Consider the following 57,390-nt stretch of genomic DNA (forward strand, 5'->3'; position numbering starts at 1 on the left):
GATCCCGACCCACGGCGTGTCCCCGAGCACGGCGACGTCGATCCCGGCGTCGCTCAGGCGCTGCCACGTCGCGGACAACCCGGCCACCGCGGCCTCGTCACCCGCGGCACCGCTCACGAGGTGGCCGTCGTCGCCCGCGACCTCGATGCGGTTGTTGCTGACGACCACCAGGTCCGGCGGGTCGGTCAGCAGATGCTCGACCACGGCCTCGTTCCACTGCACGCACGCGTCGTACGTCGACTGCGTCGTGCCGAGCCACGGGCGGGCAGCGCTCAGGGCGCAGCTGCCCTTGGTGTAGGTGTCGAGGCGCCACCCCTCGTCGGCGGAGATGGCCGCGAGCGGCGGCTGCCACTGCCCCGCGTGCGAGTCGCCGACGAGCGCGACGACGGTGCCCGAGCGGGCGTCGCCGAACGTGCACGCGGCGGGCTGCGTGCCGAGCGCGTTCTGGTGGCAGCCGTGCTCGTACAGGTCCGCGACGTCCTGCGTCGCGTCGGCGAGCGCCGGGACGAGGCGGTCCAGGTCGGTGCTCGCGTCCGGGCCGGTCCAGCCCTCGCGCAGCACCTGGGCGCCGGGGGCGTCCACGTCGTCCGGCGTCGTCGGGACCGCACGCACCAGCAGCGCTGCCGCGACGAGCCCGACGAGCGTGCACGCCACGCCCAGCGCGAGGGACCGGGCCGTGCTGTCGCGCAGTCGGGCGGAGGTGTGCAGGGGCCGCTCGACGAGCCGGTAGGACGCCGCGGCGGGCAGCACGGAGAGCGCGACGGCCAGCACGAGCTCGCGCGTCGTCGGCTCCCCGTCCGCGAGCGCGGTCGCGACGACGACCGCCGGCCAGTGCCACAGGTACAGCGAGTAGGACGCGGCCCCGACGGGCTGCAGCACGCGCGCGGTCAGGGGCCGCAGCCCCGGCCCGACGACACCGGCGGCCAGCACCAGCACGGTCCCGCCGACCGGCAGGGCTGCGGCGAGCCCCGGGAACGGCGTGCCGGCCTCGTACGTGAACGCCGCGACGACGACGAGCGCGAGCCCGACCCAGCCCGCGGCGCGCAGCGCGACCGCGGGCAGCCGGGCGACGCGGTGCGCGAGCAGCGCCAGCAGGGCGCCGGCCGCGAGCTCCCACGCGCGCGTCGTCGTGACGAAGTACGCACGCGCCGGGTCCGCCGCGGTGAGCGACACCGACCACGCGAGCGACGCGCCGCCGACTGCCAGGACCCCCACGACCAGCGCGCGCCGGGAGACGCGCCGGCCCTGCCACCGCGCGAGCGCGACGAGCGCGACCACGAGCAGCGGCCACACGACGTAGAACTGCTCCTCGACCGCGAGCGACCAGAAGTGCTGCACCGGGCTGGGCGCGGCGTCCTGCGCGAGGTAGTCGACCGAGCGGTCCGCGAGCCGCCAGTTCACGACGTACAGCGACGTGGCGACCACGTCACCCGCGACGTCCCGCCACCGCGTCACCGGCAGCCACACGGCCGTCGCGACGACGACCGCGACCAGCGTCAGCGCAGCGGCCGGGAGCAGGCGGCGCGCGCGGCGCGCGTAGAACCGCGCGAGCCGCAGCCGCCCCGTGCGCGCGACCTCGTCGGCGACCAGACCCGTGATGAGGAAGCCCGACAGGACGAAGAACACGTCCACCCCGACGAACCCTCCGGGCACGGGCAGGCCGGCGTGGAACGCGAGGACGAGCAGCACCGCCACCGCGCGCAGCCCCTGCACGTCACGCCGGAACCCCTGACGTGCGGACGGAGCGGCCGTGGTCGTCGGCGCGTGCGGCGTCGCCGGACGCACGGGCGCGGCCGGGAGCGTCAGGGACCGGGGGGCGGGCACCGGCGCACGCTAGCGTCCCGTCCGGGACGTCGCACGGTGAGACGGCCCCGCGTGAGGTCCGCGCCGCGGCCGGGAGACAATGAGGGCCGCCGACCCTGGGAGCCGTGATGCCCGACCGTATGAACGTCGAGTCCTTCAACCTGGACCACCGGACCGTCGCCGCACCGTACGTGCGGCTCGCGGACACCAAGGTGCTGCCCGCGGGCGACGTCATCGAGAAGTACGACGTGCGGTTCACGCAGCCCAACGTCGCGCACCTCGAGATGCCGACCGTGCACTCGCTCGAGCACCTCGTCGCCGAGCACTCGCGCAACCACACCGACCGGGTGGTCGACTTCTCCCCCATGGGCTGCCAGACCGGCTTCTACCTCACGCTCGCGGGCCGGTGGGAGTACGACGACGTGCTCGACCTCGTCGAGGCGACCCTGCGCGACGTGCTGGACGCCGACGAGGTGCCCGCCGCGAACGAGGTGCAGTGCGGCTGGGGTGCCAACCACACCCTGACCGGGGCGCAGGACGCCGCGCGCGCGTTCCTCGCGCAGCGTGCGCACTGGTCGACGGTGACCGCATGAGCGCACGGCTCGACGCGGTCGTCGTCGTCGCCATGCCCGTCGAGGCCGAGGCGTTCGTCACGGCCGCCGACGAGGTGGGCGCCACGATGGTCGCGCCCGGCGGTGCCGAGCACCGGTCCCTGCGGCTCGGCGGGCGACGGGTCCTGCTCGTGCGCTCCGGGATCGGCCTGGTCAACGCCGCCACCGCGGCGTCCGTCGCGCTCGCCGCCCATCGCACGCGCGTGCTCGTCAGCGGTGGGAGCGCGGGCGGCCTCGGCGTGGGCGTGCGCGTCGGTGACGTGGTCGTCGGTGACGAGCACGTGCACTCGAACGCCGACGCCCGCGCGTTCGGCTATGCGCTCGGCCAGGTGCCCGGCATGCCTGCCACCTACGCCGCCGAGCCCGGGCTGCGCGACCAGGCGCACCGCGCCGCGGACACCCTGCCCGCGTGGCCCGTCGAGCCCGGGGTGCGGGTGCTGCGCGGCGACGTGGTCTCCGGCGACGTGTTCGTCGACGCCGAGCGCGTCGAGGGCGTGCGCGCCGCGTTCCCCGCAGCGCTCGCGACGGACATGGAGTCCGCCGCGCTCGCGCAGGTCGCGCACCTGTTCGGCGTGCCGTTCCTGTCCGTGCGCGGCATCAGCGACCTGTGCAGCCCCGTCGACGCGGGCGAGTTCACCACCCACGTCGACGACGCCGCCGACCGTTCCGCGGCCGTCGTGCGCGCGCTGCTGCGCGCGCTGCCCGCGGACTCCTGACCGCGCCCCCTCAGCCGCGCCGGGCCGCGAGCGCCGCGTCGATCTGCGGGTCACCGAGCCGGCCGAGCCACTCCAGCAGGTCCGGGTAGGTGGACGGGTTGGACGCGAGGTGCACGCGCAGCTCGGGGGCCTGCGCCGCGATCGCCGCGAGCACCTCGAGGTCCGTCGACGGGTCGCTCGCCTGCTCGGCCGTGAACGGGTGCGCAGGAGCCGCGTCCGGGTGGGCCGGGGCGGCGGGCTCCGGCTCCTGACCCTCGGCCGGGTCGTCCCCCGCGTACTCGTCGAACCAGGTCGGCTCCTCCTGCGTCGTCGCATGGTCGGTCTCGCCGAGGCCCGCGGCGTCGGGCTCGGCGCGCTGCAGCGGCACGGTGGGCGCCGGCCCGGCGTCGGGCTCCGCAGCCACGGGCTCAGCCGCGACGGGCTCAGCCGCGACGGGCTCGGCCGCGACCGGCTCGGCCGCGTGCTCCTCGGCGACCGGCTCCGCCGTCACGGGCCGGACCGGGGCAGGCTGGGACGGGAGCGGCTCGGCCGGGGCGGGCTGGGCCGTGGGCGGCACCACGGGCGCGGACGCCTGCGTGGGCACGCCCGTCGGCACGGGGTGCGCGAACGCCGGCTGCGGCTCGCCGGTCCACGGCTGACGCACGGCGCCGCCGTGCACCGCGTACCACTGGCGCACCGACGCGGGGCCGAGCAGCGCGACGGTCGCGAGCGTCGGAAGGCCGAACGCCACGAGCAGGTCGGACAGGTCCACCTGGCCGAGCAGACGCGGGAGCGCGTCCGCGTCCCCGAGCAGCGCGAGCGCGACGATGCCGAGCGCGACCACCACGAACGTCGCGACGAGTGCCGCCGGCCGCCCGCCCGCCGGGTCGCCCGCGTGCACCGTCCGCGCGACGAACGCCGCGAGCGCCGTCAGCACCAGCACCACGACGAGCGCGACCTCCCACGCGCGGACCCCGCCGCCGGCGGTGCCGGACGCCACGACGACCACGAGGTGCAGCAGGGCGTAGCCCGCCGCGATCACGACGACCGACAGCCACGACCGGTGGGCCACGTCGAACCACTCGCGCTCGGGCGGCGCGACCGGACGCACGAGCCGGCTCCACACCGGGTAGAGCACCACGGCACCCGCGGCAGGCAGCACGACGTAGCCCGCGTGCCACGTCGCGACGGTCAGCGCCGTGTGGAAGCCGGACCCGGGCTGCTCGCCGTGGAACGGTCCGTAGAAGACGAACCAGAAGGTCGCGGTCGTCGCGACCGCGAGCAGCACCCACCGCCAGGCGGCGGACCCGCGCACGACGCCCAGCACGGGCACGGCGGCGACGAGCGCGACGAGGAGCGTCCCCCCGAGCGAGACCAGCACCAGGCCCCAGCCGCCGTCGAGCCGCAGCAGGTCCGCGAGGTTCGTGGCGAGGTCGACGAGGCTCACGAGCTGCAGCGCGAGCGCGACCCCGAGGAGCGCGACGAGCGCACGGCGGGTCCAGGCGGTGACCAGCTCGACGGTGCGCGCGCTGCCGAGCTCCGCGACCCGCGGGCCGGCCGCGACCGCGACGCCCGCGAGCCCGACCGCGACCGCCGGGCCGATCCCCCCGGGCACGACTTCCCCGACGACCTCGTCGGTGAAGGCCACGCCCACGTCGAGCACGAGGTACACGACGACGAGCAGCACGTACGGCACGTTCGCGAGCGCGCGCGCAGCGAGCACCGTGCGGTTGGTCCATCCGCGCGGCAGCGCCCCGAAGCGCGCGAGGTAGAACAGCGTGAGCGACAGCACGGACAGGACCGTGGCGAGCACGACCTCGAGCCGCTCGCCGGCGGTGTAGCGGTAGTCCCACCCGAGGCCGAGGCTGACGAGCAGGAGGAGAACGGCGACCGCGTCCGTCACGTAGTCGCGCACGGGCACGCCCGCGAACGCGCTGGGCCGCTTCGCGGGCGGGGGCGGGTACCCGCCCGACGAGTACGGGTGGGGCCCGCCGGGCTGCTCGTCCGGGCTGCTCATCGTCGCGCTCCTTCGTCGTGCTCGGGACCGGGTGCCGACGCGACTGTAGCCGCCCGGGCGATGTTCCGGCGCCCGCTTCGTCCCGTTCCCGCCCGCACGGGCGAGCGCGCCGCGCTCAGGTCCTGCGTTCGAGGAGGACCGCGACCTCGTAGTGCGTGGTCTGCGGGAACATGTCGAACACGCGCGCCTCGCGCACGGCGAACGAGCCCATCGCCGCGAGGTCGCGCGCGAGCGACACCGCGTTGCACGACGAGTAGACGACGCGCGTCACGCCCGAGCCCTCGAGCCAGCCCGCGAGCGCGGGACCGATGCCGCGCCGCGGCGGGTTGACCACGACGAGGTCCGGGGGCGCACCCTGCGCGAGCGCCCACGCGGTGGCGTCGGCGGCCACGAACGTCGCCGGGCGACCGAGCTCCGCGGCCGTGGCCCGCGCGCTCGCGACCGCCTCCTCGCTCGTCTCGACGCCGACGACGTGCGCCGCGTGCACGTGCAGCGCGAACCCACCGACACCGCAGTACAGGTCCCACACGCTCGTCGGCGCGCTCTGCTGCACCCAGGCGGCCGCCTGGCGGTACAGCGCGGCGGTGACGTCCGTGTTCGTCTGGAAGAACGAGCGCGGGCGCAGGTGCAGCGCGACGCCGTCGACGTCCATCGTGAGCGTCTGCTGCTCGGTCAGCGGGATCTCCAGGTCACCCTCGAGCACGGCCTTGTGCTCGGGCAGGACGTTGACGCTCGCGACCGCGAGCGTCGGCAGCTCGGCGCGGAGGCTCGGCAGGTGCTTGCGGATGCGCGCGACGGCCTCCTGCGAGCGCAGGACGAGCCGCAGCATCAGGCGCCCGTCCGGCGCGCGCGTGAGCAGGACGTGCTTGAGCTCGCCGCGCCGCGCGGGCACGTCGTACGGCTCGATCGCGGCGCGGGTCACGAACCGCGCGACCGCGGGGAACGCGGCACGCAGCTCGTCGGGGTACAGGCCGCAGCCCTGCAGGTCCACGCCGCGCCCGGCGGCGTCGAGGATGCCCAGGGTGGGGTGCGCGGCCGTGCCCGCGACGACCATCTTGGCCTTGTTGCGGAAGCCCGCCTCGGGGCTCGCGACGGGCGGGAGCCAGCGCGCGTCGGGGTGGTCGGCGAGCAGACCGCGCGCGTGGGTCTGCTTGGCGGCGAGCTGCTCGTCGTACGGGCGTCCCATCCAGCCGCAGGACCGGCACAGCCCCGCGTCGTAGTAGGAGCACTGCACGTCCACAGGGTACGGGCCCGCGTCGCGCGGGCTGTCGGGGCGGGTGGCTAGGGTGCGGGCGTGGGTGACGAGGGCAGCGAGGTCGGCGGGGTCGGTGCGGGCGGCGCCGCGGCGGGAGGTGGCCGCCTGCACGTGCACGTCGCGGAGCGCGCGGACGCGCTCGTCGCCGCGCTGGCCGACGAGCTCGCACGCCCGCCCGCGGACCCGTTCGCGGTGGACCTCGTGGCCGTGCCGACCCGCGGCGTGGAGCGCTGGGTCGCGCAGCGGCTCGCGCACCGCCTGGGCGTCGGCGACCAGGTGCTGCAGGACGGCGTGTGCGCGAACGTGCGGTTCGACCCGCCCGCGCGCGTCGTCGGCGACGTGCTGGCGGCCGTGGCGGGCGTCGACCGCGACAGCGACCCGTGGCGGCCGCAGGCGTTGCCGTGGGACGTGCTGGACGTCCTCGACACGCACGCCGACGAGCCGTGGCTCGCGACCGTCGCGCACCACCTCGGCAGTGCCGGGCACGGCGAGGACGACGCGCTGCGCGCGGGCCGGCGGATGCACCTCGCGCAGCGGGTCGCGCGGCTCCTGGCCGCCTACGACGCGCGTCGCCCCTCGCTCGCGCGGGCCTGGACCACCGCGCCGGCCGGGTCCCCCGCCACGGCGGCGGGGGACGGGGCCGGCGGCCCGCTCCCCCCGGACCTGGCCTGGCAGCCCGTGCTGTGGCGCCTGCTCGTCGAGCGGCTCGGTCCGCCGCCCGCGCTGCGGGTCGACGAGGCGGTCGCGCGGCTCGTCGAGGAGCCCGGGCTGGTCGACCTCCCCGAGCGGCTGCACGTGCTCGGCCCGACGTCGCTGCCCGCCGCGCACCTCGCCGTGCTCGGCGCGTTGGCGGCGCGTCGGGACGTGCACGTGTGGCTCCCCCAGCCGTCGCTCACGCTGTGGCGGGCGGTCGAGCCCGTCGCCGGGACGCGCCGGCGGCGCGACGTCCGTCCGGGCGCGCACCACCCGTTGCTGCGCTCGATGGCGACCGACGCGACCGAGCTCGCCGCGCGGGTCAAGGCGCTCGACCCGGTGGTCCACGAGCTCGTCGCCGAGCCGCCGGCCGCGAGCGTGCTGGGCGCGCTGCAGGCACGCGTGCGCGCCGACGCGCCCCCGGGCTCGTCGCGACCGGTGCCTGCGGACCCTGCCGACCGGTCGGTGCAGGTGCACTCCTGCCACGGCCGGTCCCGTCAGGTCGAGGTGCTGCGCGACGTCGTCGTCGGTCTCCTCGCGGACGACCCGACGCTCGAGCCGCGCGACGTGCTCGTGATGTGCCCCGACGTCGAGGCGTTCGCGCCGCTCGTGCACGCCGTGTTCGGCCCCGCGCCCGACGAGCCCGGGACGCCCGAGCACCCCGGCCGCACGCTGCGGGTCCGCATCGCCGACCGGTCCCCCGCGCGCGCCAACCCGGTGCTCGCGGTGCTCACCACGCTCCTGGAGCTCGCGGGCTCGCGCGTGACCGCCTCGGCCGTCGTCGACCTCGCGGAGACCGCGCCCGTGCGACGCCGGTTCGGGCTGGACGACGAGGCGCTGGACCGGCTGCGCGCGTGGGCGCTCGAGTCGGGCGTGCACTGGGGCGAGGACGTCGAGCGCCGCGCGCGCTACCGGCTCGGTGCGGTCCCGCAGGGCACGTGGGCCGCCGCGCTCGACCGGCTGCTGCTCGGCGTGGCGATGGCCGAGGAGGGTCAGCGGTACGTCGGCCCCGTGCTCCCGGTGGACGACGTGGGCTCCTCGGACGTCGCGCTCGTCGGCCGCGTGGCCGAGCTGCTGGACCGGCTCACCGCGGTGCTGGCCGACCTGGACGGCGCGCACCCCGCCGCACGCTGGTTCGACGCGATGGACCGCGCGCTGCTCCTGCTCACCGACGTGGCACCGGCCGACCGGTGGCAGCAGGCCGAGGCGCAACGCGTGCTCGCCGCGGCGCGCGAGGACGCGGCGGGTCGGTCCAGCACGCTGCGGCTGCGGGACGTGGTCGCCCTGCTCGGCCCGCGCCTCGAGGGACGGCCGACGCGCACCGGCTTCCGCACCGGCGCGCTGACCGTCTGCTCGCTCGCACCCATGCGGGCCGTGCCGCACCGGGTGGTCGTGCTGCTCGGCATGGACGACGGCGTGTTCCCGCGCGGGGGCCGCCGCGACGGCGACGACGTGCTCGCGCGCGACCCGCTCGTCGGTGAGCGCGACCGCCGTCAGGAGGACCGCCAGCTCTTCCTCGACGCCGTCATGTCCGCGACCGAGCACCTCGTGGTGCTGCACACGGGTGCCGACGAGCGGACCGGCGCGCACCGGCCGCCGTGCGTGCCCGTGGGCGAGCTGCTGGACGCGGTCGACGAGGCCGTCGCGCTGCCCGGGGGTGCGCGCGCCGCCCTCGTCGTCGAGCACCCGCTGCAGCCCGTCGACCCGCGCGTGTTCACGCCCGGCGCGCTCGGCCGGCCCGGGCCGTTCGGGTTCGACGCGCTCGACCTCGCGGCCGCACGTGCCGCGACGGGCCCACGCGCCGTGTCCGACGTGCTCGTCCCGACCCCGCTGCCCCCGCCCGGCAGCGCCGGGGACGACGTGGACCTCGCGGACCTCGTCGCGGCGCTGCAGCACGCGCCGCGCGCGTTCTTCCGGCAGCGTCTCGACGCGACCCTGCCGCGCGACGAGCCGCAGCTCGACGACCGCATGCCGCTCGAGCTGGACGCGCTCACCCGCTGGGCGATCGGCGACCGTGTGCTCACGGCGACGCTCGACGGCGCCGACCTGGCGGCCACCGCGGCCGCGGAGCGACGCCGCGGCCACCTGCCCCCGCGCGAGCTCGGCGGGGCCACGCTCGAGGCGATCCTGGACGAGGCCCGGCCGATCCTCGAGGCCGCCCGTCCCTACCTCGCGGGCGAGGCCGCCTCGTGCGACGTGCGCGTGGCGCTGCCGCACGCGACGCGGTCGGTCACCGGGACGGTGGCCGGGCTGCGCGACGGGCAGCTCGTGCGCGTCGTGTACTCGCGGCTCGCGGCCAAGCACCTGCTCGAGTCGTGGGTGCTCCTGCTCGCCCTCGCCGCGAGCGGCGCGCAGGTCCGACGGGCCGTGACGATCGGGCGGGGCCGCGGCGACGCCGACCGGTCCGTGCTGCGCGCACCGGAGCCCGGGCTCGCGCGCGAGCTGCTGGGCGAGCTCGTCGCGGTGCGCGACGAGGCGATGCTCGCGCCGATCCCGCTGCTCACCCGCACGAGCCACGCCTACGCGGCGTGCCGCTGGGAACGCGGGTCCACCTCCGAGGCGATGCGAGCCGCGCGCCGCGAGCTCGGCTCGCTCGACGACGCGGAGAGCGGCCGCGGCGGGTTCGAACGGGTCGACGCCTACCACGTGCTCGCGTGGGGGGACGGGTTCGCGCTCGACGACCTGCTCGGTGAGCCCACCGCGCTCGACCGGACGCTGCGCCCCCAGGAACCCACCCGGTTCGGGGCGCTCGCGGCCCGCGTGTGGGACGCGCTGCTGCAGCACGAGCGGTTCGAGGAGGCGGTGTGAACGACGATGCCGTTCCCGTTTTCGACGCGTGCGGCCCGCTGCCCGGCGTCGAGACCGTGGTCCTCGAGGCGAGCGCCGGCACCGGCAAGACGTGGACGATCGCGTCGCTCGCCGTGCGGTACGTCGCCGAGCTCGACGTGCGCCTGCCCGAGCTGATGCTCGTGACGTTCGGCCGCGCCGCGACCACCGAGCTGCGCGACCGCGTGCGCTCACGCCTCGTCGAGGTCGAGCGCGCGCTGCGCGACCCGGCCACGGCACGCTCGTCGTCGGACGAGGTGGTCGCCCTGCTCGCGGACGTGCCGCCCGACGAGGCCGAGCGCCGCCGCGCGCGCGTCGCCCGGGCCGTCGCGGAGTTCGACGCCGCGACCATCACCACGACGCACGGTTTCTGCCAGCAGATGCTCGCGATGCTCGGGACGACCGCCGACATGGACCACGACGCGGTGCTCGTTCCGGACGTCGCCGACCTCGAGGCGGACGTGGCCGACGACCTGTACCTGCGCACGTACGCGGCGCAGCCCGAGCCGCTCGTCACGGTCGGCGAGGCGCGCGAGCTGATGCACGCGGCGATCTCCGACCACGCCGCCGCGCTCGAGCCCGCGGACGCGGAGCCGGGCACGCGCGCGTTCCACCGGTTCAAGCTCGCGGACGTCGCCCGCCAGGAGATGCGGCGGCGCAAGCGGGCCGCGGGCGTGGTCGACTACGACGACCTGCTCACGCTGCTGCGGGACGCGCTCACCGACCCGGTGACCGGCCCGGCGGCCCGCGAGCGCGTGCGCGGGGCGTACCGCGTGGTCATGGTCGACGAGTTCCAGGACACCGACCCGGTGCAGTGGCAGATCCTCGAGGCGGCGTTCGCGGGCGAGCGCACGCTCGTCCTGATCGGCGACCCCAAGCAGGCCATCTACGCGTTCCGCGGCGCCGACGTCGCGACGTACCTGGTGGCGGCGCAGCACGCGCGCCGCGCGACCCTCGCGCACAACCACCGCGCGGACCCCGAGGTGCTCACGGGCCTGCGCCCGGTGCTCGAGGGAGCCGCGCTGGGCGACCGGCGCATCGTCGTGCGCCCCGTGCAGGCCCGGCGCACCGGGCGGCGCCTGCGCGGTGGGCCACCCGTGGTCCTGCGCCAGGTGACCCGTGAGGCGCTGCGCACCACGGCCGCACGGACCCCGGCCGTCGGCGCGGTGCGCGACTTCCTGTACGCGGATGTCGCGGCGCAGGTCGTCGAGACGCTGCGCACGCACCAGGTGCTCGACGGCACCGGCTGGCGCGAGGTCCGCCCGGGCGACGTCGCGGTGCTCGTGCGCCGCAACCGTGACGCGACCGCGGTGCAGCGCGCGCTCGCCGACGCGGGCGTGCCCGCGGTGATCTCCGGTCTGGCGAGCGTGTTCGGCACCCGCGCCGCGCAGCACTGGCTCACCCTGCTGTCCGCGCTCGCGCGGCCCGACGACGCGCGGCTCGCCGCCGGTGCGGCGCTCACCCCGTTCCTCGGCTGGACCGCGGCGGACCTGGCGCAGGCCGACGACGACGCGCGCGACCGGCTCGCCGAGCGGGTGCGCACCTGGTCCGCGACGCTCGCGTCGCACGGCGTCGCGGCGCTCCTCGAGGCCGCGGCCGCGGCCGGGATGCGCGAGCGCGTGATGCGCCGCGCGGACGGCGAGCGCGAGCTCACGGACGTGCGGCACGTGGGCGAGGCACTGCACGCCGTGACCGTGCAGGAGGGCCTCGGCGCGTCCGCGCTGCTCGAGTGGCTGCGCGCGCGCATCGACGCCTCCGCGCGCGACTACGCCGAGGAGCGCAGCCGCCGTCTGCAGACCGACGCCGCGGCGGTCCAGGTGATCACCGTGCACGCGAGCAAGGGCCTGCAGTTCCCGGTCACGCTCGTGCCGTTCGCGTGGGACACGTGGGTGCCGTCGGACCCGCCCGTGCTGCGGTTCCACCGCGACGACGCGCGGACGCTGCACGTCGGCGGCCCCGACAGCCCCGGCTACGCCGACGGTCTGCGCGCGCACCAGGACGACGAGGCGGGCGAGCAGCTGCGGCTCACCTACGTCGCGCTCACGCGCGCGCACAGCCAGGTGGTCGTGTGGTGGGCCCCGAGCCGCAACGCCGAGCGCAGCCCGCTGTCGCGTCTGCTGCTGGCCGAGCGCGACGTGGACGGCACTCCCGCGCCGGTCGTCCCGGTGCCGTCCGACGACGCCGCCGGGCAGGCGTTCGCCGCGCTCGCCGCGGCCACGGGCGGCGCGCTGGTGCACGAGCGCGTCGCGCAGGCGCGTCCGCCGGCACGCTGGTCCCCCCCGCCCGCGCCGACGCCCCCGCTCGCGCTCGCGCGCCTCGACCGCACCCTCGACACCGCGTGGCGTCGCACGTCCTACACGGGACTGACGGCCGCCGCGTACGACGCGCAGCACCACGCGCCCTCGTCGGAGCCCGAGACGACGGGTGTGCAGGACGAGCCCGAGGGCGCTCCCCTCGCGTCCACCCACGCGGCGACCGCCGGCCCGGACGAGGCCGCGCTGCGCGCGCTGGGCTCCCCCATGGCGGACCTGCCGGCGGGGACGGCGTTCGGCACGCTCGTGCACCACGTGCTCGAGAACGTGGACACGCGCGCGGCGGACCTCGTCGCGCAGGTCGCGGAGCGGTGCGCGCAGGCCGACCCGGGCCGCGCGCTGCCGGTCGGTCCCGACGAGCTCGCCGAGCGCCTCCTGCCCGCGCTGCACACCCCGCTCGGCCCGCTCGCCGACGGGCTGACGCTCGCGCAGGTCGCACCGGCGGACCGGCTGCCCGAGCTGGACTTCGAGCTGCCGCTCGCGGGCGGCGACCGGGTGCGCGACGGTGCCGGGACCGCGGCGTCGCTGCGGGACGTCGCCGCGCTGTGGCGCACGCACGTGCCCGCCGACGACCCGCTCGCCGGGTACGGCGACCGGTTGGCGGACCCGGTGCTCGCCGCGAGCACGCTGCGCGGCTACCTCACGGGCAGCATCGACGCCGTGCTGCGCGTGCCGTCGGCGCGCGGCGGGCACCGCTACCTCGTCGTGGACTACAAGACCAACCGCCTGGGCCCGTGGGAGGAGCCCCTCTCCGCGTGGCACTACCGGCCCTCGGCCATGCTGGCGGCGATGGTCGAGCACCACTACCCGCTGCAGCTCGTGCTGTACTCCGTCGCGTTGCACCGGTTCCTGCGCTGGCGGGTGGCGGGCTACGACCCCGACGCGCACCTGGGCGGGGGGCTGTACCTGTTCGTGCGCGGGATGCTCGGCCCCGGCACCCCCGTGCTCGACGGCCCCGGCGGCCCGGCCCCCACGGGCGTCCTCGCGTGGCGCCCGCCGACCCCGCTGGTGCTCGCACTGTCCGACCTCCTGGCGGGAGCCCGATGAACGACCCGACGACCATCGGCGGTGCCGCTGTCGACCCGCACCCGGACGTGCCCTGGCGCGTCACAGGTCTGCTCGCGCCGTTCGTCGCCGCACGCGTGCTCACCGCCGCGGACGTGCACGTCGCCCGCCGCGTCACCGGCATGTGCGGCGAGGACGACGAGCGCGTGGCGCTCGCGGTCGCCCTCGCCGTGCGCGCGCTGCGGGCCGGGTCGGTGTGCGTCGTGCTCGCGGACGCGCGCACGATCGTCGAGCCCGCGCAGGACGACGACGCCGAGGTGCTGGTCGACGGGTCCGCACGCGGCACGGTCGCGGACCTCCCGTGGCCCGACCTCGACCCGTGGGTCGCGGCCGTCCGGTCGAGCCCCGCGGTCGCCGACGGACCCGACGGACCCGACGACCGCCCGCTGCGGTGGGCCGGTGCGCGCCTCTACCTCGACCGGTACTGGCGCGACGAGGTCGAGGTCCGCACGCAGGTCACGCAGCGGCTCGCCCACGTCGACGTCGACCCGGACCGGCTCGAGGCCGCGGTGGAGCGCCTGTTCCCGCGGCCCGAGGACGAGCGGCAGCGCGCCGCGCTGCGGACCGCCGCGACCTCGCGACTCACCGTTCTCACGGGCGGCCCGGGCACCGGCAAGACCACGACCGTCGCGCGGCTCGTCGCCGCGCTGCAGGACGTCGCCGGGCCCGGGCTGCGCGTCGCGCTCGCGGCACCCACGGGCAAGGCCGCGGCGCGGCTGCAGGAGTCCGTCAACGCCCAGGTCGCCGCGCTCGCCGAGCTCGGGCTCGACGCGGACCGCGCGCGCGTCGGCGAGATGCACGCCAGCACCGTGCACCGCCTGCTCGGGCACCGCCCGGGCAGCAGCACGCGGTTCCGCCACCACGCCGGGCACCGGCTGCCGCACGACGTGATCGTGGTCGACGAGACCTCGATGATGTCGCTGTCCCTCATGGCCCGGCTGCTCGAGGCGGTGCGCCCGCAGGCGCGCGTCGTGCTCGTCGGCGACGCTCACCAGCTCGCGAGCGTCGAGGCCGGCGCCGTGCTGGGCGACCTGGTCGCCTCGCTCCCGGGCGGGGTGGTCGAGCTGACCCGCGAGCACCGGTTCGGGCGTGCGCTCGCGGACCTCGCCCGTGCCGTCCGCGACGGCGACGACGAGCGCACCGTGGCGCTCCTGCGCGCCGGCGGGGAGTCGGTGGAGTGGGTCGAGACGACAGGCGACGTGGCGACCCCCGCCGAGGTCGCGACGCTCGAGCAGGACGTGCGCGCGACGGGCCGGCGGCTCGTGACCGCCGCCCGCGCGGGCGACGCGGACGGGGCGCTCGCCGCGCTCGCCGAGCACCGGCTGCTGCTGGCGCACCGCCGGGGGCCGGCCGGCGTCGCGCACTGGGCGGCGCTCGCCGAGGAGTGGGTCGCGCAGGAGACGGGTGGCCGCTCGGGCGCTCCGTTCCCACCGGGCCGGCCGTTGATCGTCACGAGCAACGACCGCGCCACGGGGCTGTCGAACGGCGACACGGGCGTCGTGGTCGCGACGCCCGACGGGGTCGCGGTCGCGTTCGCGACGTCCGCGGGGCACCGGCTCGTCCCGACGCACCGGCTCCCGCCGGTGCAGGGCGTGCACGCCATGACCGTCCACCGCGGGCAGGGCAGCCAGTTCACGCGCGTGAGCGTGCTCCTGCCCCCGGCCTCGTCGCCCCTGCTCACGCGCGAGCTGCTGTACACGGCCGTCACGCGCGCGCAGGACCACCTACGGGTCGTCGGGACGCAGGCGGCCGTGCGCGCCGCCGTGCGGCGCCGCGTGCAGCGCGCGAGCGGGCTCGGCTCGCCCGGCCCCTGACGGCCGGTCGGTGACACAGCGCGACAGCGACCCCGCGCGTCAGCGACCGCGCGCGTCAGCGCCGCAGCGGCAGCCAGTCGAGCACGTCCTGGATCGACGCGTCCCAGTACTCCCAGTCGTGGTCCCCCGGCCCGTCGACGTCCGCGTGCACGTCCACGCCGCGGCGGCGCGCCGCCTCGAGCCAGCGCAGGTTCGCGCCGTGCAGGAAGTCCTGCGTCCCGCACGAGACGAACAACGCGGGCAGCGCCGCCGGGTCGGCCCGTTCGACGAGCGCGACGAGGTCGTCGTCGGGACCCGGCGGACGCCCGCCCCACACCTGCGGCACCTCGGCGTCCCACAGGTGCGCGTCGCCCGCGACGTCCAACGCCCCCGAGAGGGACGCCGCCGCGGCGAACCGCTCGGGCTGGCGCAGCGCCCACTTGAACGCTCCGTAGCCGCCCATCGACAGGCCCGCGACGAACGTGTCCTCGCGCCGTGTCGACACCCGGAAGAACGACGCGACGACCGCCGGCAGCTCGACCGTCAGGTGTGTCCAGTACGCACCGCCGTGCACCTCGTCGGCGTAGAACGAGCGGCCGCCGCGCGGCATCACGACCGCGACGCCGTGGCGTGCGGCGTACCGCTCGACGGACGTGCGGCGCGTCCAGATCGTCTCGTCGTCACTCAGCCCGTGCAGCAGGTACAGCACGGGTGGCGGCGCGTCGTCCGCCACGCCCCGCATCCCGATCTGGGTCTGCGTGGCCTGGGGCAGGACGACCGTGGCCGCCGTGCTGACGCCGAGCGCGTCGGAGAAGAAGTGGCAGGTGAGCAGCGCCATCGCGGACCTCCTGGTCGAGAGCCCCAGCCTGCCACGCGCGCGGCGGTGCTCAGGCCGGGCCGTCCAGGTCGACCAGCCGCAGCCGGACGCGTGCCACGTCACCGGCCTCGACCGACTCCCGGCGGCGCACCGCGGCCTTGATCGGCAGCACGTACGTCTCGGCGCCCGGGAAGATCGACGTGCGCCACGTCGTCGTCCCGATCGTCGCCTCGACGCGCACCGACCCGAACCCGCGCGACACACCCTCGGCGGCGTCGGCGATCTCGTCGGCCAGGTCCGTCGGCAGGTCGACGAACGTCCACGAGTCGTGCTTGCGCGCGTCCCACAGCCGCAGCCGGGCCTCGAAGTCCACATCCACGGCGCCGATCATGCCGCGCCCGGCCGACACGGGCGCAGGTCAGGCCCGCAGCGCGACCGTGCTCGCGGCGATCGGCGCGGGCAGCTGCGTGCCCCCGGTCAGGTGACGGTCGACCGCCGCGGCCACCGCACGGCCCTCCGCGATGGCCCACACGACGAGCGACTGGCCCCGCCCGCAGTCGCCCGCGACGAACACCCCGGGGGTGCCGGTCGTGAAGTCGTCGCCGCGCACGAACGCGCCACGCGGGCCGACCTCGAGCCCGAGCTCGTCGGCGAGCGAGCCACGCTCGGGCCCGGTGAAACCGAGCGCGAGCAGGACGAGCTGCGCGGGCAGCACCCGCTGCGTGCCCGGGACGGGCTCGAACGCGCCGTCGGCGCCGCGGCGCACGTCCTGCAGCGCCAGGCCGGCCACGCGACCGTCGTCGTCGCCGACGAGCTCGGTGGTGCTCACCGCGAACAGCCGCTCACCGCCCTCCTCGTGCGACGTGGAGATCTTGAACACCGCGGGGTACGTCGGCCACGGCTGCTCCGCCGGACGCTCGTGCGGCGCGGGCGGCATGATCTCGAGCTGGGTGATCGAGCGCGCCCCCTGGCGCACCGCGGTCCCCACGCAGTCGGCCCCGGTGTCACCTCCGCCGACGACGACCACGTCGAGCCCGGTCGCGACGGGCGCGCCCGGCACCGGCTCGCCCACCGCCGCGTGGTTCGCGGGCACCAGGTAATCCATCGCGGGCATGACGCCGCGCAGCGCACGCCCCGGCACACCGAGGTCACGCGGCACCGTGGAGCCCACCGTGACGACGACCGCGTCGTGCCGCAGGCGCAGCTCGTCGCCGCCGATGTCGCGGCCGACCTCGACCCCGCACCGGAACACCGTGCCCTCGGCACGCATGACGTCCAGGCGCCGCTCCAGCACCGCCGCGGGCAGCTTGTACTCCGGGATGCCGAACCGCATCAGCCCGCCCGGCGCGGTGGCCCGCTCGTACACCGTGACGGTGTGGCCCACGCGCGTGAGCTGCTGCGCCGCGGCCAGGCCAGCAGGCCCCGACCCGACCACCGCGACCGTGTGGCCCGTCATGCGCTGGGGCACAGCAGGCGTCACCAGGCCGCGGTCGAACGCCTCCTCGACCACCGACAGCTCGACGTTGCGGATCGTGACCGGCGCCTGGTTGATGCCGAGCACGCACCCCGTCTCGCACGGCGCCGGGCACACCCGCCCGGTGACCTCCGGGAAGTTGTTGGTCTGGTGCAGCCGGTCGGACGCGTCGCGCCACTGCGCACGCCACGTGAGGTCGTTCCACTCGGGGACGAGGTTCCCGAGCGGGCAGGCGTGGTGGCAGAACGGCACACCGCAGTCCATGCACCGCCCGGCCTGGCGGTGCAGCACCGCGAGCGCGTCGGCCTCGCCCGTCGGGTGCCGGTGCACCTCCGCCCAGTCGAGGATCCGGACCGCGACCGGGCGGTCGCGCGGGAGCTCGCGCTCACGCGTGCGCAGGAAACCGCGGGGATCGGCCATGGGCGCGACCGTAGACCCGCCCGGCACGCCCGGGGCGCGCCGAAGGTCCCGACCGCACCCTGTGGACGACGCCCGATACGTCCTGTTCGTTCCGGCTAAGGTCCGGCGTCGACCACCAACCAGGGGGAACCTCATGCGTCGAACGCTCCTCGTCCTCGCCGCCGTGCTCGGCGGTCTCCTGCTCGTCGTCGGTGTCGCCGTCGCCGTCGTCTTCGGCCCCGACGACACCGCGGACACACCCGCGAGCCCGCTGCCCGACGGCGTGCGCGCCGCGACCACCGTCCCCGACCTGCTGGGCTACCGCGACGCCACGCTGCGCGTCACTGCCGAGAGCGCGGGCGGCCCGGTGTTCGTCGGCGCCGGCAACCCGATCGACGTGGACAGCTACCTGGGCGACACGCGCCAGCTGCGCGTCACGACGGTCACGCCGCTCGACGGCGCCACGGGCACCGTGCGTGGCACGGCTCCGGCGCCGGCCGTCGCCGCGTCGTCGCTCGACCTGTGGGACCGCTCGGTCCACGGCCGTGGGGCGCAGGCACTCACGCTCGATCTCGACGGCACGCCGACGAGCGTCGCCGTGCTCGCCGCCGGGAAGCGCGCGGCGGTCACGGTGTCGTTCGGCCTCGTCGTCGCGCACGCGTTCGTCGCGGGGCTCGCCGCGGCCGTCCTCGGGCTCGTCCTGCTCACGCTGCCGGTCCTGGCCCGCCGCCGGCGCCGGCGGCGCGAGCGCGCGGCCGAGCGGAGCGCCGCGGCGCCTGAGGTGACCGCACCCGAGGCCGTCCCCGCCGGGACGCACCTGCGCTCGACGCGGCGCCCCCTGCGGTGGGCCGTCCCCGTCCTGTGCGTCGTCGCGCTCGCGGGGTGCACCGCGGTCCCGCAGCGCGTCACGACCGCCGAGATCACGCGGCCCGGGCTGGAGCGCGACGAGCTGACCGCGGCGCTGGCGTCCTACGACGAGCGCAACAACGCGGCGATCGACCTCGCCTCCCGCACGCACGACGCGTCGGGCTGGGCCACGGCCGACCGCGGCATCATCCTGCGCTCGGACCTGCACTCCACCCGGTACGCCGAGGAGAGCGGCGAGGCCGAGGCCGCGGGCACGGCCCTCACGACGACGCCCGATGCCTCCTCGCTCGTCTCCCCGAGCTTCACCGGGTACCCGATGTGGTTCGCGGTCACCGGCACGATGGCCGACGCGGACGAGAAGAAGCCGGAGCGCGCGCTGCTCGTGTTCGAGCGCGACGGCGTGCTCGACCCGTGGCGGATGAGCGCGTCCGTCGAGATCGGCGACGAGAAGGTGCGGGCGCTCGCGCCCGGGGCCGCGTCGCGGCCGAGCCCCGCGCAGGTCGCCGCGGCCCAGGCCGTGTCGGACCAGGTCGTGGCGTACCTCGAGACCGGCGAGAAGGGTGAGCTGACCGTGCCCGACCGGCTCGCGCGGCTGCGCGAGGAGATCGTCGGCGACGGCGTGAACTCCCGCCTGGAGCGCGCGACGATCCGCGCGGTCGGCTCGGGTGACGACGCGCTGGACCCGGGCGAAGGCGCACCCAAGGTCGCGGCTGTCGAGGGCGGCGTCCTGGTGACCGCGACGTTCAGCGTGGACCACACGCAGGCCGCGGTCGGCGGCGACGCGACGCTCGCGTTCACCGACGAGGCGTTCGCGCGGGCCGTCGGGCAGACCGGGCGGCACCGTGCGCTGGAGCTGCGCGAGGTGCTCGCCGTCGCCGTCCTCGTCCCGGACGACGGCACGCCCACGTTCCTCGGCGTGCGCACGGACACGGTCGGTCCCCCGACCCGCTGACGCCCCGTGCCGGGCGGTGCTCAGCCCGCGAGCTCGCTGAGCACCGCCCGGCGCGTCACCTGCTCCGTCAGCGCGATGCGGCCCTCGTCGGCGAACACCTCGACGACGCCGGCGTCGGCGACGACGAGCAGGTCGACGTCCCGGTCGGGCAGCGCGACGGCGGCACGGTGGTGCTCGGGCGGGACCGCGGCCGGCGCGCACCGCGCCCGGTCGACGACGAGCAGCCGCTCGCCGGGTCCCCCCTCGACACGCACCCCGAGGCGCAGCGCGGGGTCCTGGCGGGCGTGCAGGACGAGTTCGCGCCGCTCCGCTCGCGCGACGCGGACGCGATGCACCGCCAGGCCCGGGAGCGGGCCGGCGGGCAGCACCGGCACGGAGCGCACGACGAGGTCCGCGAGCGAGCGGACCTCGGCCCCGGGGCTCGCGGGGACCAGCTCGAGGTCCCGTGCGAGCGTCATGGTGGCGCCCCACGGCTCGCCCCGCAGGTCACGCGCGTACAGCCAGGACCCGGCCCAGCCGAGCGACACCGCCCGGCCGCCCGGGGCGTCGGCGAAGGTCACCGCCGCGTAGTGGTCGTGCCCTCGGTCGAGCCAGCGCGTGTCGTCGTGCGCCGCCGTGAACGTGGTGCCGTCGAACTCACCGACGACGTACTGGGTCGCCGAGCCACCGCCCGTGGGGCCGCCGCGGTCGACGTTGACCAGCAGCACCCACGCGGTGGAGTCACCGCCGGCGACCGGCACGCGCACGAGGTCGGGGCACTCCCACTGCCCCTCGACCGACCCGTGCGGCCCGAACGTCGAGACCTGCCGCCACGCGCGCAGGTCCGGCGACGTCCACAGCTCGACGCGCCTCCCGCGCGGGTCCGCGAGCGCCATCCGCCAGTGCCGTGCACCGGGGTCCCAGCGCACCTGCGGGTCGCGCGAGTCCTGGCGGCCGACATCGATCACCGGGTTGCCCGCCCAGCGGGCGAAGGTCCGACCCTCGTCGTGGCTGACCGCGAGCGACTGCGTCTCGGTGCCCGCGCGCGGGGAGGAGGGCGCGTGGTGGCTCGTGAACACGGCGACCATCGGCCCGGCGGGTCCGTCGTCGTCGCGAGCGAACCCGGCCGTGTCGAGGCGGTCGGAGACGACGCAGCCGCTGAACGCCATCTCGTCGGGCGTCGCGGGCAGCGCATGCCCCTCCCACCGCCACGTCACCAGGTCACGCGACGTCGCGTGGCCCCACCCGATCGACCCCCAGTCGTCGCCGTGCGGGTTGTGCTGCATGAACAGGTGCCACACCCCGTCACGGTGGACCAGCCCGTTGGGGTCGTTCATCCAGGTGCCACCGGTCGTGAAGTGCGCGACGGGCCAGCTCATCGCTCCCCCTCTCGTCGGGCTCTGCCGATCACGGTAGGCCGACCTGCGACGACGGGCGCGCCTGTGACCCAGGTCCCAGTCCGCCCCCGTTCGCGGCACGTAATCTCCGAGTCAAGTGCGGACCGCGTACCGGTGTTCTCGCGCCCGTCTCACGTCGGGCTCGCCGGACGGGTCCCCGACGAAGGGAGCACCCGTGGACACCCTGACGGCCCTGTCCGCAGTCCACCTGCCGCCCGCCGTGCGCGCCGCGCTCGACGCGAGCCCCCGCGTGCTCGTCCCGCAGACGCGCGAAGAGCTGTATCGGCTCACCCTCGGGCCCGTGGGCGGACCGATCCATGAGGTCGCGTACGACGTCGAGACGGACGAGGGCGTCCGCCGGATCGTCGAGGCCACGGTCACGCGCTGCCGTAACGGCGTCGCCGTGAACTACCCCGAGGACTACATGCGCCGGCGTGACCCGGACTGCATGCGCATCGCCGACGACCTGCCCACCGACAAGCCGCGCTACCGCGACGTCATGGGCGAGGACTTCGCACCGACCAAGACGGCGACGCTCGAGTGGCTCGGGCGCCAGGACCTCGTCGTCGTGCCGTTCAAGGCCGGCGGCCCCACGTTCGGCTACCCGTCGCTCGCGCTCGTCCCGGTCAACGCCGCCTTCTTCGCGCTCGCCCTGGTCGACCTGCAGGGCTGGGTGACGTTCGACGAGCTCGTCGAGCAGCACGGCGAGTTCGCGCCGCGCTCCATCCTGTACGTCGCGCCGCCCTTCCGGCACACCGTGTTCCACGGCCGTCAGGCCGTCGTGCACGACCGCACGCCCGAGCTCCACGAGGTGTTCGCCTACAACCTCTACCCGGGGCCGAGCGCCAAGAAGGGCGTGTTCTCGGTGCTGCTCGACATCGGCGAGCGCGAGGGCTGGATCACCGCGCACGCCTCGGCGGTGCGCGTCACCACGCCGTACGACAACGAGACCGTCGTCATGCACGAGGGCGCCTCGGGCGGCGGCAAGTCGGAGATGTGCCAGGAGTTCCGGCGCCAGGAGGACGGCCGCATCCTGCTCGGCACGAACGTCGTCACCCAGGAGCCGTACGTCATCACGCTCGCCGAGTCGAGCGCGCTGGCGCCCGTCACGGACGACATGACCCTGTGCCACTCGTCGCTGCAGGACGGCGACGGCCGCCTCGTCATCGCCGACGCCGAGGCCGGCTGGTTCGTCCGCGTCGACAACATGCGCTCGTACGGGGAGGACCCGAACTTCGAGCGCGCCTGCATCCACCCCGACAAGCCGCTCGTGTTCTTCAACATCGCGGGCGTGCCCGACGCGACCGTCCTGCCGTGGGAGCACACGCTCGACTCGAACGGCAAGCCGTGCCCCAACCCGCGTGTGGTGATCGACCGCTCGATGATCCGCAACGTCGTGTCGAAGCCCGAGCACGTCGACGTCCGCACGTTCGGCGTGCGGATGCCCGCATGCACGCGGGAGAACCCGACCTACGGGATCATGGGCGTCACGCACTTCGTCCCGCCCGCGCTCGCATGGGTGTGGCGCCTCATCGCACCGCGCGGTGACAAGAACCCGTCGATCGGCGAGTCCGCGTCGGAGCGGAAGGTCATCAAGCACGGCGGCATGGTGTCCGAGGGCGTCGGGTCGTACTGGCCGTTCTCGACCGGCACCAAGGTCGCGGCCGCGAACCTGCTGCTGCGTCAGCTCGTCGACGCGCACCGCACGCGCTACGTCCTGACGCCGAACCAGCACATCGGCGCCTACCAGGTCGGGTTCGCCGCGGAGTGGATGACCCGCGAGTACCTCGCCCGCCGCGGTGGCGGTCGCGTGCGGCGCGACCAGCTCACGCCCGCGCGCTGCCCGCTGTTCGGCTACACGCTGCGTGAGATGAAGCTCGACGGTCAGCTCGTGCGGCCCACGTGGCTCGCGCCCGAGATGCAGTCGCAGGTGGGTGTCGAGGCGTACGACGAGGGCGCGCGCATCATCTCCTCGTTCTTCCGCTCCGAGCTCGAGCAGTACCTCACGGACGACCTCGACCCGCTGGGCCGAGCGATCATCGACGTGGTGCTGAAGGACGGCTCGGTCGAGGACTACGAGGCGCTCACGCCCCTGCACCTGTGAGCTGACACCTGGCGCGTGTGGGTGGCCGGGTCGAACATGCGTTCGTGGAGTCCCGGCATGCGACGATCCTGCACGCCGACCTCGACGCGTTCTACGCGTCGGTCGAGCAGCGTGACGACCCGCGCCTGCGCGGGCGTCCCGTCGCGGTCGGCGGGGGCGTCGTGCTCGCCGCGTCGTACGAGGCGAAGCGGCGCGGCGTGCGGACCGCGATGGGCGGCCGGCAGGCGCGCGGTCTGTGCCCCGACCTGATCGTCGTGCGGCCACGGTTCGACGCGTACGTCGAGGCGAGCCGCGAGGTGTTCGCGATCTTCCGGGACGTGACGCCGCAGGTGCAGGGCGTGTCGATCGACGAGGCGTTCCTCGACGTGCGAGGGCTGCGCCGCGCCGACCCGAGCGCGCCCGCCGAGCACGCCGCACGGGTCCGCACCCGGGTGCGCGACGAGGTCGGGCTGCCCATCACGGTCGGGGTCGCGCGCACGCCGTTCCTCGCGAAGGTCGCCAGCCGCGTCGCGAAACCCGACGGGCTCCTCGTCGTCGCACCCGACGACGAGGACGCGTTCCTGCACCCGCTGCCCGTCGAGACCCTGTGGGGCGTCGGCGAGAGCACGGCGACGCGGCTGCACGGGTACGGGCTGCGCACCGCCGGCGACGTCGCGGCACTCGACGAGCGCGTGCTGCGCGGGCTGCTGGGGCCTGCGGCCGGCTCGCACCTGTACGCGGTCGTGCACGGCCGCACGCCGGAGCGCGTGGTCACCGACCGGGCGCGCGGCTCGGTCGGCGCCCAGCGCGCGCTCGGCCGGGGGCCGCACTCCCCCGAGGACGTGCGCGCCGCCCTCCTGGGACTCGTGGACCGGGTCTGCCGCCGGATGCGCGCCGGGCACCTGACGGCACGGACCGTCGTGCTGCGGCTGCGGTTCGCCGACTTCTCGCGCGCGACCCGGTCACGGTCGCTCGCGTTCGGCACCGCCTCGAGCGACGAGCTGCGTGACGCGGCGCTGGGGCTGCTCGACGCGGCCCGGGACCTCGTCGCGGCGCGAGGGATCACGCTCGTCGGTGTCGCGCTCACCGGGCTCGCGAGCGACACCGTCGTGCAGCCTCCGCTGCCGCTGTCGCCGCCGCACGACGAGCTCGACCGCACGGTCGACTCGCTCGCGGACCGGTTCGGCTCCCGCGCCGTGCAGCGCGCGAGCCTGCTCGTCGTCGGCGACGGGTTCGAGGCCCCGCAGCTCGACGACGTGACGCGACCGACACGCGGACCTGCGCAGGTCACGGCCCGCGGACGCCGATGATCTGGTCGCAGGCGCGCAGGTGGCGCGCCGGAGTCGACAGGGTGGGGACGGGTGCACGGCTGGAGGCGCGGGCGGGTCCGGCCGGTGCGCGCCGTGGCGGGACTGCTCGCGGCACTCACGCTCGCCGGCTGCTCGGACGTCTCGCTCGGCCCGTCGACCCAGCCGGCGGAACGCCCTCCCGCGACCGCGTCGGCGGACCCGACCGCACCGGCGGACCCGACCGCATCGGCACGCGGGAACGCGGCTCCGCCCGCTCCCACCGCCACCACGGACCCCGGGCCGGCGGTCGCAGCGCTCGACCGGCTCGTCGTCGCGGGCCGGGCCCCGCTCACCGGGTACGACCGCGACCTGTTCGGGTATCGCGCGGTCGACGCGGACCGCAACGGGTGCGACACGCGCAACGACATCCTGCGCCGCGACCTCGTCGACGCCGTGGTGCGCGCCGACGGGTGCGTGGTGCTCTCCGGCACGCTCGTCGACCCGTACTCGGGCCGGACGATCGCCTTCGAGCGCGGTGCCGCGACGTCGGGGGCGGTGCAGGTCGACCACGTGGTCGCGCTCGCCGACGCGTGGCAGAAGGGTGCGCAGCGGTGGGACGCGGCGACGCGTGAGGCGTTCGCGAACGACCCGCTCAACCTGCTCGCCGTCGACGGCACGTTGAACGCCGCGAAGGGCTCGGGTGACGCTGCCACGTGGTTGCCGCCCGCGCGCGGCTCGCGGTGCGCGTACGTCGCGCGGCAGGTCGCGGTGAAGCAGGCCTACGCACTGCGGGTCACGGCCGCCGAGCACGACGCGATCGCGCGCGTGCTGCGCTCCTGCCCCGGCGAGGCCCTCCCCCCACCCAGCCCGGTCACGCCCCGCCGCGCGACGACCGGCGGGGCGCCGACTCCGCCACCGGCCGGGTCCTTCGCGAGCTGCGCGGACGCCCGCGCCGCGGGTGCGGCACCCCTCCACGCGGGCGACCCGGGGTACCGCCCCGGGCTCGACGGGGACGGCGACGGGATCGCCTGCGAGTAGCAGCGGCACACGCGCGTCGTCGGCCGCACGATCGCGACCCCTGGTAATTCGCTCGCCCCGAGGACGACCCCCGTGCGAGGCTCGGACGTCCTTGTCGTCGACCTAGGTGGTGATCATGACGGGCACCCGGTTCGCGCCGCACCAGCCGCGCTGACCCGAAGCCCCGCCGCGTCGGCGAGGGCACCGGGTTCGCGCACTCGTCGAACCCCGGGAGCTCGTATGTCCACGCCCACCACCTCCGCGCGCGCCCACGCGCGCTCCAGCCTCACCTTCACCGACGTCACCTTCGTCCACCCGGACGGCGCGGTCACGCTCGACGGCGTCACAGGGTCTTTCGGGCCCGGCCGCACGGGCCTGCTCGGCGCCAACGGCTCCGGCAAGTCGACCCTGCTGCGCCTGGCCGCGGGTCACCTCGCGCCGACGACCGGCACGGTCACCGCCGCGGGCGACGTCGCCTACCTGCCGCAGCACGTCGCGCTCGACACGACGTCGACGGTCGCGGACCTCCTCGGCGTCGGGGCCACGCTCGCCGCGCTGCGCGCGATCGAGTCGGGCGACTCCCGCGAGGAGCTGTTCGAGGCGGTCGGCGACGCGTGGGACGTCGAGTCCCGAGCCGCCGAGGCGCTGCGCCCGATCGGCCTGGACGCCCGCGACCTGGACCGGGCGTCGGCGACGCTGTCGGGAGGAGAGGCCGTGCTCGTCGCGGTCACGGGGCTTCGCCTGCGCCGGGCGGCGGTCACGTTGCTCGACGAGCCCACGAACAACCTCGACCGGGACGCACGTGCCGCGCTCCGCTCCGAGCTGCGCGCGTGGCCCGGCGCGCTCGTCGTCGTGTCGCACGACGTCGCGCTGCTCGAGGAGATGGACGAGGTCGCCGAGCTGTACGCGCACCGCCTGACGGTGCACGGCGGCCCGTACTCGTCGTGGCGGTCCTGGCTCGACACCGAGCAGGCAGCCGCGGCCCGCGCCGCGCGGTCGGCGGAGCAGCAGGTCAAGGTCGAGAAGCGGCAGCGGGTCGAGGCCGAGACCAAGCTCGCACGCCGTGCCCGGCAGGGACGGGCCATGGCGGCGAACGCCAAGGCCGCGCCGATCGTGCTCAACGCCTGGGCGTCGAAGTCCGAGGTCTCGGCCGGCCGGCACCGGCGCACCATGGACGAGCGGCTCGCGACGAGCCGTGCGGCCGCGGACGCGGCGGCGGCCCGGCTGCGGGACGACGAGGCGGTCCACCTCGACCTGCCCGACCCGGACGTCCCACGCGGACGGCGCATCGCCGAGCTGCCGGGCGCTGCGGACGTCGCGGGTGGTGTCGTGCGGGTCCAGGGGCCCGAGCGGGTGGGCGTCGTCGGCGCGAACGGCGTCGGCAAGACGACGCTGGTCGAGCTGCTGGTCGGCACCGCGGCGGACCGACCCGACCTGCCCGTCGACCCGGACCGCGTGCGCCGGTTCACGCACCTCGTCGGCTACCTCCCCCAGCGGTCGTGGCACCTGGACGACGAGGACAGCGCGCTGACGATCGTCGGCGCGGCGGCGCCCACGGTGCCGGATCGTGAGCTGCGCAACCGGCTCGCACGCCTGCTCCTGCGCGGCGACACCGTGCACCGGCCGGTCGGGACCCTCTCCGGCGGCGAGCGGTTCCGGGTCGCGCTCGCACGGCTCCTGCTCGCCGACCCCACGCCCCAGCTGCTGGTGCTCGACGAGCCGACGAACGACCTGGACCTGACCACGGTCGACCAGCTCGTCGCCGCGCTCGACGCCTACCGGGGGGCGCTGGTCGTCGTCAGCCACGACGAGCACTTCCTGGGGCGGCTCGGCCTGGACCGCGTGCTCGAGCTCGGGCCGGACGGCGCTCTGCGCGAGGTGACCCTCCCGCACTGACCGGTCGGGACGGTGCACCGTCCCTGCGCCCGCGCGTCAGCGCGTGGGCGCAGGGACGTCCGGCTCGTCGAGCAGACGCTCGTCGCGGCTGCGCGGCTGCGGCACGACCGCCTCGACGACGAGCGACCCCTCGGCGGGGCCCTCCACGAGGACCGGTTCGACGCCCGACCGGGGCTGCGGACCGGACGCCGGGCGGGCGACGGCCATCGCCCGGTGCGCGCGCAGGTACGCGGGCACCAGCAGCACCACGGCACCGACCCAGGCGAGCGGGTTGCTCCAGACGACGCCCGCGTACCCGAACGCCGAGCCGAGGACCATCGCCGCACCGACCCGCATCACCAGCTCGATGATCCCCGTGATCGTCGGCACGGCCGCCTGCCCGAGCCCCTGCAGCGCGCCGCGCAGCACGAACAGGACGCCGAGCAGGCAGTACATCGCCCCGTTCACCGTGAGGAACTGCGCGGCCATGTCGACCACGCGCTGCTCGCCGGGCCCGACGAACAGCTCGACGATCATCCCGCCGAAGCCGACCAGCACGACGCCCAGGACGAGCGACCCGGCGACCGACATCCCGACGCCCTGGACGACGCCGCGACGGATCCGGTCCGGGCGTCCCGCACCGAGGTTCTGGGCCGTGAACGTGGAGACCGCCAGGCCGAGCGACGCGAGGAGCGCGACGGCCAGGCCGTCGACCCGGGCGGCCGTGGTGTACGCCGCGACCGCGTCCGCACCGAGCTCGTTCAGGCGCAGCTGCACCGCGAGCGCGCCGATGGCGATGATCGAGGCCTGGAAGCCCATCGGCAGGCCGAGCCGCAGGTGACGCGTCACGTCCTCGCGGGTCAGCCGGAAGTCGGCTCGGCCCACGTGCAGGACGGGGACGCGCTTGCTGACGTACCAGAGGCACAGCGCGACGGACACGCCCTGGGAGACGAGGGTCGCGAGCGCCGCGCCACCGACCCCGTACCCGGCGCCACGCACGATCGCGAGCACGAGCAGGATATTCAGCACGCAGCTCACCGCGAGGAACACCAGCGGCGTGCGGGAGTCACCGATCGCGCGGATCACCGCCGCGAGGAAGTTGTAGAACATGGTGGTGACGGAGCCCGCGAAGCTCACGACCGCGAAGGTGTGCGCCTGGTCGAACAGCTCGGGCGGCGTCTGCAGGAGGCGCAGCGCCGGCCCGGTCAGGAGCACGGCGCCGACCGAGATCACGACGCTGGCGACGCCCGTGAGGACCGCACCGGTGGCCACCGACCGCCGCACGGCCGCGTGGTCACCGGCGCCGAACGCCTGAGCGGTCGGGATCGCGAAGCCCGAGGTCATCCCCCACGCGAACCCGATCAGCAGGAACAACAGGCTGCCCGTCGACCCGACCGCGGCGAGCGCGTCGACCCCGAGCGTGCGGCCGACGATCATGGCGTCGGCGATCTGGTAGAGCTGCTGGACGACGTTGCCGATGAGCAGCGGGATGCAGAAGACGAGGATGACGCGCCAGGGGCGGCCGGTCGTGAGGACCTTGGCCATGAGGGAACAGCGCTCCGGGGGGTCGGGTGGGCGGGCCCGACGAGGTCGACCCCACGCACCGGCGCGGTGAGCCGACCTGCGCCGCGCGAGGTCGTATCGATACGATCGTATCGTTACGACCGTCGCTCACCAGTGATTTTCCGGGGTTCTCTCGCAGACGACGATGTCGGTCCGCTCACACCCGCCCGGGCAACCTCACCGGGCGCCACCCCGAGGTCAGGCGACCGGGGCCACCTCGTCCTCGTCCGCCGGCAGGAGCGACGCCGCCCCGACAATCTCCAGGACGTCCCGGACCGCCCGGCTCGGGTCACGCAGCGACAGCACGAGCCCCGACTCCCGCGCCGCGCGCAACAGCTGCATCACGAACGCGAGCCCGGACGAGTCGATGAACGTCACCTCGGACGCGTCGATCACGATCGGGAAGTCGCTCGTGAGGGCCGCGACCATCGAGCTGCTCGCCTGCTCCCGGAGCGCGACGTCGACCTCCCCGACCATGCGGACGACCGTCAGCCCGGGCTCCGCCTCGACGCGGATCTCCCCCGCAGCGACCACTTCGTCTCCTCGTCCGCCCTCGACCTCACTCGCAGCCGGTGTGACAGTACGCGCTCGCGGCGCGCCCGCCACCCGTGCGGGAGCGATCCCGCTCACACCGTCACCGGGACAACGCCCCGGGCACCCGTCTCGTTCCCGACGGGGTGCACGCGCGCACGGGTGAAGCTCGGGCACGTCCTTGCCCCAGCGGGCCCGACGGTGCTGAGCTCGACCCGTGGAGGCGCGCCCGCGGACGGTCGACGTCCGGTCACCGGACCGGACCTTCTGGAGCTGCTTCACCCGCGCGAGCGACCCCCTGGGCAACCTCTACGGCGACGTCCTCGGCACGAGGTACGAGTACGACTCCCACGTCGTCAACCACACGCGGGTGTCCGTCGGCGACGTCCTCGTCCTGCGTGACGACCACCTCGTCCTCGGGTTCGGGGTCGTCGACCACGTCACCAGCCGCGACGGGGTCACGATCATGGAGCGGTGCGTGCGCTGCGAGTCCAGCGACCTGTCCACGCGCGCACGCAAGAGCCCCCGCTACCGGTGCAACGACTGCAAGGAGGAGTTCGACGAGCCGCACCTCGTCCCGAAGGACGTGACCCTGTACGTCGCGGACTACTCGACATGGTGGACGAGCCTGAGCTCCCCTGCGCCGGTCAAGGCCCTCGAGTCGCTGTACGCGGGACGTGACAGGCAGAACGCGATCCGCCGGCTCGACCCGGTTCCGACGATCGAGATGCTGGCCTTCCACAGCGGTGTCGAGGGGGCGCTGCAGCTGGACATCCTGGTCGAGTCACGCGACCTGCCCGGCGGTCACGTCGAGGTGGTCGCACGACAGCGGGTCGGTCAGCAGAGGTTCCGCGACGCGATGTTCGACAGGTTCGGCACGACGTGCGCGATCACCGGCACGCAGCCACGCGAGGTGCTCGACGCGGCACACCTGTACTCGTACGCCGACCACGGCGAGCACCACGTCGACGGAGGGCTGCTGCTCCGCGCGGACGTGCACCGCCTGTTCGACCGGCTCCTGGTGACGATCGACCCCGAGTCGTGGCACTCGGTCGTGGCACCTCCCCTTCTCTCGCGCTACCCCTCACTGCGTCAGCTGGACGCCGCTCCCGTCCGCGTCCCGATCGAGCTGCGCCCGTCGCCGGACCTGCTCGCCGAGCACCACCGGTCGTCCCGACGGCGCTGGAAGGACCTCGTCCCGGTCTAGGGCGCAGCGTCGTCGCGGACTCGCGCGACGCGCGACCGACCCGCTTGCGGCGAGGTGGGGGCGGACAGGACGGGCTGCGGTCGCACCAGGTACCGGACACCGAGGTGCGATGTCCACTCGACGCCGCCGTCCGGAACACTGCGCCGCGCCTTCCACAGACCTTTCGTCTTGAGGTCATGGTGCCCCTTGCAGAGCGGTTGGAGGTTGTCGGCGCGGGTCTGCGGCGGGTCCCCGCTCGCCGCCGCGGCGGCCGGCGCCTCGCGCCAAGGCTCGACGTGGTCGAGCTCGCACGAGGCGGCCGGGCGGACGCAGCCGGGGAACGTGCAGGTCTGGTCCCGCGCCGAGACGTGCCCGCCGAGCACGCGGCCCGGCCGGTACGCGCGGGTGGACCGTTCGACGAGCGTCCCGTCCAGGGGGTCGGTCAGCAGGCGTCGCCAGGTGGCGTCCTGCGCGACCTGGCGTGCGACATCGGCGGGCAGCGGCCCGTACCCGGCGAGCTCGGCGGGGTTCTCGTCGAGGCCGAGCAGCGTCGAGGCCGCGACGGTCACCTGGACCTGCGGACGCGCGCCGCGCCTGCCGGGCACGGACGTCCCGCACGGGAGGGTCCCCTGGTCGGCGATCGTCCGGAAGATCGACACGAGCACGTCGGCGCGTCGCTGGTCGCGTGTGCGGTGGTCGTGGGCGTCGACGGGCTCGGTCGCCGCGTCGAGCACGGCCTTCACGAGCATGGCGTCCGGCGCAGGCACGAAGGCCGACACCCAGGCCATGCCGTCCGGCGCCCACCCGGTCTCGACGCGCCGCTGCTCGACGGCCCGGCGCGACCGTTCGCGCGCCGCGGCGGGGTCGACGGCGATGACCTCGCGCCGTACGACACGCCGCAGCTGCGTCGGCGTGAGGTCGCCGGCCCTCTCGGCCGCGATCTGCGCCACCGCGTTCGCTGCGGCGTCGACAGCCGCCACGTCGGGCAGCGCGTCGGTGCCGACGACGAGCGCGGCGAGCTCGTCGAGGACGGCGTCGACCTTGCGCGAGTCCATCGCACCGTCACGCAGCGCGGTCTCGACGGCGGGGAGCTCACCGAGGCCCGCGGCTCGTGAGACGAGCACCTGCGCGGCGGTGCGAGTGCTCGCGAGCGCCGAGGCGATCTCGTCGGCGAGCACGCCTGTCGCGTCGTACCCGCGCGCGACGAGGTCGCGGACCGCGCGCGCCTGCGCGGCGAGGGCCACCCCGACGAGCTGCTGCCACCCGACGACCTGCTCGAGGAGCGCGACGTCGTCGGCATCGCCCGCCTGCATGGCCTCCAGGAGCGCCGCGAGCTCGGACGCGGTCGCCCCGGGTCGCGGGAACACCGGCGGATGGGCCGGCCACTCGACCAGGGTGCGGCCGGGCATGGACGCGCGCATCGGCACCGATGTCTCCCGCACCGGACTCACCTCCTCCCCACTCCTCGAACAAGTGTTCCATCCGGCACGCACCCGCAAGGCCTCGGCGCGACATCTGTGGACGGGCTGTCGCACCAGGCGTCACCCCGCGCACCACGAAGGGCCCCGACCGCCCGCAGGCGATCGGGGCCCTTCGTGGTGCGCAGACGCCCGGAAGGCCGGCGTCAGCCCACCGCGACCGGCTCACGGCTCGCGGCCGGGTCCTGCGCCTCGACGACCGTCACGGGCTCGTCGTCGGAGAACAGGTCCTCCACCGACGCGGACCGGTACCGGTCGAGGTCGAGGATGCCCTCGCGCCGTGCGACGACGGTCGGCACGAGCGCCTGGCCCGCGACGTTCACGGCGGTGCGGCCCATGTCGAGGATCGGGTCGATCGCGAGCAGCAGCCCGACGCCGGCGAGCGGCAGCCCCAGGGTCGAGAGCGTGAGCGTGAGCATGACGACCGCGCCGGTGAGACCGGCGGTGGCCGCGGACCCGACGACGGACACGAACGCGATGAGCAGGTAGTCGGTGACGGACAGGTCGATCCCGAAGATCTGGGCGACGAAGATCGCGGAGATGGCCGGGTAGATCGAGGCGCAACCGTCCATCTTGGTCGTCGCGCCGAGCGGCACGGCGAACGACGCGTACGAGGACGGCACGCCGAGGTTCCGCTCGGTGACGCGCTGCGTCACGGGCAGCGTGCCGACCGAGGACCGCGAGACGAACGCGAGCTGGATCGCGGGCCACGCGCCGCGGAAGAACGACAGCACGTGCAGCCCGTGCGCCCGCAGGATCACGGGGTACACGACGAGCAGCACGACGAGCAGGCCGGTGTAGATCGCGGCGGCGTAGGTGGCGAGCGGCGAGAGCAGGTCCCACCCGTAGGTGGCGACGGCCTTGCCGATGAGCCCGAGGGTCCCGAGCGGCGCGAGGCGGATGACCCACCACAGGACCTTCTGGACCACGGCGAGCGCGGACCGGTTGAACGCGAGGAACGGCTCGGCCGCCTTGCCGGTGCGCAGCGCGGCGATGCCGACGACGAGCGCGACGACGACGATCTGCAGCACGTTGAACGAGATCGACGTGCTCGCGGTGCCGTCCTCGACCTGGGTCGAGGCGCCGAGACCGAGGAAGTTGCCCGGGATCAGACCGTTGAGGAAGTCGATCCAGGAGCCGGTCCTGGTGGGCTCGCTGCCGGTGCTCGGGTCGAGGGTGGAGCGCGCGCCGGGCTGGAACAGCAGCCCGAGGCCGATGCCCACGGCGACCGAGATCGCGGCGGTGACGGCGAACCACAGCAGCGTCTGGCCCGCGAGGCGGGCGGCGTTGGTGACGTGCCGCAGGTTCGCGATGGACGCGACGATGGCGAGGAAGACGAGCGGCGGGACGATCGCCTTGAGGAGGGTGACGAACGACGACCCGATGGTGTCGAGCGTCGTCGTCAGCCAGTTCTCGGAGCCGTCGGCGACGGGTCCCAGCCGGAGGGCGACCCAGCCGAGCAGCACGCCGAGGGCGAGGCCGAGCACCACCTGGACGGTGAAGGAGGGGAACCGCCGCCGCGTGCGGGCGGTCGGAGGGGTGGACGTGTCGGACACGTGGAGACCTTTCGAGGGCGCACGACGACGCGCGTCGTGCCGCGATCAGAGGGACGGCACCGGGGCCGGGCGGAGCCCGACGAACGTGCGCGGGCCGCGAGGGCGCGGCAGGGAGGACCGACGCAGGAGGTCGGTGCGGGGCGCGGGCGTGACGCCGGCGCGAGGAAGGGTCAGGCCGGGCGGGCCGGGCTCACCAGCTGCGTGCGCGGCGACAGAGCGCGCTGGCGACCAGGGACAGGTCGACGGCACGGCGCTCGGTCAGGTTCCACGCGCTCACGCGGAGCAGCTCCTCGGGGACGGGAGTTCGTCGAGAACTCGTCGGGCGCGTCTCGTCGTCCCAGGTCCGGGACGACAGCGCCCGTCGAGTGTACGACGACCGATTCATCCCACCAAAGAGCCAGGTCAGCCGGGCCGCACCGGCGTCCGCGCCGGCTCCTGGGCCTTCCCGACCCGCGAGTGCGCGCGGGAGTAGGTGAAGTAGATGACGAACCCGATCGCGAGCCACACGACGAACCGCAGCCACGTCTCGACGGGCAGGTTGAGCGCGAGGTAGAGGCAGATGGCGGCCGAGGCGATCGGCAGCACCGGCACCCACGGCACCCGGAACGCGCGCGGCAGGTCCGGGCGGGTGCGCCGGAGCACGATGACCCCGATGCTGACCAGGACGAACGCCGACAGCGTCCCGATGTTGACCATCTCCTCGAGCACGCCCACGGGGGTCAGCCCGGCGACGACCGCGCACACCGCCGTGACGATCGCGGTGATGACCCACGGCGTGCGGAACGTCGGGTGGACCTTCGCGAGGCCGGGCGGCAGCAGGTGGTCGCGGCTCATCGCGAACATCACGCGGGACGCGCCGATCATGAGCGTCAGCACCACGGTGGTCAGCCCCGCGACCGCGCCCGCGGAGATCACGGTCGCCATCCAGTCCTGCCCGTGCACCTCGAACGCGTTGGCGAGGGCGGCCTCGGGCGACAGCTCGTCGAACGGCACCATCCCGGTCACGACGAGCGCGACCGCGCAGTACAGGACCGTGCAGATGAGGAGCGAGCCGATGATGCCGATCGGCAGGTCACGCTTCGGGTTGCGGGTCTCCTCGGCGGTCGTCGCGACGACGTCGAACCCGATGTAGGCGAAGAACACGAGCGCCGCCCCCGCGAAGATCCCGCCCACGCCGAACGCGGCGGGCTCGATGCCGAGCATCGCCTGGAGCAGGGGCTGCGTGAGTCCGGAGGTGGTCTCGGTGGGCTGCGACGGCGGCACGAACGGCTCGTAGTTGGCCGCCGAGACGAACTGGATGCCCGCGAAGATCACGAACAGCACGATGAACAGCTTGATCCCGACGAGCACGAGGTTGACCCGCATGGACTCCTTGATGCCGATCGTGATGAGCCCGCCGAGCACGAGGACCAGCACCACCGCCGGCACGTCCACCACGCCGCCGTACCCGATCGACTCGGGGATGTCGAGGCCGACCTGGGACAGGAACGTGCCGAGGTACGCGCTCCACCCCTGCGCGACGACGCTCGCGCCGAGGAACATCTCGAGCAGCAGGTCCCACCCGACGATCCAGGCGAGCAGCTCCCCGAGGCTCGCGTAGCTGAAGGTGTACGCGGAGCCGGACACCGGCACGGTGGACGCGAACTCGGCGTAGCACATCGCGGCGAGCGCGCAGCAGACCGCCGCGACCACGAACGACAGGACGATCGCCGGGCCGGCGGTCTCGTGCGCCGCGCGCCCGGTGAGCGTGAAGATGCCGGCACCGATGACGACGCCGACGCCGAAGACGATGAGGTCGAGCGGCCCGAGCGACCGCTTGAGCTGGTACTCGGGCTCGTCGGCGTCGGCCAGCGACTGCTCGATCGTCTTCGTCCGCAGCAAGCTCATGCGCCGTCTCCCTCGTCCGTCCGCCCCGCCGGCTGCGAGCAAGTCTGGCGCAGGCGACCCGCGTGCGCGCGGTGTCGGTGACCAGAATGTCCCAGGTCGCGCACGGCGAGAAGGGACGTCAGTCCGACGAGGTGCGGCGCTCCGCGATGTACGCGAGGCGCCGCAGCGACTCGGTGTTGCGCGCGCGCAGCACGGCCGCGCGCAGGGGCCGCGGCACGAGCGTGCCCGGACCTCGGACCGCGTCCTCGTCGATGCGGACCAGGCACCCGTCGCCGCTCGCCTTGACGCGGATCGAGATGGCGGCCTCCCCCGCGGGCCAGCCGCGCGCCACGAGGTCGATGCCGTGCTCGGGGTCCCACGTGCGCACGTCGGTGACGTCGTCGAGGAGCGCGGGCCACAGGCCCACGGAGTGCTCGATCCGGGCTCCCTCGACGGGCCAGTCGGGGCTGACCGACCGGATCCGCGACGTCCCGACGACCCAGGCGGCGTAGCTCCAGCCGTCGGCGAGGACGTCGAGCACCGCGGCGGGTGCGCAGCTCATGCGTCGCACGACCGTGACCATGGTTCCCCCCTCCGTCGCCGCCCCCCGTCCGAGGGTGGGGTCCATGGTGCGTCCCGCGCGCCGGTGCCGCGACCGGGAGCCGCTCGACGCGCGAAACCGACCGGGTGCAGGTAGGAACGACGACCATGGTGACGATCGGGTTCCACCACTCGCACGAGCAGGTCCACCCCGGCCGGCTGCTCGCCGCCGCGCAGCGCGCGCAGGAGGTGGGCTTCGACGCGGGCATGTGCTCGGACCACTTCGCGCCGTGGAGCGCGACGCAGGGCCACTCCGGGTTCGCGTGGTCGTGGCTGGGTGCTGCGCTCGCGACGACGCGCCTGCCGTTCGGCGTGGTCAACGCGCCCGGCCAGCGCTACCACCCCGTGATCGTCGCGCAGGCCGCGGCGACGCTCGCGGCGATGTTCCCGGGGCGGTTCTGGGTCGCGCTGGGCTCGGGCGAGAACCTCAACGAGCACGTCACCGGTGACGGCTGGCCCGCCAAGGGGGTGCGCGACGCCCGGCTGCGCGAGTGCGTCGGGGTGATCCGGGCGCTGCTCGCGGGCGAGGAGGTCTCGCACGACGGCCTGGTCCGCGTGGACCGCGCGAAGCTGTGGACGCTGCCCGACGAGCCGCCGAAGCTGGTCGGCCCCGCGGTGACGCCCGCGACCGCAGCCGCCCACGCGCAGTGGGCCGACGGCCTGGTCACGGTGAACCAGCATCCGGAGCGTCTGCGCGAGGTCGTGGGTGCGTACCGGGAGGCGGGCGGACGCGGCACGGTCGCGCTGCAGGTGCACGTGAGCTGGTCCCCGGACCCGGACGAGGCGCTCGCGGTCGCGCGGGAGCAGTGGGGGGTGCAGGTGTTCGGGCCGCCGCTCGCGTGGGACCTCGACACCCCGGAGGCGTTCGACTCGCTCGCGCCGCACGTGTCCGACGACGCGGTGCGCGCGTCGGTGCTCGTGGAGCACGACCCGGCTCGGCTCGCGGACCGGCTCGCGGACCTCGTCGGGATCGGGTTCGACGCGGTCTACGTGCACCAGGTGGCGACCGACCCGCGGGTGTCGGACGACAAGCACCCCAGCGCCGCGCCGACGGCGACGCCGCGCGACGCGACGCTCGACCGGTTCCTCGACATGGCCGGCGAGCACCTGCTCCCGGCGCTGCGGGAGGTGCGCGCATGAGGGTCCGCGACACGGGCGACCTGTGGTGGAAGACCGCGGTGATCTACTGCCTGGACATCGAGACGTTCATGGACTGGGACGACGACGGCGTCGGCGACGTGCACGGCCTGACGCAGCGCATCGACCACCTCGCGGACCTGGGGGTCACGTGCCTGTGGCTCATGCCGTTCTACCCGACCGCGGACCGCGACGACGGCTACGACATCACGGACTTCCTGGGCGTGGACCCGCGGCTGGGCGACGCGGGTGACCTCGTCGAGCTGGTGCGCACGGCGCGCGACCGGGGCATCCGGGTGATCGCGGACCTCGTCGTGAACCACACGAGCGACCGGCACCCGTGGTTCCGCTCGGCGCGCCGGTCGAAGGACTCGCCGTACCGCGACTACTACGTGTGGTCGGCGACGAAGCCGCCGGACACGAGCGACCAGGTGGTGTTCCCCGACCAGGAGCAGGGCATCTGGACGCTCGACGAGGCGACCGGCGAGTGGTACCGGCACCGGTTCTACCGGCACCAGCCGGACCTCAACACCGCGAACCCCCGGGTGCGCGACGAGATCGCGAAGGTGGTCAGCTACTGGACGCAGCTCGGGCTGTCGGGGTTCCGGGTCGACGCCGTGCCGTTCTTCCTGGCGGACACCGCCAAGTCCCCGCACGACGACCTGGAGGACCCGCACGACTACCTGCGCGACCTGCGCTCGTTCCTCACGCGCCGCAACGGTGAGGCGATCCTCATGGGCGAGGTCAACCTCCCGTACGAGCAGCAGCGCCGGTTCTTCGGTGACGACGACGGGGACGGGACCGCGGACGGCACCGAGCTGACGCTGCAGTTCGATTTCGTCGGGATGCAGCAGCTGTACCTGTCGCTGGCCCGTCAGGACGCGCGCCCGCTCGCGACGACGCTCGCCGGGCGGCCGACCATCCCGCACGACGCGCAGTGGGCGACGTTCGTGCGCAACCACGACGAGCTGACGCTCGACAAGCTGTCCGACGACGAGCGCGCCGAGGTGTTCGCGGCGTTCGGCCCCGACCCGGACATGCAGCTGTACGGGCGTGGCCTGCGCCGACGGTTGCCCACCATGCTCGACGGCGACCCGCGGCACGTGCGGATGGTGTACTCGCTGCTGTTCTCGCTGCCGGGCACGCCGGTGCTGTTCTACGGCGAGGAGATCGGCATGGGCGAGAACCTCGCGGCCGAGGGCCGGCTCGCGGTGCGCACGCCGATGCAGTGGAACGAGGGGCACAACGGCGGGTTCAGCCGCGCGGCGCCGTCCCGGCTGCCGGGGCCGGTCGTCGAGGACGGGTACGCGCCCGTGCACGTCAACGTCGCGGCGCAACGCCGCGACCCGGACTCGCTGCTGACGTTCGTCACGACGCTCACGCACCGGTATAGGGAGTGCCCCGAGCTGGGGTGGGCGCGCGAGGTGGAGATCCTCGACCAGCCGCACGACTCGGTGCTCGCGCACCGGGTGACCTGGGGGGACGGGTCGATGGTCGCGCTGCACAACTTCGCGCCGCGCGCGGTCACGGTGCCGCTGCGCCTCCCGGACTGCGTGCCTGAGGACGACGGACCGGCGGTGCGGCTCGCGGACCTGCTGCAGGCGGGCGACACCGAGCTCGACGAGCGCGGCCGGGCCGAGCTCGAGCTGCCGGCGTACGGCTACCGGTGGCTGCGCGTGGTGCGGGACGGGGACCGTCGGCTCCTGTGAGGCGGCCCCTGGAGGGCGGCACGGCGGCGGGCTCGGGCGTGAGTGACGAGACAGCCGAGCGACACGGTCCCGACGCCGCGCCAGGCATATAGTGGACGCCGTGTCCACGAATTCGGCGCCGCGCCGCGGCCGACCCCGGTCGGCCGAGCGACGGCGCGCGGTCCTGGACGCCGCGGCGGAGCTCGCGCTCACCAGCGCGGCGCTGCCGACGATGGACGCGATCGCGTCCCGCGCGGGCGTCTCACGCACGACCCTCTACAAGTGGTGGCCCTCCACGGCGGCCGTGCTGCTCGAGGGGCTCCTCGAGCGCTTCCACGCGAGCATCGAGTTCGACGACGACATGCCGGTGCGCGACGCGCTCACCGCGCAGGTCGACGCCCTGGTCCACCTGCTGCGCGACACCCCCGCGGGCGGGCTCATCCGCCAGCTCATGGCGGCCTCGATCAGCGACGCCGCGACCAGCACCGCGCTGCTCGACCAGTGGATGGAGCCGCGCCGACAGGCCGCCCTGCACCACGTGGCGCGCGGCGTCGCGGCGGGCGAGCTGCACGCGGGCACGGACCCCGACCTCGTCGTCGACGCGCTGTTCGCGCCCGCTTACCACAGGCTGGTGTGGGGGCACGCCCCGCTCGACGACGACCTCGCCGAGTCCGTGTGCGCCCTCGTCTGGCCCGCGATCGCCGTGCCCACCTCACGACCCGCGGCAGACCCCGCCGCACCACCGGCTCCAGACCGAGGGGAACACGCATGACCACCGTCGCGAAGAACATGGTCGACACGCTCGTCGCCTCCGGCGTGCAGCGCGTCTACGGCATCCCGGGCGACTCGCTCAACGGGTTCACCGACGCGCTGCGCGGATCGGGGATCGACTGGGTGCACGTGCGCCACGAGGAGGCCGCGGCGTTCGCGGCGGGTGCCGAGGCGGCTCTCACCGGTGAGCTCGCGGTCTGCGTCGGCTCGTGCGGCCCGGGCAACCTGCACCTCATCAACGGCCTGTTCGACGCGCAGCGCTCGGGCGTCCCGGTGCTCGCGATCGCCGCGCACATCCCCACGTCGGAGATCGGCTCCGGGTACTTCCAGGAGACCCACCCGCAGGAGCTGTTCCGCGAGTGCTCCGTGTACGTCGAGTACGCGGCCTCCCCCGTCCAGATGCCGCGCGTCATGCGCGCCGCGATGCAGGCCGCGGTGGAGAAGAAGGGCGTCGCCGTCGTCGTCATCCCCGGCGACGTCGCGCTCGCCGACGCGCTCGACGAGACCGCGACGGCCGTGCGCGCGTCGCGGCCGCGCATCATCCCGTCCGACGACGAGCTCGCGCAGGCCGCGCGGCTCCTCGACGAGGCGAAGCGGGTGACCATCCTCGCCGGCGCCGGCACCGAGGGTGCGCACGCCGAGCTCATCGCACTCGCCGACACGCTCGGCGCGCCCATCGTGCACACGCTGCGTTCCAAGCACCTCGTCGAGCACGACAACCCGTTCGACGTCGGCATGACCGGGCTGCTCGGCTTCGCGTCCGGGTACAAGGCCATGGAGTCGTGCGACACCCTGCTCATGCTCGGCACCGACTTCCCGTACCAGCCGTTCCTGCCCGAGAAGGCCAAGGTCATCCAGGTCGACATCCGCGGCGAGCGGCTCGGCCGCCGCGCACACCTGGCGCTCGGCCTCGTCGGCGACGTCCGCGAGACACTCCTGGGCCTGCAGCCGCTGCTGCGCCGGCACGACGACCGCGGCCACCTCGAGGAGGCGCTCGCGCACTACGCCAAGACGCGCACCAAGCTCGACGACCTCGCGACCCCGCGCAAGGGTGACCAGCCCCTGCACCCCCAGTACGTCGCGAGGCTGATCGACGAGATCGCGTCCGACGACGCCGTGTTCATCCCGGACGTGGGCTCGCCCGTCATCTGGGCCGCCCGCTACCTCACGATGAACGGCAGGCGCCGCGTGATCGGCTCGTTCATCCACGGCTCGATGGCGAACGCGCTCCCGCAGGCCGTGGGCGTCGCCGCGTCGCACCCCGGTCGGCAGGTCGTCGCGATGTCCGGCGACGGCGGGGTCGCGATGCTCCTCGGCGAGCTCCTGACGTTCACGCAGAACAAGCTCCCGGTGAAGATCGTCGTGTTCAACAACGCGTCCCTCAACTTCGTCGAGCTCGAGATGAAGGCCGCCGGCTTCGTCACGAGCGCGACCGACCTCGAGAACCCGTCGCTCGCCGCGATCGCCGAGGCCGCGGGCCTCAAGGCGTTCCGCGTCGAGCGGTCCAAGGACCTGCGCAAGGCGCTGGAGGAGGCGTTCGCGTACGACGGCCCGGCGTTCGTCGACGTCGTGACCGAACGGCAGGAGCTCACCATCCCGCCGTCGGTCAAGCTCGAGCAGGCCAAGGGCTTCGCGCTCTACGCGCTGCGCACGCTACTGTCTGGCCGCGGCGACGAGCTGCTCGACCTCACCCGGGCCAACCTGCGCCAGGTGTTCTGACCCGCCGGTGGGCGCCGCCACCACCGGTGCCCACCCTGGGAGCGCCATGCGTCACCGTCTCGCCGCGGCCGCGGCCGCGGCCTGCGTCCTGCTGCTCGCGGGCTGTGCGTCCGCCCCGGACGCGTCCCCGAAGAACGCTCCCGGTCACTCGCTCATGCGTGACCGGCAGACCCCGGCACCCCGGCCGACGTCGACCCCTGCCCGCACCCTCGTCATCGAGCCGCTGAGGGGAGCCGGCTCACGCGTGAGCGTGAAGTCGCTGGGCTTCGACGTCCCCGCCGGCTGGGTCGTCGACCGCGTCGACGACCCAGCCGGTGAGGTCCGGCACCTGCGCCCCGCCGAGGCCGAGACGCCGCTCGCGTCGGTGATCGCGTGGGACATCTCAGGTGGCGGGGCGCAGACCGTGCGGGCCGCGATCGACCGCGTCCCGACGGACTGGGGCCCCGATGCGCTGGTCCACGAGGTCGGCGTGGCGTGGGAGGGCATGCCGTCGGCGCGTGCGGCCATCGTGACCTACGAGGCGGGGCCTCCCGACGAGGGACTGTGGCAGGTCCTGGTGCTCGCGGTGCACGACCGGCGCGAGACGGCGGCCGCGCTCATCCAGATCGCCGCCCCAGCGGGCGACCTGAAGACGTCGACGGCGTTCGACGTCGTGCGCTCGGTGCGCTGGGACCCCTGAGACCGGCGCTAGCCTCGCTGCGTGAGCCCCACCGCCCGCCCGCTGCGTGAGCGGTGGCGCGCCGTCCCGTGGCTGGTCACACGCGCGCCACGGTGGGCCCGCGCGGTCCTCGGTGTCGCGCTGCTCGCACTCGGGCTGTTCCTCGTCGTGCGACCGCTCACGGCGGTGAGCGTGCTCGGGCTGTACGTGGGGCTGAGCGCGATGGTGTCGGGCGTCGCGGACCTGCTCGACCGTGGGTCGGGCCGCTGGTCGTGGCTCGGGGGCGCGCCGTGGGTCGTCGGTGGCCTGCTCGTGACGGTGTGGCTCGGGCGCGACGTCGATCTCCTGGCCACCGTCCTGACCGGCCTGGCCGTCGCCCGCGACCAGCCGATCCTGCGCACGTCACCCACCGTGGGCGTGATCGGGGACCGGCTGCGCGAGAACGTGCCGACGGGACCGTGGCGGGCGCCGCTGTTCGTCGGGCACGGCACGGCCGATTCGATCGTCCCCTACCGGCTCACACGCGAGTACGTGCCGCTGGCGTGCGCGGCCGGCGCGACGCTGGAGCTGCGCTCCTACGAGGGCGCCTCGCACCTGGACGTGCTCCAGCCACCCTCGGGCCTCCCCCACGACCTGGTCGCCTGGACCGGCGCCCGCCTCGCGGGCGAGGACGCGCCCACCTCCTGCTGACGACGACGCGCGCTCAGACCCGGACGACGACCTTCCCGCGCACGTGCCCGGACGCGCTCGCCTCGTGCGCGGCCGCGGCGTCGGCCAGGTCGAACACCTGCGCCACCTCCACGCCGACCTTGCCGTCGTCGATCAGCGCGCCGAGCGCGGCCAGGTCCGCGGAGTCGGGTCGCACCCACACGTAGTGGCCGCCGAGCTCGTCCCGCGCCTTCGCGTCGACGATCGAGGCGATCGTCCCGCCCGCGCGCAGCAGCGACGGCGCGGTCGCGACCGCGTCCGGGCTCCCGTAGTCGAGGACCACGTCGACGCCGTCGGGGGCGAGGGCGCGCACGCGCTCGACGAGCCCGTCACCGTAGGTCACGGCCTGCGCGCCCAGCGCCCGCAGGTACTCGTGGTTCGCCTCGGACGCGGTCCCGACGACCGTGGCGCCCAGCGCCGCCGCGATTTGCACGGCGAACCCGCCGACACCGCCGGCCGCCGCGTGCACGAGGACCGTCTGACCGGCCGTGACACCCGCCCGCCGGATCGACTGGTACGCCGTCAGACCCGCGAGCGGGACCGCGGCCGCCTCCTCGAACGACAGCGTCGTGGGCTTGCGGGCCAGGGTGCGCACCGGCGCCGAGACGTACTCGGCGAACGTGCCGCCGTGCACCCAGTCCTTGCGCACGTAGCCGAAGACCTCGTCGCCCACCTGAAGCTCGGGTGTGTCGAGGCCGACGCTCTCGACGACGCCCGCGACGTCCCAGCCCGGCACGACCGGGAAGCGCACGTCCATGATCGCGTCGAGGTAGCCCTGCCGGAGCTTCCAGTCGACGGGGTTGACCGACGCGGCCCGCACGCGGACCAGCACGGTGTCGGCGCCGACCTTGGGGGTCGGCTGCTCGGTGAGCTCGAGGACGTCAGCGCCGCCGTAGCGGGAGTAGGTGATCGCTCGCATACGAGTCCCAGCCCCGCGGGCCGCCCAGGTATTCCGGGACGTGCGGCACGTGGGCCCGCGCACGGGCCAGCCGCATCGCGTTGACGATGACGACGAGGACGGAGACCTCGTGCACGAGCATCCCCGCGGCCATGGTGACCCCGCCCGCCAGCACGCCCGCGAGCAGGAGCGCCACCGTGCCGACGGCGATCGCGATGTTCTGCCGCATGACCCGCACGGTCCGTCGCGCGAGCCGGACCGCGGCGGGCAGCGCGAGCAGGTCGTCGGTCATGAGCGCGACGTCGGCGGTCTCGATCGCGACGGCGGTGCCGGCCGCACCCATCGCGACGCCCACGTCGGCAGCCGCGAGCGCCGGGGCGTCGTTGACGCCGTCACCGACCATCGCGACGGTGTGGCCCGCGGCCCGGAGCGCCGCGACGGCGGCGAGCTTGTCGTCGGGCAGGAGCTCCGCGCGGACCTCGTCGACGCCGAGGCGTGACGCGACGGCCCGGGCGACCGGGCCGACGTCGCCCGTGAGCATGACGACGCGGGTGATCCCCGCGTCGTGCAGCGCGCCGACCAGGAGCTCGGCGTCGGGTCGCACCTCGTCGGCGAGCGCGACGAGCCCGACGACGCGACCGTCGAGGGTCACGACGGCCGGCGTGCGGCCCAGCGCCGCGAGCCGGGCCACCTCGGTGCGTGCGTGCGCCAGGTCCGCGGGCGCCTCGTCGGCGACGAGGCGCAGGTTCCCCACGGCGACGCGCCGGCCGTCGACCCACGCGACGACACCCTTGCCCGGGACGGGGACGGTCCGCTCGGGCAGGCCGGTGACGGGACGGCCTGCCTCGGCGGCCGCCTCCAGCACGGGCGGTGCGAGCGGGTGCTCGGAGCCGGCCTCGGCGCGCGCCGCCCACGCCAGGACCTCGTCGGCCGTGACGTCCGCCGCGAGCGCGGCCACGTCGGTCACCCGCGGCCGCCCGCGTGTGAGCGTGCCGGTCTTGTCGAGCGCGACCGCGTCGACCCGGGCGGCGGTCTCGAGGTGCTCGCCGCCCTTGACGAGGATCCCGTCGCGCGCGCCGCGGCCCACGCCGGCGACCACCGCGACGGGGATCGAGATCACCAGCGCCCCGGGGCAGCCGATGACGAGCAGCGTGAGCGCGAGGCCGACGTCGCGCGTCAGCACGCCGGCGAGCACCGCGCCGACGACGACGGCGGGCGTGTACCAGGCGGAGAACCGCTCCATGAACGTCTGGGTGGGCGCCTTCGCGTCCTGCGCCTCCTCGACCCGGTGGATGATGCGGGCGAGGGTGGTGTCCGCGCCGACGCCCGTCGCCCGCACGTGCAGGACCCCGCTGTGCGACACCGTGCCCGCGTACACCGCGTCGCCGGGCCCCTTCTCCGCGGGGATGGACTCCCCGGTGATCGCGGACTCGTCGAGCGCACCGGCGCCCGCGACGACCACACCGTCCACGGGGACCCGCGAACCGTTCTTGACGAGGACCTCCTCGTCGCGGCGCACGGACTCGGCCGGCACCTCGACCGGCGCCCCGTCCCGCAGCACGAGCGCACGCTCGGGTGCGACCGCGACGAGGTCGGCGAGCGCGGACCGGGTGCGCCGCAGCGTCGCGGCCTCGAGCGCGTGGCCCAGCGCGAACAGCCACGTGACGGCCGCCGCCTCCCAGAGCTCCCCCAGGACGAGCGCACCGGCCGCGGCGACGGTCACGAGCAGATCGATCGCGAGCATCCGCACCGCGAGCGCCCGCACGGCCCGCACCGCGATCGGCAGGCCGGCGACCAGCGCCGCGACGAGCAGGAGCACGTCGGAGGCGACGAGCACGGGCGAGCCGGCGGCCTCGTCGTGCGCACCGAACGGGTTGACGCCCTGGCTCCAGGACAGGACGACCGCGGCCGCGACGAGCGGGCCGGCGAGCGACGGCACCGCCCACGGGCTGCGTAGGCGGGCAGGGACGGACGGCATGGTGTCTCCTCGCTGATCGTCGGGGGCGGGTGGGTCAGACGGCGGCCGGCGTCGTGCGGTAGCCGGCCTTCTCGATGGCACGGACGACCGCGTCGCTCGTCGCGACGGCCGGGTCGTGGTCGACCTCGACGCGTCCGGACGCGAACCGCACGGCGACGCGCTCGACACCGGGCAGCCGCCCGACCTGCTTCTCGATCGCCGCGACGCACGAGGGGCAGCTGAAGCCCTCGGCGCGGAAGACCGAACGGGTGGTGGTGGTGCTCGTCATGGTGGACGTCCTCACTGGTCTCGTGGTCGAGCCCCTCTCGACCTGACCAGCACGCTAGGCAGCGGCCGCGCGCACCTCCATGACGCACGTCAGTTGTCCGCAGACCCGTCCGGTGCGCCTGCGGGATACGCTCTCGAGCAGTCCCGACGAGACCCGCGGAGGGCGTGGAGCCATGGCACCCGGCGGTGAGCGGCGCACCATCCCGCTGCGGGAGGTCGTCCTGCCGCACCACTGCCCACGGCCCGTGCGGATGGACGTGCTGTCCCGCACCCCGTACTTCGCCGGGCTCGACCCGGACGCGCTCGACGGCATCGACCGGCGCATGCGAGCGCGGACGGTGCGCGCGCACGAGCACGTGTACGTCGCGGGCGAGCCCGCGGACGCGCTGTACGTCGTCGCGCAGGGTGCCGTGTCGCTCGCCCACGTCACCGAGGACGGCGCGCCGACGCTCACCGACGTGCTCGTGCCGGGCGAGCTGTTCGGCGCCATGGGCACGCTCGGTGAGCCGGTCCACCTGCAGACCGCCACGGCGCTCGTCGACACGTGCGCGCTGCGCATCGGGCAGGACGACTTCCGTGCGGTGCTGCGCGAGCGGCCCGTCGTCGCGCTGCGCGTGCTCGACGACGTCGCCGCCCGCCTCGCCCGCGCGCACGACGACATCGGCGGGCAGAGCACCGACACCGTGCCGCAGCGCGTCGCGACCGCGCTCCTGCGGCTCGCCGACAAGGTGGGCCGGGACCGGCCGGGCGAGGGTCTGCTGCTCGAGGTCCCGCTGTCGCGCGCGGACCTGGCGGCGCTGGCACGCACCACTCCCGAGTCCGTCTCGCGCGTCATGAGCGGGTGGAAGCAACAGGGTGTCGTCGCGTCCGGGCGCCGCTGGACCGCGATCCTGGACCGCGACCGTCTCGAGCAGGAGGCTCGAGGCAGCGCGTAGCCGGCCGGTCGCCGCCCCGCGGGTCACGATCCGATCACCTTCAGGGGCGGTTCGGCCGAAGCGCCCGCGGGTCGGCCCGCGGCCCGCTACGGTTCCCGCGACGGAGCGGGCGCTGCCCGCGACGGCCCGATGCACCCCGACATCCTGGAGAGACCGTGTCCTCGGACTACCCCGGCCCCGCGACGCCCCCCGGCGGCGACGGCCAGCCCTACCCGCAGCAGCCCTCCGCGTACCCCGCCGGACCGCCCGTGTACGGCGGCCCCCAGGGTGCACCCGTGTACCCGGGCGCACCCGTCGGCGAGTCCGACAAGTCGTTCATCGCGACGTGGCTGCTGGCCTACTTCCTGGGTGTCCTCGGCATCGACCGGTTCTACCTCGGCAAGGTCGGCACCGGGATCGCCAAGCTCCTCACGCTCGGCGGCTGCGGCATCTGGGCGCTCGTCGACCTGATCCTGGTGCTCGCGGGCGCGCAGAAGGACAAGTTCGGCCGCCCGCTGCAGGGCTACGACCAGCACAAGAAGCTCGCGTGGATCGTGACGGGCGTGCTCGTCGTGCTCGGCATCATCTCCTCGGCGCTCAACCCGCCGGACTTCAGCGGCCTCAGCACCGACGCGGCGGCCGTCGTCCAGGTCCGGGTCTGACCCGACCCCACCCAGCGGAGGGCCGGCCACGCAGCGTCGCGTGGTCGGCCCTCGTCATGTCCGTGCCACGCACGACGGTCGGGCGGATCGTCTCAGACCGCGCACTCGCAGACGAGGTTGTACTCGACGACCTGCTCGTCGTCCTGCGCCCACCGCTCCGCCTCGTGGCGCGAGGCGAACCTGCGCCCCGCGAGCCGGCCGTTGGCCATCAGGACACCGAACTCGATCTGCTCGCGCGGGTCGACCCACCCCGTGGTGGTGCTGGCTGTCGCTGTCATCGCCGCCTCCTCACGTCGTCCCCAACACCGCGCCTGACGCGCGTAGTCCCGGACCGTGTCTCATCGCGTGGGACCACGCGACGAGATCGTTGCGGCGCGCGACCGCGGGCCTACGATCCGGTCCTACACGACGAGGGGATGCCGGTGGCGACCGAGACGGTGACGACGATCGACGCGGGGGTGCTCGACAACCCCGCCTGGAGCGCGCTGACCGGAGCGCACGCGCGCTTCGCGCAGGGCGGCGACCTCGTGCGCCGGTACGACCCGCACGTCTCGCCGTTCACCGCGGTGCGCGACTGGCGGCACCCGGACGTGTGGGACGCGATCGTCGACCTCGTCGGCCCCGGCGCCCTGTTCCCCGTCTCGGGGGACGACCAGGAGCTGCCACCCGGCTGGGAGGTCGTGCGGCGCGGGGGCGGCGTCCAGCTCGTCGAGACCGACGCGCTGCGGACCCGCCCCGACGACGAGGCCGTGGTGCTGGGCGCCGACGACGTGCCGGAGATGCTCGCGCTCGTGGAGCGCACGCAGCCCGGCCCGTTCGCACCGCGCACCTACGAGCTCGGCCGCTACGTCGGGATCCGCCGCGAGGGCCGGCTCGTCGCGATGGCCGGCGAGCGTCTGAGGCCGACCGGATGGACGGAGATCAGCGCGGTGTGCACCGACGCGGAGCACCGCGGCCAGGGGCTCGCGACGCGCCTCGTGCTGGACGTCGCGCACCACGTGCACGAGCGCGGCGACCGCGCGATGCTGCACGCCGCGGAGTCGAACACCGGCGCGATCGCGGTCTACGAGCGGTTGGGGTTCCGCCTGCGCCGCCGCACGATGTTCGGCGTCCTGCGGACCCCGTCGCCCTGACCCTGCCCTGCGGGCCGTCGCCACGCACCCGCCCCGGGGTGGATGATGAACGCGGACCGCGGACACGAGGAGGGCGCATGACCACCCGAGCCAAGGACCGCCGCCGCAAGGGCGGCGTCAAGGACGTCATCCGGGTCGTCGGCGCAGCGCTCGTCGTCGCGGCGGTCGTCAAGGAGCTGCGCAAGCCGGGCGACGAGCGGACGTGGCACGGCGTCGTCGCGGGCTTCGTCCCCTACGAGCTGCGCCCGCCGACCCCGTCCCGGTTCCGCGAGCGCATGTGGGACCCCGAGGCCGAGCACCTCGTCGGCCCGCGGGTCTTCGGGGTCGGCTGGACCATCAACCTCGGCCGGGTCTACGCGCTCGTCCGCCGTCGGCTCGCGCAGGACTGAGCCGTCACACGGTGCGCGGGACGCGGCCGGTGAGGGTCCGTCGCCCGCGCGTGCTCGGGACGCGTCGCGACGACGACCGCGTCGACGCCGCCCGGGATCGCCGCGAGGACCAAAGGACCGATATCCGGCGACGACGAGCCGCGCGTCACGGCACGTTCGCGCCGCCGTTGACGTTGATGACCTCACCGACGACGAAGCTGGACTCCGGCGACGCGAGGAACACGTACGCCGGTGCCTGCTCGACCGGCTGGCTCGTGCGACCCAGCCACGACGACTCGCCGAACCCCTCCAGCTTCTCCGCCGGCTGCCCGTCCGAGACCTGCAGCGGCGTCCACACCGGCCCCGGCGCGACCGCGTTGACGCGGATCCCGCGCGGCGCGAGGTCGGCCGCGAGGGCCTTGGTGAACCCGATGATCGCGAACTTCGTCGATGCGTAGTTGATGATCATCGGCGACGGGTTGTAGCCCTGCACCGACGTGCTGTTGATGATCGTCGAGCCCGGCGGCAGGTGCGGCAGCGCGTCACGCGTGATCCAGAACATCGCGTACACGTTCGTCTGGATGGTGCGGTCCAGGTCCGCCTCGTCGAGCTCGTCGAACGACGGGTGGTACACCTGGTGCGCGGCGTTGTTCACCAGGATGTCCAGCCCGCCCAGCCCCGCGACGGCGTCCGCGACGAGCGTGCGGCAGAACTCCCGGTCCCGGATGTCACCCGGCAGCAGCACCGCCTTGCGCCCCTCGGCCCGGACCACCTCCGCGATCGCCTCCGCGTCCACCTGCTCCTCGGGCAGGTAGCTCAGCGCCAGGTCGGCACCCTCGCGCGCGAACGCGATCGCCACCGCGGCCCCGATGCCCGAGTCCCCACCCGTGACGAGCGCCTTGCGCCCCGGGAGCCGCCCGGTCCCCCGGTAGCTGGTCTCGCCGTGGTCCGCCTTCGGGTCGAGCTCCGCGTCCAGCCCCGGCAGCGGCTGCCACGACGCGTGAGGCTTGATGTGCTTGTGGCGCTCGACGGGGTTGTCGAACGTGAGCTGGTCAGCGGACATCGTCGTCTCCTCGGGGGTGCTGGGCCGTCGTCGGCACCGGTCTCCTGCGGTGACGATAACGACGATCGCCCCGGATGACGGGTCGACCGGGGCGCGCGTCGGTCGTCAAGGGGCAGGCGAGACCTGTCGATGCACCTGGCATGGCGACGAGCAGCGACGCGCTCCCCCGAGGTCCGAAGACGATGCGTCTGCGCTACGCCGGTGCATGTCGGACGTGCGGGACCACGCTCGAGGCGGGCGTCAGAGCGGTCTACGACGCGAGCACGAGAACGGTGACGTGCGTGGAGTGCCCCACGCCCGAGACTCGACCGGACGTGGTTGCGCCCGTACCCGCGGCGCCCCCTGCCGAGGTCGACGCCGGACGCGCCGGCGGCAGCGCGCGACGTGAGTACGAGCGGCGCAGCGCCGCACGTGAGAAGCGCATCCGCGAGGCACACCCGCGTGTGGGCGGGCTGATCCTCGCCCTCTCGGACGAGCCACAGAGCACCACCGCGTGGGCGCGTGGCGCGAAGGGTGAGGAGATGCTCGGTCGCGGGCTCGACGCCCTCGCCGACAGGGGCGTGCGGATTCTGCACGACCGCCGGATCCCGCGCACGCGCGCCAACATCGACCACATCGCCGTAGGTCCTTCAGGCGTGTTCGTCATCGACGCGAAGCGCTACAAGGGTCGCCCTTCGCTGCGGGTCGAGGGCGGGATCCTGAGGCCGCGCACCGCGCGGCTCGTCGTCGGCTCCCGCGACTGCACCTCGCTCGTCCAAGGCGTCCACAAGCAGGTCTCGCTGGTCCGCGACGCTCTCGCCACGGCGGGCCACGGCTCGGTCCCGGTGCGCGGCGTGCTGTGCTTCGTCGAGGCGGACTGGCCACTCATCGGCGGCTCGTTCCAGGTCGACGGTGTGCACGTTCTCTGGCCAAGGAAGGCCTACGAGCACCTGACGGTGCACGGAGCACTCGCGCCCTCGGCCGTGGACGAGCTGCACCGTCTCCTCGCCCAGGCGTTTCCCATGGCCTGACGCCCACGTGCGAGCGTGCCCAGACCGGGGGAAAGTCACTCAGTGCCGCGTTCGGGTGGAGGCCGTCACCGTGAACTTCGGGTCACGGCCGAGCTGGCGCGTGGGGCCGACGACACGCTCGAGCGCGGAGCGGTAGCGCAGGTGCGAGTTCCACACGGCCCACAGCTGCCCGCCGGGGCGTAGCACGCGCGCGGCCTCGGCGAACAGCGACTGGGCGATCCCCGCGTGCACGGCCGCGCCGACGTGGAACGGCGGGTTCAGCACGACGAGATCCACGCTCGCGTCCGGCAGGACGTCCGCGCCGTCGGCGCGCGCGACGACGACCCTGTCCTGCACCCCGTTGGCCGCGGCGGTCGCGCGTGCGGACGCCACCGCGGCCGCCGACTCGTCGGTCGCCGTCACCGTCAGCCCGGCCCGCGCACGCGCGAGCAGCACGGCCAGCACCCCGGTCCCGCAGCCGAGGTCGAGCGCGGTGGTCGCGTCGTGCGGCATCTCGTCGAGGTGCCGCAGCAGCGCGCGCGTGCCGATGTCGACGCTCGTCCCCGCGAACGTGCCGCCATGGGCGCAGACGATGAGATCGAGGTCGGGGTGGTGCTCGCGCCGGGGCCAGGTGACCGCCGGGCGTTCGTCGGCGGGACGCGGTCGGGACGCGACGAGGACGCGTGACTTCTGGCGCGCCAGACGCGCGTGCACGTCTTCCAGGTGCAGGCGGAGGACGTCGTTCATCGCTGTCGTCATGTGCTTGACCCGGCCTCCCGCGACGACGAGCACGTCGGGCTCGGCGTGCGCCGCGACCAGGCCGGCGATCTCGTCGAGGGCGTCCAGCGAGCGAGGGAGCTGCAGCAGGACGAGCCGCGCCCCCGAGACGAGGCCCGGCGTCAGCCCGAGCGACCTGAAGCCGCCGACTCCCAAGGTCTCGGCGTTCGCGTGCAGCGCGCGCTCGCCCAGCAGGCGGTCCTGGTGGGTCCGCACGCCGGACAGCCCGTGCCGTGCGATCGCACCGAGCGTCAGCGCGCCGTGATGGTCGCCGATCACGACGACGTCCTGGCCCGAGGTCGCGCCCAACGCCGACGACGCCTCGTCGAGGATCTGCCGGTCGGTCGCGTCGACCGCGTGCAGGTTCGGCGCCTCGAGGTCGGGGTAACGCCGGAGCCGGGTGAGGAGATCCGTCTCGTCGTGCCGTGCCGCCTCATCCACGCCCCGAGGCTAGCCCGTCGCGGACGACCCCCTCACCGGGGCGCGACGAGGTCGGGCAGCTCGCGCGTGCCGGGTGGGCAGCCCGCCTCGTCGAGCGGCGTTCAGGCCTTCGAGTGGATGGTGATCAGGTACCCGTCGGGGTCGCGGAACGCGAACGTCGTCCCGAACGGGCCGTCGGACGGCTCCTGCACCACAGCGGCACCGTGGTCGACGACGCGTCGGTGCACGGCGAGAGCGTCGGGGTGGTGGAACCAGATGCCGACCCCCGCGCCGAGCTGCGGGTGCGCATCGAGGTCGAAGCCCGGCAGCGGTGTCCGGACCGCGAAGGAGGACGTGCCGCTCGTGAAGACGACCGCCTGGGGGTTGGGCCCAGGGACGCGGGCGAGGCCGACGACCCGCTCGTAGAAGTCGGCGGAAGCGGCCAGGTCACGCACCTGGAGGGAGACGAAGTCGGGGCCGATGGTCGGCGAGCTCGGAGAGGTCATGTCAACATGTTGACACCTATCCCCGGCTATGTGTCAAGATCTTGACGTGAACGAGCGCACCGCCGCCGACGCCCGCGAGCTCGCGCTCCTCGTCAAGGCGACCCAGGCCGCACTCAACCAGCGCATGGACGAGGTGCTGCGCCCGCTCGGGCTGACCGTCGCCCAGTACGCCTGCCTCAGCAACCTGCACGCCGAGCCCGGCATCAGCAGCTCCGAGCTCGCCCGGCGCACGTTCGTCTCCCGTCAGTCGATGAACGTGCTCCTGCAGGGCCTCGAGAAGCAGGGCATGGTCGAGCGCGCGCACGAACCCGGCCCCCGCCGCGAGCGCGCCGCACTCCCGACCCCGCTCGCGCAGGACGCCCTGGGCCGTGCCGAGAGCGCCGTCGCCCCGGTCCTCGACCGCATGCTGTCGAGTCTCGACGCGGCGCAGCGCGGCGCCCTGCGCACCGCCCTCACCGCCTGCCGGGACGCCCTCCTCGACACCTGAGGCCAGTGAGCGACTGCGTGTCAACCCCCGAACGGGCGATCTGCGGGCTCCCGGCGTGCGGGTCGTCGGGAGCGCGCTTAGCGTCGGCGTCGTGCTGGGACACGTTGACTCGCCTCCGACGGCGCCCTCGTCGGACGTACCGGAGCCGATCGTCTTCGACGGTCGGTACCGGCTCGACGGCGTGCTCGGCCACGGAGGCATGGCGACCGTCCACCGCGCTCACGACGTCCTCCTGGAGCGCGACGTCGCACTCAAGGTGTTCCCGGTGGTCCACGGCGAGGACGAGCTCATGCGCAACCGCGCCGAGGTGCTCGTGCTCGCGGCACTCAGCCACCCCGCGCTGGTCATGCTGTACGACGCGGGAGCCGAGCAACGGCCGGACGGCGGGCAGCAGGACTACCTCGTCATGGAGCTCGTGGACGGTCCCACGTTGTCCGAGCGGCTCCGCCGCGTCCCGCTCGACCGCGCCCAGGCCGCCCGCGTGGGCCGCGACCTCGCCGAGGCGCTCGCCGTCGTGCACGCCCAGGGCGTGATCCACCGCGACATCAAGCCGGGCAACATCCTGCTGACCGGTCCCGACGCGCTCGAGGCCGATGCGTCCGGCGGACCGGCGGTCAAGCTCGCCGACTTCGGCATCGCGCGGCTGATCGACGGCACCCGGCTGACGCGGACCGGTCAGACGCTCGGCACGGTGCTCTACCTCAGCCCCGAGCAGGCACGCGGGGAGGCGCTCGCTCCGTCGAGCGACATCTACTCGCTCGGCCTCGTGCTCCTCGAGTGCCTGACCGGACGCCCCGCCTTCCCGGGCACCACCACCGAGTCCGCGGTCGCGCGCCTGATCTCCCCGCCGCACATCCCCGACGACGTCGACCCGGAGCTGGCGGCGCTGCTGACGCGGATGACGCTCATGACGCCCGACGAGCGCCCGAGCGCCGACGAGGTCGCGACGGAGCTCGCAGCGCTCGGCTCACCGGACCGCACGCTCCCCCTCCCGGCCACCCCCGCCCGGCGCACCGCGGCACCGCGCGCCGAGGCGCCGCCGACCGACGCCGTCCCCGCGCCCCCGGGGCCGACGAAGGCCCGCCGGCGCCACCCGCGCCGCGCGCTGCTCTCCGCCGGTGCTGCCCTGCTCCTCACCGCCGGTGGGCTGCTCGTCGCCCAGCAGGTGTCGGCGTCGGACGGGCCGTCCGACGCGCCGTCGTACCCCGTCGTCGAGGGGCGGCTCGGCACGGCCCTGACCGAGCTGCAGAAGAGCGTGCAGCCATGACGCGTCTGCGCAGCACCGTCGTCGCACTCACCCTCACGCTCGCGCTGCTCGGCGCGTCGGGCTGCGGGAGCACCACCGAGCTCGCCGCGGAGCGCGGTCGCACCCTCCAGGCGTCCGTGCTGGAAGTCACGCGAGCGGCGGCCCAGGGCGACTGGGACGAGGCCTCGACGCTCCTCGCCTCCACGCGCGAGCTGCTCGACGCGGGCGTCGAGCAGGGCGAGGTCTCGGCGATGCGCTACCGCGCGATCGACGCGGCCCTCGACGACGTCGAGGCCGAGCTCGCGGCGGCCCAGCGGCGCGCGGCTGCGGCGAAGGCCGCCGCCGAGGCGGAGGCGACCGCGCCGGCCGACGAGGAGACACCGGCACAGCCGACCGCGACGACGTCCGTCGAGAACACCAAGGCACCGTCGAAGCCCGAGCCTGCTCGCCCCGCACCGCCGTCCGAGCCCAAGAAGCCCAAGAAGCCCGCCAAGGTCGAGGCACCGGACACGAACCGCGGCGACAAGGGGAAGAAGGAGCCGCGCGGCCACAGACGCAGGTGAGCCCGGGTGAACTGGGACATGGAGACGACGAGGCCCGCCCCCAGGGGACGGGCCTCGTCGTCACTGCTACGAAGGTCTTGACGACCTTCACGTGGAGGTGGCGGGAATCGAACCCGCGTCCGATGACGTGGAACCAGGGCTTCTCCGGGTGCAGTCCGTGATGGATTTTCTCGGCCCCCACCACTCCCACGGACGGGAAGGCGGACGGGCCCAGTCAGCTAGAAGTCCCGATCCTCACACTGACGATGAGGACCAGCAGTGGCTCTCTAGATGACGCCGGGAACTAAGTCGAGAGCGTACTCAGGCCGACGGACTTCGAAGCTCGCTCAGGCGGCGAGGGCGAAGTCGGTGCTCTTGGAATTGGCACCTATGATTTGCACGGAGCGTTGACGAGATAACCGTGCGTCCTCGACCCGCTTCTCCTGGCTCGACGATCACCGTCGAAACCGATCACCCCCATGTTGATTTATCAAGCGCCCGGTCCGTGCGACCGCAGTGCCGCAGCACGTGCCGAGCAGGTCCAGACTACCTGCCCAACGCGTCGGGCGTCATCGTGATTCCCGCTCCGCCCGAGCCGGGTGTCGGCGCACCGCAGTGGCGTCCGGTCATGGTCGACGTCACGGACGCGGACCTGCGCGGCTCCACCTTCGACCGGGTGGATCTCTCGGGTGCGAGGCTCCGACGGTCGAACCTCGACGGGATCACGGTGCGTGGTGCGAACATGCACGTCCTCGCGGAGTGGCAGCACCGGCTGTACGCCGAGCGTGACCTGTCGGCACTCGAGGCCCCCACCACGTGACGACGCCCGAGCGCGCCGGCGGGGACGCGCTCGGGCGGTCCCGGGACTCAGAGCGACGGCGGCCGGACCTGCGACCACACCACGGAGGACCTGAGCCGGGTGCCGAAGATCGCGAAGTACCAGTCGTGCTCGCACGACGAGAGGTTGCGGTCCGGCAGGCGGCGGCGGTGCAGCAGCCACTCGGGCGTCCCGTTGTCGTGGTAGGGCTCGAGCGCGAGGTAGCCGCGTTCGGCGAGCGCGTGGACCACGTCGGGCAACGGGTCGTGCGCCCGTGGACGCGTCGAGGCGCGGCGCACGAGCACGAGCGCCCCGATCCCGACGAGGGCGAGCACCGCGACGACCGCGAGCACCCCCGGTCCTTGTGCGTCCGTCTCGGCCGTGCGCGTGAGCGCAGGCACGACGTCCCCCCCTACCATGACCTGTCCCCCTGTCGTCGCTGGCAGGTGGCGACTGTATCGACGCGGACCACCTGCGGTGGAGGCGCCGGGGTAAGGATCACCCGGGAACCGGACATCCGGTCATGCCCGAGGGTGATGCTGACGCGTGCCACCACGCCTGCCCGGGGCACCGGGTCTCACACGTCGGGCGCGCACACCCCCCGGCCGAGCATCGACAGGCCGTACCGGTCCCCTGCCTGGTAGGTGAGCACGTCCGGGGACGCCTTCGGGTTCATCAGCTGGCTCGCGTCCTGCACGTGCCCGAGCCCGAGGGCGTGCGCGAGCTCGTGCCGCAGGACGGGCACGTACGCGGGCACCCCGTCGACGGGGTCACGCTCGAGCATCGTCGTGTCGATCCAGACCGCGCCGGACACCGCGACGAGCAGGCCGTCGCCGCGGTCGACCACCTGCGGCCCGCCGATGCCCGCGACGTCGCCCTCGAGCTCGGGGACACGGCTCTCGTCGGAGAACTGCACGAGCAGCGGCGCCCAGCGGTCGCCGTAGCGCTCCGGTTGGACGGGGCTGCGGCCGACGCGCGCGTCCTCGTCGGTCGTCCCGTCGACGACGAGCACGAGACCGGTGACGGCCTCGAGCTCGGACAGCACGACACGCATCTGGTCGACGAGGTCCGCGGGGGCCTCGGTGAGGTTGAGCGAGACGTGCACGGGGCGGCACGGCGACCACGCGACGGGCACCTGCGTGCCGTCGGGCAGCTCCTGGGTGCGCTCGAACGCGTACGCGGAGCCGTCCCACGCGAGCGGGGCGGGCGTGCCGAGCGGAGCGTCCTCCTCCTCGAACCCCGGCTCGGGCAGGTGGGCCAGGCTCGCCACCCCGCCGCCCGAGGCGGTGTCGTACCGCAGGACGTCCCGGGAGAAGAGCGCGTCCACCGCGCCGTCCCACGACTGGTCCGGGAGGCGGGACCACCACACGACGGCGCTCCCGGCGATCACGAGCACCGACAGCACCGCGGTCAGCACGCTGGTCGAAGGCGGGGCCGGCCTGCGACGGCGGGTCCGCGCGCGCTCGCCCGCGACCGACGTGTCCCAGGTGTCGCCGCGCCACGGGGGCGGGGCGCTGTCGCGGCCGCGCGCCTCGTCGACCACCCACTGCGGGATGCGGCCCGACTTCGAGCGCGGGAGGTCGTCGGAGGACACAGGGTGGCATCGGCGCATGCCCGGCCGACCTCAAGGGGCCACGTGCCGC

General features: G+C 74.7%; 48 protein-coding genes and 1 other RNA gene (1 of these 49 running past the window's edge). 26 read left to right on the forward strand and 23 right to left on the reverse strand.

Features of this window, described 5'->3' with window-relative positions; genetic code table 11:
• Positions 1 to 1,824: the 5' portion of an acyltransferase family protein gene (locus ACT17Q_RS11025; RefSeq protein WP_444662426.1), read on the reverse strand. The gene continues 297 nt to the left of window position 1, outside the view; 1,824 of the gene's 2,121 nt are visible here — the first part of the coding sequence; it begins with the start codon at positions 1,822 to 1,824; its stop codon lies beyond the left edge, outside the window.
• 107 nt (positions 1,825 to 1,931) lie between these two features.
• On the opposite strand from ACT17Q_RS11025, the gene ACT17Q_RS11030 reads away from it, so the two are divergent.
• Positions 1,932 to 2,396: an S-ribosylhomocysteine lyase gene (locus tag ACT17Q_RS11030; RefSeq protein ID WP_094182065.1), complete on the forward strand. Its 465-nt coding sequence runs from the start codon at positions 1,932 to 1,934 to the stop codon at positions 2,394 to 2,396.
• A complete protein-coding gene (mtnN, locus tag ACT17Q_RS11035; RefSeq protein WP_444662428.1) occupies positions 2,393 to 3,130 on the forward strand; it encodes a 5'-methylthioadenosine/S-adenosylhomocysteine nucleosidase in 738 nt (245 codons plus the stop codon). Before ACT17Q_RS11030 ends, mtnN begins: the two co-directional genes overlap by 4 nt.
• A 10-nt stretch (positions 3,131 to 3,140) precedes the next feature.
• Here the strand turns inward: mtnN and ACT17Q_RS11040 are convergent, their stop codons facing one another.
• Positions 3,141 to 5,126 (reverse strand): DUF7937 domain-containing protein, encoded by a 1,986-nt coding sequence (locus ACT17Q_RS11040; protein WP_444662430.1) that lies wholly within the window; start codon positions 5,124 to 5,126, stop codon positions 3,141 to 3,143.
• A gap of 115 nt (positions 5,127 to 5,241) precedes the next feature.
• Positions 5,242 to 6,360: a 23S rRNA (uracil(747)-C(5))-methyltransferase RlmC gene (rlmC, locus tag ACT17Q_RS11045; protein ID WP_444662432.1), complete on the reverse strand. Its 1,119-nt coding sequence runs from the start codon at positions 6,358 to 6,360 to the stop codon at positions 5,242 to 5,244.
• A 60-nt stretch (positions 6,361 to 6,420) separates the two neighbouring features.
• On the opposite strand from rlmC, the gene recC reads away from it, so the two are divergent.
• Genes recC through recD form a run of 3 tightly spaced genes read left to right on the forward strand, consistent with a single transcriptional unit; the run spans position 6,421 to position 15,091 of the window.
• Complete coding sequence (gene recC / locus ACT17Q_RS11050; RefSeq protein WP_444662434.1) at positions 6,421 to 9,882, forward strand: exodeoxyribonuclease V subunit gamma; 3,462 nt, start codon at positions 6,421 to 6,423, stop codon at positions 9,880 to 9,882.
• On the forward strand, positions 9,879 to 13,259 hold the full coding sequence (locus ACT17Q_RS11055) for a UvrD-helicase domain-containing protein (RefSeq protein WP_444662436.1): 3,381 nt from the start codon (positions 9,879 to 9,881) through the stop codon (positions 13,257 to 13,259). Before recC ends, ACT17Q_RS11055 begins: the two co-directional genes overlap by 4 nt.
• Entirely contained in the window at positions 13,256 to 15,091 is a 1,836-nt protein-coding gene (recD, locus tag ACT17Q_RS11060) for an exodeoxyribonuclease V subunit alpha (protein WP_444662438.1), read from the forward strand. The genes ACT17Q_RS11055 and recD overlap by 4 nt, the downstream gene beginning before the upstream one ends.
• A 55-nt stretch (positions 15,092 to 15,146) precedes the next feature.
• Here the strand turns inward: recD and ACT17Q_RS11065 are convergent, their stop codons facing one another.
• Genes ACT17Q_RS11065 through ACT17Q_RS11075 form a run of 3 tightly spaced genes read right to left on the reverse strand, consistent with a single transcriptional unit; the run spans position 15,147 to position 17,781 of the window.
• Positions 15,147 to 15,908 carry an alpha/beta hydrolase gene (locus ACT17Q_RS11065; RefSeq protein WP_444662440.1) on the reverse strand — a complete coding sequence of 254 codons (762 nt, stop codon included), beginning with the start codon at positions 15,906 to 15,908 and terminating at the stop codon, positions 15,147 to 15,149.
• A 49-nt stretch (positions 15,909 to 15,957) separates the two neighbouring features.
• The gene (locus ACT17Q_RS11070) at positions 15,958 to 16,266 is read right to left on the reverse strand and encodes a DUF1905 domain-containing protein (RefSeq protein WP_444662442.1); all 309 of its coding nucleotides are present in this window, start codon (positions 16,264 to 16,266) and stop codon (positions 15,958 to 15,960) included.
• Positions 16,267 to 16,305: 39 nt separating this feature from the next.
• Entirely contained in the window at positions 16,306 to 17,781 is a 1,476-nt protein-coding gene (locus ACT17Q_RS11075; protein WP_444662444.1) for a glutamate synthase subunit beta, read from the reverse strand.
• Between the two features lie 133 nt (positions 17,782 to 17,914).
• Here ACT17Q_RS11075 and ACT17Q_RS11080 point away from each other — a divergent pair, with 133 nt between their 5' ends.
• Positions 17,915 to 19,579, forward strand: coding sequence for a hypothetical protein (locus tag ACT17Q_RS11080; protein WP_444662446.1), 1,665 nt, complete (start codon positions 17,915 to 17,917; stop codon positions 19,577 to 19,579).
• 20 nt (positions 19,580 to 19,599) lie between these two features.
• Here ACT17Q_RS11080 and ACT17Q_RS11085 read toward each other — a convergent pair whose 3' ends face one another.
• A complete protein-coding gene (locus ACT17Q_RS11085) occupies positions 19,600 to 20,937 on the reverse strand; it encodes a glycoside hydrolase family 32 protein (protein ID WP_268531390.1) in 1,338 nt (445 codons plus the stop codon).
• A 193-nt stretch (positions 20,938 to 21,130) separates the two neighbouring features.
• Between ACT17Q_RS11085 and ACT17Q_RS11090 the strand changes: the two genes are divergently transcribed.
• From ACT17Q_RS11090 to ACT17Q_RS11105, 4 genes are all read left to right on the forward strand, one after another.
• Positions 21,131 to 23,059: a DUF4914 family protein gene (locus ACT17Q_RS11090; RefSeq protein WP_094179592.1), complete on the forward strand. Its 1,929-nt coding sequence runs from the start codon at positions 21,131 to 21,133 to the stop codon at positions 23,057 to 23,059.
• Between the two features lie 44 nt (positions 23,060 to 23,103).
• Positions 23,104 to 24,348, forward strand: coding sequence for a DNA polymerase IV (gene dinB / locus ACT17Q_RS11095; RefSeq protein WP_444662449.1), 1,245 nt, complete (start codon positions 23,104 to 23,106; stop codon positions 24,346 to 24,348).
• Between the two features lie 93 nt (positions 24,349 to 24,441).
• Complete coding sequence (locus tag ACT17Q_RS11100; RefSeq protein ID WP_444662451.1) at positions 24,442 to 25,365, forward strand: GmrSD restriction endonuclease domain-containing protein; 924 nt, start codon at positions 24,442 to 24,444, stop codon at positions 25,363 to 25,365.
• A 219-nt stretch (positions 25,366 to 25,584) separates the two neighbouring features.
• Positions 25,585 to 27,240 (forward strand): ATP-binding cassette domain-containing protein, encoded by a 1,656-nt coding sequence (locus ACT17Q_RS11105; RefSeq protein WP_444662452.1) that lies wholly within the window; start codon positions 25,585 to 25,587, stop codon positions 27,238 to 27,240.
• Between the two features lie 36 nt (positions 27,241 to 27,276).
• On the opposite strand, the gene ACT17Q_RS11110 is transcribed toward ACT17Q_RS11105, so the two are convergent.
• Positions 27,277 to 28,764: an MATE family efflux transporter gene (locus tag ACT17Q_RS11110; RefSeq protein ID WP_094179588.1), complete on the reverse strand. Its 1,488-nt coding sequence runs from the start codon at positions 28,762 to 28,764 to the stop codon at positions 27,277 to 27,279.
• A gap of 216 nt (positions 28,765 to 28,980) precedes the next feature.
• A complete protein-coding gene (locus ACT17Q_RS11115) occupies positions 28,981 to 29,316 on the reverse strand; it encodes an STAS domain-containing protein (protein WP_094179587.1) in 336 nt (111 codons plus the stop codon).
• A gap of 214 nt (positions 29,317 to 29,530) precedes the next feature.
• Here ACT17Q_RS11115 and ACT17Q_RS11120 point away from each other — a divergent pair, with 214 nt between their 5' ends.
• Positions 29,531 to 30,520 (forward strand): HNH endonuclease, encoded by a 990-nt coding sequence (locus ACT17Q_RS11120; protein WP_444662454.1) that lies wholly within the window; start codon positions 29,531 to 29,533, stop codon positions 30,518 to 30,520.
• Here the strand turns inward: ACT17Q_RS11120 and ACT17Q_RS11125 are convergent.
• From ACT17Q_RS11125 to ACT17Q_RS11140, 4 genes are all read right to left on the reverse strand, one after another.
• Positions 30,517 to 31,941 (reverse strand): HNH endonuclease signature motif containing protein, encoded by a 1,425-nt coding sequence (locus tag ACT17Q_RS11125; protein ID WP_268533703.1) that lies wholly within the window; start codon positions 31,939 to 31,941, stop codon positions 30,517 to 30,519. The genes ACT17Q_RS11120 and ACT17Q_RS11125 overlap by 4 nt on opposite strands.
• A gap of 182 nt (positions 31,942 to 32,123) precedes the next feature.
• The gene (locus ACT17Q_RS11130) at positions 32,124 to 33,533 is read right to left on the reverse strand and encodes a dicarboxylate/amino acid:cation symporter (protein WP_444662457.1); all 1,410 of its coding nucleotides are present in this window, start codon (positions 33,531 to 33,533) and stop codon (positions 32,124 to 32,126) included.
• Positions 33,534 to 33,935: 402 nt separating this feature from the next.
• On the reverse strand, positions 33,936 to 35,420 hold the full coding sequence (locus ACT17Q_RS11135) for an amino acid permease (protein ID WP_094179583.1): 1,485 nt from the start codon (positions 35,418 to 35,420) through the stop codon (positions 33,936 to 33,938).
• A gap of 118 nt (positions 35,421 to 35,538) precedes the next feature.
• A complete protein-coding gene (locus ACT17Q_RS11140) occupies positions 35,539 to 35,961 on the reverse strand; it encodes an SRPBCC family protein (RefSeq protein WP_243861107.1) in 423 nt (140 codons plus the stop codon).
• Between the two features lie 146 nt (positions 35,962 to 36,107).
• On the opposite strand from ACT17Q_RS11140, the gene ACT17Q_RS11145 reads away from it, so the two are divergent.
• From ACT17Q_RS11145 to ACT17Q_RS11170, 6 genes are all read left to right on the forward strand, one after another.
• On the forward strand, positions 36,108 to 37,139 hold the full coding sequence (locus tag ACT17Q_RS11145) for a TIGR03885 family FMN-dependent LLM class oxidoreductase (protein WP_444662459.1): 1,032 nt from the start codon (positions 36,108 to 36,110) through the stop codon (positions 37,137 to 37,139).
• Positions 37,136 to 38,845: an alpha-amylase family protein gene (locus ACT17Q_RS11150; protein WP_444662461.1), complete on the forward strand. Its 1,710-nt coding sequence runs from the start codon at positions 37,136 to 37,138 to the stop codon at positions 38,843 to 38,845. Before ACT17Q_RS11145 ends, ACT17Q_RS11150 begins: the two co-directional genes overlap by 4 nt.
• Positions 38,846 to 38,945: 100 nt before the next feature.
• Entirely contained in the window at positions 38,946 to 39,596 is a 651-nt protein-coding gene (locus ACT17Q_RS11155) for a TetR/AcrR family transcriptional regulator (protein ID WP_268533716.1), read from the forward strand.
• Positions 39,593 to 41,314: a ubiquinone-dependent pyruvate dehydrogenase gene (gene poxB / locus ACT17Q_RS11160; RefSeq protein WP_444662463.1), complete on the forward strand. Its 1,722-nt coding sequence runs from the start codon at positions 39,593 to 39,595 to the stop codon at positions 41,312 to 41,314. The genes ACT17Q_RS11155 and poxB overlap by 4 nt, the downstream gene beginning before the upstream one ends.
• Positions 41,315 to 41,360: 46 nt before the next feature.
• The gene (locus ACT17Q_RS11165; protein WP_444662465.1) at positions 41,361 to 41,993 is read left to right on the forward strand and encodes a hypothetical protein; all 633 of its coding nucleotides are present in this window, start codon (positions 41,361 to 41,363) and stop codon (positions 41,991 to 41,993) included.
• A gap of 21 nt (positions 41,994 to 42,014) precedes the next feature.
• Positions 42,015 to 42,662 (forward strand): hypothetical protein, encoded by a 648-nt coding sequence (locus ACT17Q_RS11170; RefSeq protein WP_444662467.1) that lies wholly within the window; start codon positions 42,015 to 42,017, stop codon positions 42,660 to 42,662.
• Between the two features lie 13 nt (positions 42,663 to 42,675).
• Here the strand turns inward: ACT17Q_RS11170 and ACT17Q_RS11175 are convergent, their stop codons facing one another.
• The 3 genes from ACT17Q_RS11175 to ACT17Q_RS11185 are packed head-to-tail and all read right to left on the reverse strand — an operon-like array spanning position 42,676 to position 45,824.
• Positions 42,676 to 43,599, reverse strand: a complete 924-nt coding sequence (locus tag ACT17Q_RS11175; protein ID WP_268533729.1) for an NADP-dependent oxidoreductase — start codon at positions 43,597 to 43,599, stop codon at positions 42,676 to 42,678.
• Entirely contained in the window at positions 43,562 to 45,556 is a 1,995-nt protein-coding gene (locus ACT17Q_RS11180) for a heavy metal translocating P-type ATPase (RefSeq protein ID WP_444662469.1), read from the reverse strand. Before ACT17Q_RS11180 ends, ACT17Q_RS11175 begins: the two co-directional genes overlap by 38 nt.
• A gap of 34 nt (positions 45,557 to 45,590) precedes the next feature.
• On the reverse strand, positions 45,591 to 45,824 hold the full coding sequence (locus tag ACT17Q_RS11185; protein ID WP_444662471.1) for a heavy-metal-associated domain-containing protein: 234 nt from the start codon (positions 45,822 to 45,824) through the stop codon (positions 45,591 to 45,593).
• Between the two features lie 172 nt (positions 45,825 to 45,996).
• On the opposite strand from ACT17Q_RS11185, the gene ACT17Q_RS11190 reads away from it, so the two are divergent.
• Together ACT17Q_RS11190 and ACT17Q_RS11195 are read left to right on the forward strand one after the other, a co-directional pair.
• Positions 45,997 to 46,758 carry a Crp/Fnr family transcriptional regulator gene (locus ACT17Q_RS11190; protein ID WP_268533736.1) on the forward strand — a complete coding sequence of 254 codons (762 nt, stop codon included), beginning with the start codon at positions 45,997 to 45,999 and terminating at the stop codon, positions 46,756 to 46,758.
• A 155-nt stretch (positions 46,759 to 46,913) separates the two neighbouring features.
• Positions 46,914 to 47,399 (forward strand): TM2 domain-containing protein, encoded by a 486-nt coding sequence (locus ACT17Q_RS11195; protein ID WP_094179571.1) that lies wholly within the window; start codon positions 46,914 to 46,916, stop codon positions 47,397 to 47,399.
• Between the two features lie 92 nt (positions 47,400 to 47,491).
• Here the strand turns inward: ACT17Q_RS11195 and ACT17Q_RS11200 are convergent, their stop codons facing one another.
• Positions 47,492 to 47,677, reverse strand: coding sequence for a hypothetical protein (locus ACT17Q_RS11200; RefSeq protein ID WP_444662474.1), 186 nt, complete (start codon positions 47,675 to 47,677; stop codon positions 47,492 to 47,494).
• 138 nt (positions 47,678 to 47,815) lie between these two features.
• On the opposite strand from ACT17Q_RS11200, the gene ACT17Q_RS11205 reads away from it, so the two are divergent.
• The gene (locus tag ACT17Q_RS11205; RefSeq protein ID WP_094179569.1) at positions 47,816 to 48,532 is read left to right on the forward strand and encodes a GNAT family N-acetyltransferase; all 717 of its coding nucleotides are present in this window, start codon (positions 47,816 to 47,818) and stop codon (positions 48,530 to 48,532) included.
• Positions 48,533 to 48,609: 77 nt separating this feature from the next.
• Positions 48,610 to 48,921 (forward strand): DUF5808 domain-containing protein, encoded by a 312-nt coding sequence (locus tag ACT17Q_RS11210; RefSeq protein ID WP_444662476.1) that lies wholly within the window; start codon positions 48,610 to 48,612, stop codon positions 48,919 to 48,921.
• A 145-nt stretch (positions 48,922 to 49,066) separates the two neighbouring features.
• Here ACT17Q_RS11210 and ACT17Q_RS11215 read toward each other — a convergent pair whose 3' ends face one another.
• Positions 49,067 to 49,963: an SDR family oxidoreductase gene (locus tag ACT17Q_RS11215; protein WP_444662478.1), complete on the reverse strand. Its 897-nt coding sequence runs from the start codon at positions 49,961 to 49,963 to the stop codon at positions 49,067 to 49,069.
• Between the two features lie 314 nt (positions 49,964 to 50,277).
• On the opposite strand from ACT17Q_RS11215, the gene ACT17Q_RS11220 reads away from it, so the two are divergent.
• Positions 50,278 to 50,973, forward strand: a complete 696-nt coding sequence (locus ACT17Q_RS11220) for a nuclease-related domain-containing protein (RefSeq protein WP_444662480.1) — start codon at positions 50,278 to 50,280, stop codon at positions 50,971 to 50,973.
• 39 nt (positions 50,974 to 51,012) lie between these two features.
• On the opposite strand, the gene ACT17Q_RS11225 is transcribed toward ACT17Q_RS11220, so the two are convergent.
• Positions 51,013 to 52,170 carry a class I SAM-dependent methyltransferase gene (locus tag ACT17Q_RS11225; protein WP_094179566.1) on the reverse strand — a complete coding sequence of 386 codons (1,158 nt, stop codon included), beginning with the start codon at positions 52,168 to 52,170 and terminating at the stop codon, positions 51,013 to 51,015.
• Between the two features lie 101 nt (positions 52,171 to 52,271).
• Entirely contained in the window at positions 52,272 to 52,655 is a 384-nt protein-coding gene (locus ACT17Q_RS11230) for a VOC family protein (protein ID WP_094179565.1), read from the reverse strand.
• 46 nt (positions 52,656 to 52,701) lie between these two features.
• Between ACT17Q_RS11230 and ACT17Q_RS11235 the strand changes: the two genes are divergently transcribed.
• The 3 genes from ACT17Q_RS11235 to ACT17Q_RS11245 all read left to right on the forward strand — a co-directional run bounded on the left by ACT17Q_RS11235 (position 52,702) and on the right by ACT17Q_RS11245 (position 54,951).
• On the forward strand, positions 52,702 to 53,142 hold the full coding sequence (locus ACT17Q_RS11235; RefSeq protein ID WP_232514610.1) for a MarR family winged helix-turn-helix transcriptional regulator: 441 nt from the start codon (positions 52,702 to 52,704) through the stop codon (positions 53,140 to 53,142).
• A gap of 91 nt (positions 53,143 to 53,233) precedes the next feature.
• Positions 53,234 to 54,409, forward strand: a complete 1,176-nt coding sequence (locus tag ACT17Q_RS11240) for a serine/threonine-protein kinase (protein ID WP_444662483.1) — start codon at positions 53,234 to 53,236, stop codon at positions 54,407 to 54,409.
• Entirely contained in the window at positions 54,406 to 54,951 is a 546-nt protein-coding gene (locus ACT17Q_RS11245) for a hypothetical protein (RefSeq protein WP_444662485.1), read from the forward strand. The genes ACT17Q_RS11240 and ACT17Q_RS11245 overlap by 4 nt, the downstream gene beginning before the upstream one ends.
• Positions 54,952 to 55,040: 89 nt before the next feature.
• Here ACT17Q_RS11245 and ssrA read toward each other — a convergent pair.
• Positions 55,041 to 55,409: a transfer-messenger RNA gene (ssrA, locus tag ACT17Q_RS11250) on the reverse strand.
• 149 nt (positions 55,410 to 55,558) lie between these two features.
• On the opposite strand from ssrA, the gene ACT17Q_RS11255 reads away from it, so the two are divergent.
• Positions 55,559 to 55,750, forward strand: a complete 192-nt coding sequence (locus ACT17Q_RS11255; RefSeq protein WP_444662486.1) for a pentapeptide repeat-containing protein — start codon at positions 55,559 to 55,561, stop codon at positions 55,748 to 55,750.
• Between the two features lie 47 nt (positions 55,751 to 55,797).
• Here the strand turns inward: ACT17Q_RS11255 and ACT17Q_RS11260 are convergent, their stop codons facing one another.
• Together ACT17Q_RS11260 and ACT17Q_RS11265 are read right to left on the reverse strand one after the other, a co-directional pair.
• Positions 55,798 to 56,166, reverse strand: a complete 369-nt coding sequence (locus ACT17Q_RS11260; RefSeq protein WP_141321841.1) for a hypothetical protein — start codon at positions 56,164 to 56,166, stop codon at positions 55,798 to 55,800.
• 158 nt (positions 56,167 to 56,324) lie between these two features.
• Complete coding sequence (locus ACT17Q_RS11265) at positions 56,325 to 57,341, reverse strand: hypothetical protein (RefSeq protein ID WP_444662488.1); 1,017 nt, start codon at positions 57,339 to 57,341, stop codon at positions 56,325 to 56,327.
• Positions 57,342 to 57,390: the final 49 nt, after the last annotated feature.

This window comes from Cellulomonas sp. CW35 (genome assembly GCF_052378485.1).
GTDB lineage: Bacteria > Actinomycetota > Actinomycetes > Actinomycetales > Cellulomonadaceae > Cellulomonas > Cellulomonas uda.

What these genes read in the sequence shown, in the direction of transcription:
- ACT17Q_RS11030 (WP_094182065.1), top strand. Translation starts at nt 1,932, where the DNA reads ATGCCCGACCGTATGAACGTCGAGTCCTTCAACCTGGACCACCGGACC.
- mtnN (WP_444662428.1), top strand. Translation starts at nt 2,393, where the DNA reads ATGAGCGCACGGCTCGACGCGGTCGTCGTCGTCGCCATGCCCGTCGAG.
- ACT17Q_RS11040 (WP_444662430.1), bottom strand. Translation starts at nt 5,126, where the DNA reads ATGAGCAGCCCGGACGAGCAGCCCGGCGGGCCCCACCCGTACTCGTCG.
- recD (WP_444662438.1), top strand. Translation starts at nt 13,256, where the DNA reads ATGAACGACCCGACGACCATCGGCGGTGCCGCTGTCGACCCGCACCCG.
- ACT17Q_RS11065 (WP_444662440.1), bottom strand. Translation starts at nt 15,908, where the DNA reads ATGGCGCTGCTCACCTGCCACTTCTTCTCCGACGCGCTCGGCGTCAGC.
- ACT17Q_RS11075 (WP_444662444.1), bottom strand. Translation starts at nt 17,781, where the DNA reads ATGGCCGATCCCCGCGGTTTCCTGCGCACGCGTGAGCGCGAGCTCCCG.
- ACT17Q_RS11080 (WP_444662446.1), top strand. Translation starts at nt 17,915, where the DNA reads ATGCGTCGAACGCTCCTCGTCCTCGCCGCCGTGCTCGGCGGTCTCCTG.
- ACT17Q_RS11085 (WP_268531390.1), bottom strand. Translation starts at nt 20,937, where the DNA reads ATGAGCTGGCCCGTCGCGCACTTCACGACCGGTGGCACCTGGATGAAC.
- ACT17Q_RS11105 (WP_444662452.1), top strand. Translation starts at nt 25,585, where the DNA reads ATGTCCACGCCCACCACCTCCGCGCGCGCCCACGCGCGCTCCAGCCTC.
- ACT17Q_RS11110 (WP_094179588.1), bottom strand. Translation starts at nt 28,764, where the DNA reads ATGGCCAAGGTCCTCACGACCGGCCGCCCCTGGCGCGTCATCCTCGTC.
- ACT17Q_RS11135 (WP_094179583.1), bottom strand. Translation starts at nt 35,420, where the DNA reads ATGAGCTTGCTGCGGACGAAGACGATCGAGCAGTCGCTGGCCGACGCC.
- ACT17Q_RS11140 (WP_243861107.1), bottom strand. Translation starts at nt 35,961, where the DNA reads ATGAGCTGCGCACCCGCCGCGGTGCTCGACGTCCTCGCCGACGGCTGG.
- ACT17Q_RS11145 (WP_444662459.1), top strand. Translation starts at nt 36,108, where the DNA reads ATGGTGACGATCGGGTTCCACCACTCGCACGAGCAGGTCCACCCCGGC.
- ACT17Q_RS11150 (WP_444662461.1), top strand. Translation starts at nt 37,136, where the DNA reads ATGAGGGTCCGCGACACGGGCGACCTGTGGTGGAAGACCGCGGTGATC.
- poxB (WP_444662463.1), top strand. Translation starts at nt 39,593, where the DNA reads ATGACCACCGTCGCGAAGAACATGGTCGACACGCTCGTCGCCTCCGGC.
- ACT17Q_RS11165 (WP_444662465.1), top strand. Translation starts at nt 41,361, where the DNA reads ATGCGTCACCGTCTCGCCGCGGCCGCGGCCGCGGCCTGCGTCCTGCTG.
- ACT17Q_RS11175 (WP_268533729.1), bottom strand. Translation starts at nt 43,599, where the DNA reads ATGCGAGCGATCACCTACTCCCGCTACGGCGGCGCTGACGTCCTCGAG.
- ACT17Q_RS11180 (WP_444662469.1), bottom strand. Translation starts at nt 45,556, where the DNA reads ATGCCGTCCGTCCCTGCCCGCCTACGCAGCCCGTGGGCGGTGCCGTCG.
- ACT17Q_RS11185 (WP_444662471.1), bottom strand. Translation starts at nt 45,824, where the DNA reads ATGACGAGCACCACCACCACCCGTTCGGTCTTCCGCGCCGAGGGCTTC.
- ACT17Q_RS11190 (WP_268533736.1), top strand. Translation starts at nt 45,997, where the DNA reads ATGGCACCCGGCGGTGAGCGGCGCACCATCCCGCTGCGGGAGGTCGTC.
- ACT17Q_RS11200 (WP_444662474.1), bottom strand. Translation starts at nt 47,677, where the DNA reads ATGACAGCGACAGCCAGCACCACCACGGGGTGGGTCGACCCGCGCGAG.
- ACT17Q_RS11205 (WP_094179569.1), top strand. Translation starts at nt 47,816, where the DNA reads ATGCCGGTGGCGACCGAGACGGTGACGACGATCGACGCGGGGGTGCTC.
- ACT17Q_RS11210 (WP_444662476.1), top strand. Translation starts at nt 48,610, where the DNA reads ATGACCACCCGAGCCAAGGACCGCCGCCGCAAGGGCGGCGTCAAGGAC.
- ACT17Q_RS11215 (WP_444662478.1), bottom strand. Translation starts at nt 49,963, where the DNA reads ATGTCCGCTGACCAGCTCACGTTCGACAACCCCGTCGAGCGCCACAAG.
- ACT17Q_RS11230 (WP_094179565.1), bottom strand. Translation starts at nt 52,655, where the DNA reads ATGACCTCTCCGAGCTCGCCGACCATCGGCCCCGACTTCGTCTCCCTC.
- ACT17Q_RS11245 (WP_444662485.1), top strand. Translation starts at nt 54,406, where the DNA reads ATGACGCGTCTGCGCAGCACCGTCGTCGCACTCACCCTCACGCTCGCG.
- ACT17Q_RS11255 (WP_444662486.1), top strand. Translation starts at nt 55,559, where the DNA reads ATGGTCGACGTCACGGACGCGGACCTGCGCGGCTCCACCTTCGACCGG.
- ACT17Q_RS11260 (WP_141321841.1), bottom strand. Translation starts at nt 56,166, where the DNA reads ATGGTAGGGGGGGACGTCGTGCCTGCGCTCACGCGCACGGCCGAGACG.